The sequence below is a fragment of the Pedococcus sp. genome (genome assembly GCF_036554925.1).
Lineage (GTDB): Bacteria > Actinomycetota > Actinomycetes > Actinomycetales > Dermatophilaceae > Pedococcus_A.
This window is the reverse complement of the sequence record NZ_DATBMI010000047.1, coordinates 1-56,441: the sequence shown is the minus strand read 5'-3', so window position 1 is coordinate 56,441 and position 56,441 is coordinate 1. Positions and strand designations below refer to the sequence as shown.

Annotated in this window: 53 protein-coding genes and 4 tRNA genes (1 of these 57 running past the window's edge); 32 read left to right on the top strand and 25 right to left on the bottom strand. The window is 72.3% G+C overall.

Annotated features, from left to right (window positions below):
* Positions 1-872, bottom strand: partial view of a glycogen debranching protein GlgX gene (gene glgX, locus VIB11_RS03700; protein ID WP_332028472.1) — the 5' end (the start) only. It extends 1,297 nt beyond the left edge of the window; the window shows 872 of its 2,169 coding nt (coding positions 1-872); its start codon is at positions 870-872; its stop codon lies beyond the left edge, outside the window.
* Between the two features lie 171 nt (positions 873-1,043).
* Here glgX and fabG point away from each other — a divergent pair, with 171 nt between their 5' ends.
* Positions 1,044-1,799: a 3-oxoacyl-ACP reductase FabG gene (gene fabG / locus VIB11_RS03695; RefSeq protein WP_332028470.1), complete on the top strand. Its 756-nt coding sequence runs from the start codon at positions 1,044-1,046 to the stop codon at positions 1,797-1,799.
* A gap of 30 nt (positions 1,800-1,829) precedes the next feature.
* Here fabG and VIB11_RS03690 read toward each other — a convergent pair whose 3' ends face one another.
* A complete protein-coding gene (locus VIB11_RS03690) occupies positions 1,830-2,363 on the bottom strand; it encodes a nitroreductase family deazaflavin-dependent oxidoreductase (RefSeq protein ID WP_332028468.1) in 534 nt (177 codons plus the stop codon).
* A gap of 95 nt (positions 2,364-2,458) precedes the next feature.
* Between VIB11_RS03690 and VIB11_RS03685 the strand changes: the two genes are divergently transcribed.
* A complete protein-coding gene (locus VIB11_RS03685; RefSeq protein WP_332028466.1) occupies positions 2,459-2,806 on the top strand; it encodes a metalloregulator ArsR/SmtB family transcription factor in 348 nt (115 codons plus the stop codon).
* Positions 2,803-3,306, top strand: coding sequence for an SRPBCC family protein (locus VIB11_RS03680; protein WP_332028464.1), 504 nt, complete (start codon positions 2,803-2,805; stop codon positions 3,304-3,306). Before VIB11_RS03685 ends, VIB11_RS03680 begins: the two co-directional genes overlap by 4 nt.
* Here the strand turns inward: VIB11_RS03680 and VIB11_RS03675 are convergent.
* Both VIB11_RS03675 and VIB11_RS03670 read right to left on the bottom strand, forming a co-directional pair.
* A complete protein-coding gene (locus VIB11_RS03675) occupies positions 3,303-4,061 on the bottom strand; it encodes an SDR family oxidoreductase (protein WP_332028462.1) in 759 nt (252 codons plus the stop codon). The two genes, VIB11_RS03680 and VIB11_RS03675, sit on opposite strands and share 4 nt — an antisense overlap.
* A 3-nt stretch (positions 4,062-4,064) precedes the next feature.
* The gene (locus VIB11_RS03670; RefSeq protein ID WP_332028460.1) at positions 4,065-5,210 is read right to left on the bottom strand and encodes an acyl-CoA dehydrogenase family protein; all 1,146 of its coding nucleotides are present in this window, start codon (positions 5,208-5,210) and stop codon (positions 4,065-4,067) included.
* A 63-nt stretch (positions 5,211-5,273) separates the two neighbouring features.
* Here VIB11_RS03670 and VIB11_RS03665 point away from each other — a divergent pair, with 63 nt between their 5' ends.
* Both VIB11_RS03665 and VIB11_RS03660 read left to right on the top strand, forming a co-directional pair.
* The gene (locus VIB11_RS03665) at positions 5,274-5,891 is read left to right on the top strand and encodes a TetR/AcrR family transcriptional regulator (protein WP_332028458.1); all 618 of its coding nucleotides are present in this window, start codon (positions 5,274-5,276) and stop codon (positions 5,889-5,891) included.
* A 139-nt stretch (positions 5,892-6,030) separates the two neighbouring features.
* Entirely contained in the window at positions 6,031-6,468 is a 438-nt protein-coding gene (locus VIB11_RS03660; RefSeq protein WP_332028456.1) for a hypothetical protein, read from the top strand.
* A gap of 20 nt (positions 6,469-6,488) precedes the next feature.
* Here the strand turns inward: VIB11_RS03660 and VIB11_RS03655 are convergent, their stop codons facing one another.
* From VIB11_RS03655 to VIB11_RS03635, 5 genes are all read right to left on the bottom strand, one after another.
* Positions 6,489-7,079 carry a GNAT family N-acetyltransferase gene (locus VIB11_RS03655; protein ID WP_332028455.1) on the bottom strand — a complete coding sequence of 197 codons (591 nt, stop codon included), beginning with the start codon at positions 7,077-7,079 and terminating at the stop codon, positions 6,489-6,491.
* Between the two features lie 34 nt (positions 7,080-7,113).
* Positions 7,114-8,796, bottom strand: coding sequence for an energy-dependent translational throttle protein EttA (ettA, locus tag VIB11_RS03650; protein ID WP_332028453.1), 1,683 nt, complete (start codon positions 8,794-8,796; stop codon positions 7,114-7,116).
* 136 nt (positions 8,797-8,932) lie between these two features.
* The gene (locus tag VIB11_RS03645) at positions 8,933-9,457 is read right to left on the bottom strand and encodes a single-stranded DNA-binding protein (protein ID WP_332028451.1); all 525 of its coding nucleotides are present in this window, start codon (positions 9,455-9,457) and stop codon (positions 8,933-8,935) included.
* 164 nt (positions 9,458-9,621) lie between these two features.
* A complete protein-coding gene (locus tag VIB11_RS03640; protein ID WP_332028449.1) occupies positions 9,622-11,340 on the bottom strand; it encodes a GTPase in 1,719 nt (572 codons plus the stop codon).
* Positions 11,337-13,052, bottom strand: coding sequence for an ABC transporter (locus tag VIB11_RS03635; RefSeq protein ID WP_332028447.1), 1,716 nt, complete (start codon positions 13,050-13,052; stop codon positions 11,337-11,339). The genes VIB11_RS03640 and VIB11_RS03635 overlap by 4 nt, the downstream gene beginning before the upstream one ends.
* Before the next feature lie 113 nt (positions 13,053-13,165).
* On the opposite strand from VIB11_RS03635, the gene thpR reads away from it, so the two are divergent.
* Positions 13,166-13,738 (top strand): RNA 2',3'-cyclic phosphodiesterase, encoded by a 573-nt coding sequence (thpR, locus tag VIB11_RS03630; RefSeq protein WP_332028445.1) that lies wholly within the window; start codon positions 13,166-13,168, stop codon positions 13,736-13,738.
* 10 nt (positions 13,739-13,748) lie between these two features.
* On the opposite strand, the gene VIB11_RS03625 is transcribed toward thpR, so the two are convergent.
* Positions 13,749-14,609 (bottom strand): VCBS repeat-containing protein, encoded by an 861-nt coding sequence (locus VIB11_RS03625; RefSeq protein WP_332028443.1) that lies wholly within the window; start codon positions 14,607-14,609, stop codon positions 13,749-13,751.
* A 136-nt stretch (positions 14,610-14,745) separates the two neighbouring features.
* Positions 14,746-14,819: transfer RNA gene (locus tag VIB11_RS03620), tRNA-Arg, on the bottom strand.
* Between the two features lie 86 nt (positions 14,820-14,905).
* Between VIB11_RS03620 and VIB11_RS03615 the strand changes: the two genes are divergently transcribed.
* Entirely contained in the window at positions 14,906-15,598 is a 693-nt protein-coding gene (locus VIB11_RS03615) for a 4'-phosphopantetheinyl transferase family protein (protein WP_332028441.1), read from the top strand.
* Here the strand turns inward: VIB11_RS03615 and VIB11_RS03610 are convergent.
* Together VIB11_RS03610 and VIB11_RS03605 are read right to left on the bottom strand one after the other, a co-directional pair.
* Complete coding sequence (locus VIB11_RS03610; RefSeq protein WP_332028439.1) at positions 15,588-16,793, bottom strand: M20 family metallopeptidase; 1,206 nt, start codon at positions 16,791-16,793, stop codon at positions 15,588-15,590. The two genes, VIB11_RS03615 and VIB11_RS03610, sit on opposite strands and share 11 nt — an antisense overlap.
* A gap of 10 nt (positions 16,794-16,803) precedes the next feature.
* Positions 16,804-18,006 (bottom strand): PrsW family intramembrane metalloprotease, encoded by a 1,203-nt coding sequence (locus VIB11_RS03605; RefSeq protein WP_332028437.1) that lies wholly within the window; start codon positions 18,004-18,006, stop codon positions 16,804-16,806.
* Between the two features lie 64 nt (positions 18,007-18,070).
* On the opposite strand from VIB11_RS03605, the gene orn reads away from it, so the two are divergent.
* The 9 genes from orn (at position 18,071) to VIB11_RS03560 (ending at position 30,993) form a co-directional block, all read left to right on the top strand.
* Positions 18,071-18,697, top strand: a complete 627-nt coding sequence (gene orn / locus VIB11_RS03600) for an oligoribonuclease (RefSeq protein ID WP_332028435.1) — start codon at positions 18,071-18,073, stop codon at positions 18,695-18,697.
* Positions 18,698-18,825: 128 nt separating this feature from the next.
* Positions 18,826-18,901: transfer RNA gene (locus VIB11_RS03595), tRNA-His, on the top strand.
* A gap of 113 nt (positions 18,902-19,014) precedes the next feature.
* Entirely contained in the window at positions 19,015-19,641 is a 627-nt protein-coding gene (locus VIB11_RS03590; RefSeq protein ID WP_332028500.1) for a copper resistance CopC family protein, read from the top strand.
* 59 nt (positions 19,642-19,700) lie between these two features.
* Positions 19,701-19,776: transfer RNA gene (locus VIB11_RS03585), tRNA-Lys, on the top strand.
* Positions 19,777-20,327: 551 nt separating this feature from the next.
* The gene (locus tag VIB11_RS03580; RefSeq protein ID WP_332028433.1) at positions 20,328-23,966 is read left to right on the top strand and encodes an efflux RND transporter permease subunit; all 3,639 of its coding nucleotides are present in this window, start codon (positions 20,328-20,330) and stop codon (positions 23,964-23,966) included.
* A gap of 30 nt (positions 23,967-23,996) precedes the next feature.
* Complete coding sequence (locus tag VIB11_RS03575) at positions 23,997-27,161, top strand: efflux RND transporter permease subunit (RefSeq protein WP_332028431.1); 3,165 nt, start codon at positions 23,997-23,999, stop codon at positions 27,159-27,161.
* 211 nt (positions 27,162-27,372) lie between these two features.
* Positions 27,373-29,646, top strand: coding sequence for an FG-GAP-like repeat-containing protein (locus VIB11_RS03570; protein ID WP_332028429.1), 2,274 nt, complete (start codon positions 27,373-27,375; stop codon positions 29,644-29,646).
* Positions 29,647-30,019: 373 nt separating this feature from the next.
* Positions 30,020-30,502 (top strand): cysteine dioxygenase family protein, encoded by a 483-nt coding sequence (locus VIB11_RS03565; RefSeq protein ID WP_332028427.1) that lies wholly within the window; start codon positions 30,020-30,022, stop codon positions 30,500-30,502.
* Entirely contained in the window at positions 30,499-30,993 is a 495-nt protein-coding gene (locus VIB11_RS03560) for a rhodanese-like domain-containing protein (protein ID WP_332028425.1), read from the top strand. The genes VIB11_RS03565 and VIB11_RS03560 overlap by 4 nt, the downstream gene beginning before the upstream one ends.
* A gap of 46 nt (positions 30,994-31,039) precedes the next feature.
* Here VIB11_RS03560 and VIB11_RS03555 read toward each other — a convergent pair whose 3' ends face one another.
* From VIB11_RS03555 to bcp, 3 genes are read right to left on the bottom strand one after another with little or no spacing between them, the layout of a single operon-like run.
* Positions 31,040-31,336, bottom strand: coding sequence for a co-chaperone GroES (locus VIB11_RS03555; protein ID WP_332028423.1), 297 nt, complete (start codon positions 31,334-31,336; stop codon positions 31,040-31,042).
* Between the two features lie 31 nt (positions 31,337-31,367).
* Complete coding sequence (locus VIB11_RS03550) at positions 31,368-31,637, bottom strand: DUF3618 domain-containing protein (protein WP_332028421.1); 270 nt, start codon at positions 31,635-31,637, stop codon at positions 31,368-31,370.
* A 44-nt stretch (positions 31,638-31,681) separates the two neighbouring features.
* Entirely contained in the window at positions 31,682-32,152 is a 471-nt protein-coding gene (bcp, locus tag VIB11_RS03545; protein ID WP_332028419.1) for a thioredoxin-dependent thiol peroxidase, read from the bottom strand.
* A gap of 63 nt (positions 32,153-32,215) precedes the next feature.
* Between bcp and VIB11_RS03540 the strand changes: the two genes are divergently transcribed.
* The 4 genes from VIB11_RS03540 to VIB11_RS03525 are packed head-to-tail and all read left to right on the top strand — an operon-like array spanning position 32,216 to position 34,833.
* Positions 32,216-32,953 (top strand): energy-coupling factor ABC transporter permease, encoded by a 738-nt coding sequence (locus VIB11_RS03540; protein WP_332028417.1) that lies wholly within the window; start codon positions 32,216-32,218, stop codon positions 32,951-32,953.
* Complete coding sequence (locus tag VIB11_RS03535) at positions 32,950-33,324, top strand: PDGLE domain-containing protein (RefSeq protein ID WP_332028415.1); 375 nt, start codon at positions 32,950-32,952, stop codon at positions 33,322-33,324. The genes VIB11_RS03540 and VIB11_RS03535 overlap by 4 nt, the downstream gene beginning before the upstream one ends.
* A gap of 1 nt (position 33,325) precedes the next feature.
* On the top strand, positions 33,326-34,087 hold the full coding sequence (cbiQ, locus tag VIB11_RS03530) for a cobalt ECF transporter T component CbiQ (RefSeq protein ID WP_332028413.1): 762 nt from the start codon (positions 33,326-33,328) through the stop codon (positions 34,085-34,087).
* Positions 34,084-34,833, top strand: coding sequence for an ABC transporter ATP-binding protein (locus tag VIB11_RS03525; RefSeq protein WP_332028411.1), 750 nt, complete (start codon positions 34,084-34,086; stop codon positions 34,831-34,833). Before cbiQ ends, VIB11_RS03525 begins: the two co-directional genes overlap by 4 nt.
* Before the next feature lie 79 nt (positions 34,834-34,912).
* Here the strand turns inward: VIB11_RS03525 and VIB11_RS03520 are convergent, their stop codons facing one another.
* Complete coding sequence (locus tag VIB11_RS03520) at positions 34,913-36,247, bottom strand: CoA transferase (protein ID WP_332028409.1); 1,335 nt, start codon at positions 36,245-36,247, stop codon at positions 34,913-34,915.
* A 164-nt stretch (positions 36,248-36,411) separates the two neighbouring features.
* Here VIB11_RS03520 and VIB11_RS03515 point away from each other — a divergent pair, with 164 nt between their 5' ends.
* Positions 36,412-37,140, top strand: coding sequence for a LamG-like jellyroll fold domain-containing protein (locus VIB11_RS03515; RefSeq protein ID WP_332028407.1), 729 nt, complete (start codon positions 36,412-36,414; stop codon positions 37,138-37,140).
* A 43-nt stretch (positions 37,141-37,183) separates the two neighbouring features.
* Here VIB11_RS03515 and VIB11_RS03510 read toward each other — a convergent pair.
* Positions 37,184-37,265, bottom strand: a tRNA-Leu gene (locus VIB11_RS03510).
* Between the two features lie 102 nt (positions 37,266-37,367).
* Between VIB11_RS03510 and VIB11_RS03505 the strand changes: the two genes are divergently transcribed.
* A complete protein-coding gene (locus VIB11_RS03505; RefSeq protein ID WP_332028406.1) occupies positions 37,368-38,168 on the top strand; it encodes a deoxyribonuclease IV in 801 nt (266 codons plus the stop codon).
* Positions 38,169-38,246: 78 nt separating this feature from the next.
* Here the strand turns inward: VIB11_RS03505 and rdgB are convergent, their stop codons facing one another.
* The 7 genes from rdgB to clpS form a co-directional block, all read right to left on the bottom strand.
* Positions 38,247-38,855, bottom strand: coding sequence for an RdgB/HAM1 family non-canonical purine NTP pyrophosphatase (gene rdgB, locus VIB11_RS03500; RefSeq protein WP_332028404.1), 609 nt, complete (start codon positions 38,853-38,855; stop codon positions 38,247-38,249).
* The gene (gene rph, locus VIB11_RS03495; RefSeq protein ID WP_332028403.1) at positions 38,852-39,598 is read right to left on the bottom strand and encodes a ribonuclease PH; all 747 of its coding nucleotides are present in this window, start codon (positions 39,596-39,598) and stop codon (positions 38,852-38,854) included. The genes rdgB and rph overlap by 4 nt, the downstream gene beginning before the upstream one ends.
* 139 nt (positions 39,599-39,737) lie before the next feature.
* Positions 39,738-40,229 carry an ASCH domain-containing protein gene (locus VIB11_RS03490; protein ID WP_332028401.1) on the bottom strand — a complete coding sequence of 164 codons (492 nt, stop codon included), beginning with the start codon at positions 40,227-40,229 and terminating at the stop codon, positions 39,738-39,740.
* 36 nt (positions 40,230-40,265) lie between these two features.
* A complete protein-coding gene (locus VIB11_RS03485; protein WP_332028399.1) occupies positions 40,266-41,033 on the bottom strand; it encodes an MBL fold metallo-hydrolase in 768 nt (255 codons plus the stop codon).
* Entirely contained in the window at positions 41,030-41,872 is an 843-nt protein-coding gene (gene murI / locus VIB11_RS03480; RefSeq protein WP_332028397.1) for a glutamate racemase, read from the bottom strand. Before murI ends, VIB11_RS03485 begins: the two co-directional genes overlap by 4 nt.
* A 111-nt stretch (positions 41,873-41,983) precedes the next feature.
* Positions 41,984-42,619, bottom strand: a complete 636-nt coding sequence (locus VIB11_RS03475) for a DUF2017 domain-containing protein (protein ID WP_332028395.1) — start codon at positions 42,617-42,619, stop codon at positions 41,984-41,986.
* Entirely contained in the window at positions 42,620-42,910 is a 291-nt protein-coding gene (clpS, locus tag VIB11_RS03470) for an ATP-dependent Clp protease adapter ClpS (RefSeq protein WP_414695746.1), read from the bottom strand.
* A 76-nt stretch (positions 42,911-42,986) separates the two neighbouring features.
* On the opposite strand from clpS, the gene VIB11_RS03465 reads away from it, so the two are divergent.
* From VIB11_RS03465 to VIB11_RS03420, 10 genes are all read left to right on the top strand, one after another.
* Positions 42,987-44,285: a nicotinate phosphoribosyltransferase gene (locus VIB11_RS03465; protein ID WP_414695748.1), complete on the top strand. Its 1,299-nt coding sequence runs from the start codon at positions 42,987-42,989 to the stop codon at positions 44,283-44,285.
* Complete coding sequence (locus VIB11_RS03460) at positions 44,282-44,863, top strand: isochorismatase family protein (RefSeq protein WP_332028391.1); 582 nt, start codon at positions 44,282-44,284, stop codon at positions 44,861-44,863. The genes VIB11_RS03465 and VIB11_RS03460 overlap by 4 nt, the downstream gene beginning before the upstream one ends.
* Positions 44,864-45,369: 506 nt before the next feature.
* Positions 45,370-46,749 (top strand): MFS transporter, encoded by a 1,380-nt coding sequence (locus VIB11_RS03455; protein WP_332028389.1) that lies wholly within the window; start codon positions 45,370-45,372, stop codon positions 46,747-46,749.
* 7 nt (positions 46,750-46,756) lie between these two features.
* The gene (locus VIB11_RS03450; RefSeq protein ID WP_332028387.1) at positions 46,757-48,925 is read left to right on the top strand and encodes a molybdopterin oxidoreductase family protein; all 2,169 of its coding nucleotides are present in this window, start codon (positions 46,757-46,759) and stop codon (positions 48,923-48,925) included.
* The gene (locus VIB11_RS03445) at positions 48,922-50,499 is read left to right on the top strand and encodes an FAD-dependent oxidoreductase (RefSeq protein WP_332028385.1); all 1,578 of its coding nucleotides are present in this window, start codon (positions 48,922-48,924) and stop codon (positions 50,497-50,499) included. The genes VIB11_RS03450 and VIB11_RS03445 overlap by 4 nt, the downstream gene beginning before the upstream one ends.
* A 10-nt stretch (positions 50,500-50,509) precedes the next feature.
* A complete protein-coding gene (gene nirB / locus VIB11_RS03440; protein WP_332028384.1) occupies positions 50,510-53,110 on the top strand; it encodes a nitrite reductase large subunit NirB in 2,601 nt (866 codons plus the stop codon).
* Positions 53,107-53,517: a nitrite reductase small subunit NirD gene (gene nirD / locus VIB11_RS03435; RefSeq protein ID WP_332028382.1), complete on the top strand. Its 411-nt coding sequence runs from the start codon at positions 53,107-53,109 to the stop codon at positions 53,515-53,517. The genes nirB and nirD overlap by 4 nt, the downstream gene beginning before the upstream one ends.
* Positions 53,514-54,746, top strand: a complete 1,233-nt coding sequence (gene cobA, locus VIB11_RS03430) for a uroporphyrinogen-III C-methyltransferase (RefSeq protein ID WP_332028380.1) — start codon at positions 53,514-53,516, stop codon at positions 54,744-54,746. The genes nirD and cobA overlap by 4 nt, the downstream gene beginning before the upstream one ends.
* A complete protein-coding gene (locus tag VIB11_RS03425; protein WP_332028378.1) occupies positions 54,746-55,864 on the top strand; it encodes a uroporphyrinogen-III synthase in 1,119 nt (372 codons plus the stop codon). The genes cobA and VIB11_RS03425 overlap by 1 nt, the downstream gene beginning before the upstream one ends.
* 273 nt (positions 55,865-56,137) lie before the next feature.
* On the top strand, positions 56,138-56,441 hold a 304-nt coding region (locus tag VIB11_RS03420; protein WP_332028376.1), incomplete at its 3' end, for a hypothetical protein.

Here is a 56,441-nt window from a genome sequence, read left to right as displayed (position 1 = left end):
CCCCTGAAGCACATGGTGGGCCCGAAGTGGTTGCCCTCGGCCGTGTGGTTGTAGACGACGTCGAGGATGACCTCGATGCCGGCCTCGTGGAGCGCCTTGACCATGCCCTTGAACTCGGTCACCTGCTCACCGCGGGTGCCGTAGGCGGCGTACCCGTTGTGCGGTGCGAGGAAGCCGATCGTGTTGTAGCCCCAGTAGTTCGACAGGCCGCGCTCGCCCAGGTGGAAGTCGTTGACGAACTGGTGCACCGGCATGAGCTCGATGGCCGTGATGCCGAGGTCCTTGAGGTGCGCGATGGTCACGGGGTGCGCGATGCCGGCGTACGTCCCGCGGATGTCCTCGGGGATGTCGGGGTGCAGCTGGGTCAGGCCCTTGACGTGGGCCTCGTAGATCACGCTCTCGTGGTACTCCCGCCGCGGGGAGCGGTCCTGGCCCCAGTCGAAGAACGGGTTGATCACCACCGAGAGCATCGTGTGACCGAGGCTGTCCTGGTCGTTGAGCCGCGACTTCCTGCTGTCAGGGCCGTCGGGGAAGAAGTAGGAGAACAGCGACTCGTCGCCGTCGGCCTGGCCGTCGATGGCCTTCGCGTAGGGGTCGAGGAGCAGCTTGGACGGGTTGCACCGGTGGCCGTGCGCCGGGTCGTAGGGCCCGTGCACACGGAAGCCGTAGCGCTGCCCGGGCTGCAGCCCGGGCAGGAAGCCGTGCCACACGAAGCCGTCGACCTCGGGGAGGTCGATGCGGGTCTCGGCGCCGTCGTCGTCGACGAGGCACAGCTCGACCCGGTCAGCGGCCTCGGAGAAGAGTGCGAAGTTCACGCCGGTGCCGTCGTACGTGGCGCCGAGCGGGTAGGGCTTGCCAGGCCAGATCTCCATGGAAGCCTTCCTGTCAGGAGGATGCGGCGAGCCGCGGTGAGGTCGAGGACGCCATCGGCCTCGGCGGCCATTGTGCTGCATCCCGTGCGAGCGCGCGCACCACGCGGCCACCGCGGGTAAGCGCGCGCTCAGTAGACTCCCCGGGCCAGCACCACGACCCCAGGAGGACTGATGAGCACCACCCGCGTTGCGATCGTCACCGGAGCCGCTCGCGGCATCGGGGCGGCCACTGCCCAGCGGCTGGCCCGGGACGGGCACGCGGTGGCCGTGCTGGACCTCGACGAGCGCGCCTGCGCCGGCACCGTCGAAGCCATCACCGCGGCGGGTGGCCGTGCGATCGCCGTGGGCGTCGACGTCTCGCAGGCCGACCAGGTCGAGGCGGCGGTGCGACGCGTCGCCGACGAGCTCGGTGCGCCGACGATCCTGGTCAACAACGCGGGCATCATCCGCGACAACCTCATCTTCAAGATGACCGTCGACGACTGGGACTCCGTGATGGCGGTGCACCTGCGCGGCGCCTTCCTCATGACCAGGGCCGTCCAGGCCCACATGACCCAGGAGAGGTACGGCCGGATCGTCAACCTGTCGTCGAGCTCGGCGCAGGGCAACCGCGGCCAGGCGAACTACTCGGCCGCCAAGGCGGGCCTGCAGGGCTTCACCAAGACGCTCGCGATCGAGCTCGGCAGGTTCGGCGTCACGGCGAACGCCGTGGCACCGGGCTTCATCCAGACCGACATGACCAGGGCCACCGCCGAGCGGATCGGCGTCTCCTTCGAGGACTTCATCGCGCACTCCGCCTCGCAGATCCCCGTGCAGCGGGTCGGCCAGCCCGAGGACATCGCCGCGACGATCTCGTTCCTCTGCAGCGAGGAGGCCGGTTTCGTCAGCGGTCAGGTCATCTACGTCGCCGGCGGTCCGCTGGACTGACCTGGAGCAGAGGCTCACGCGGGAGCCGGGTCACTCCTGCCCTCCCCGGACACGCCCGCCCCGCCCGTCGGTGGTCGCGGGCCGGAACGCCAGCATCGGCAGCTGCTCGGCGAGGCGCCGCACCGCCCCCGGCGAACCGTCGAAGGGCCACCCGAGGAAGTAGGCCATCGTGCGCCGGAGCAGCGGCCGCACGAGGCGACGCCGCCGCTCGTACTCGGCGTACACCTCCACCGCCTCGTCCACACCGACGACCCGGTATGCCGCGGGGCGCGGTCCGTGGCCGAGGTCCACCTCGACCCGCCCGCCGGCGCGGACGTTGCGCACCCAGTCGGCCGACGGGCCATAGGCGGCAACCACCGTCGCCTCGCCGGTCGCCCCGTCGTAGCGCACCACCTCCAGGACCGTGTGGTGGACCTGGCCCGAGCGCCGGCCCACATGGGTCAGGCGCAGCAGGCGGTGACCGAACACCCGGCCCAGTCCCGCGGCATACAGGTGGTCCGGCGCGGCATAGAGGCGCCGCAGCCAGCCGGGGATGCCCGGCGCGGTCGCCCCAGCCTCCGTCACCGGACCAGCACAGCACACGGGCGGAGGGCTTGACGAGCCATCGACGCCGGGTGCATAGTTTCCTCATTGGTTAATAAACCGAATGGTTAAGGAACATGTCGAACGACCCGCTCAGCACCACCTTCGCCGCCCTGGCCGACCCCACCAGGCGCGCCATCCTGGAGCGCCTGGCCGAGGGCGACGCCACGGTCGGGGAGCTGGCCGAGCCGTTCGCGATGACCCTCCCCGCGATCTCCAAGCACCTGGCCGTCCTCGAGCGGGCCGGCCTCGTCACCAAGAGCCGCGACGGCCAGCGCCGCAACTGCCGGATCACCGCCACGCCGCTGCGGAACGCGACCACCTGGCTGAACGAATACCGCCGCCACTGGGAGGCCAACCTCGACAGCCTCGACAGCTACCTCACCCGGATCCAGCAGTCCACAGACAAGGAGAGACCGTCATGAGCACCACCGACCGCACCGCACAGAAGGCGACCGTCACCTACCCCACCGACACCGAGCTCCTCATCACCCGAGACTTCCCGGCGCCCGCCGAGCTCGTCTGGCAGGCCCTCACCCAGCCCGAGCACGTGCGCAACTGGTACGGCATGGAGGAGGGCGGCATGAAGACCTGCGAGATCGACTTCCGCGTCGGCGGCACGTGGCACTACGTGCTGCAGGGCGGCGAGGAGGGTGACTACTCCTTCTCCGGGGAGTACCGCGAGATCGAGCCGCACACCCGCTTCGTGTCCACCGAGAGCTTCGACAACATGCCCGGCGCGAGCTACCTCGTCACGGTCACCCTGGAGGAGCACGACGGCGTGACCACGCTGCGCAGCCACCTGCAGTACCCCTCGCAGGAGCTTCGCGACGGACACGTCGCCTCGGGCATGGAGTACGGCATGAACATCACCTACAACCGCCTCGAGGAGCTCCTGGTGGCACTTCAGGGCCGGCAGGCCTAGAGCGCCCCGCCGAGGGTGACACCGCCGTCGACCACGAGGGTCTGGCCGGTGATCCACGATGCGTCCCTGGACAGCAGGAACGACACCGCACCGGCCACGTCCTCGGGGGCGCCGAGCCGCTTCATCGGGTAGCCCGCCGCCACCTGCTCCTCGCGCCCCTCGTAGAGAGCCTCCGCGAACCGGGTCTTGACCACCGCCGGGGCGACCGCGTTGACCCGGACGTCCGGCCCCAGCTGGAACCCCAGCTCCACCGTGAGGTGGATCAGGGCGGCCTTGCTCACGGCATACCAGCCGATGGCGCCCGTGGCGCCGAGCCCCGCGATCGAGGCGACGTTGACGATCGCGCCCGGGTGCTCCGGGCGGCCGAGACCCGCCGCGACCGCCTTCTGCGTCCAGGCGAAGGCCGCCAGGACGTTGACCTCCATGATCTTGCGCGCCGCGTCGAGGCCGGCGTCGAGGATCGGCCCGTAGACCGGGTTGATGCCCGTGTTGTTCACCAGCAGGTCGAGCCCGCCGAAGGTGGCTTCGGCGGCGGCGATGACCTCGTCCTGGTGCTCGGGGTCGGCGGCGTTGCCGGCGACCCCGAGCGCCTTCTCGGGCCCGCCGAGGCTGCTGACGGCGTCGGCCAGCGCCTCGGCCTTGCGGGCAGTGATGACGACGCGGGCGCCCTCGTCGACGAGCCGCCGGGCGATGCCGAGGCCGATCCCCCGCGAGGCGCCGGTGACGATGGCGACCGAGCCGTCATGTGCCCCCACGTGTCAGAGCCCCAGGTCCCGGCCGATGAGCTCCTTCATGATCTCGTTGCTGCCGGCCCAGATCTTGGAGACGCGGGCGTCGCGCCAGGCGCGGGCCACGCGGTACTCGTTCATGAACCCGTAGCCGCCGTAGAGCTGGACGCACTCGTCGAGCACGTCGTTCTGGACCTGGGCGGACCACCACTTCGCCTTGGCCGCGTCGACCGGCGTGAGCTTCTTCTCCGCATGGGCGGCGATGCAGTCGTCGACGAACGCCTGGGTGACCTCGAGCTTGGTCTGCAGTTCCGCGATCTTGAACTTGTTGTGCTGGAACGAGCCCACCGGCTGGCCGAACGCCTTGCGCTCCTTGGTGTACTCGATCGTCTCGCGCAGGATCTGGAAGGCGTGCGCGGTGTTGGCCACGGCCGCGCCGACCCGCTCCTGGGACAGCCGCTGCATCATTGCGACGAAGCCCATGCCCTCGTCGCCGAGCCGGTTGGCGTCGGGCACCCGGACGTTCTCGAAGAACAGCTCGGAGGTGTCGGCCTCCTCCTGGCCCACCTTGTCGAGCTTGCGGCCGCGGCTGAAGCCCTCCATGCCGGCCTCGACCATGAAGAGCGTGATGCCCTTGGCACCCTTGGAGGGGTCGGTGCGGGCCGCCACGATGACCAGGTCGGCCTGGTAGCCGTTGGTGATGAACGTCTTGGAGCCGTTCAGGACCCAGTCGTCACCCTCGCGCACCGCCGTCGTCTTCAGGGCGGCGAGGTCCGACCCGCCGGAGGGCTCGGTCATGGCGATCGCGCAGATGAGGTCGCCGTTGGCCATGCCGGGCAGCCAGCGCTCCTTCTGCTCCCGGGTGCCGAGGTCGACGATGTACGGGGGGCAGACGTCGGAGTGGATCCCGAAGCACGACGAGACCGCGAAGTTGAAGCCGGCGATCTCCTCGGCGGCGATGGCGTTGAAGCGGTAGTCCTCGGCGCCCATGCCCCCGAACTCCTCGGGGATGTCGAGCCCGAAGAGGCCCTGCTTCCCGGCCTCCTTCCAGATGTCCCGGTCGATGGACTTGACCTCGAGCATCTGCTCGGCACGCGGCTTCAGCGTGCGCTCGACGAACTCGCGGACGGAGCTGCGGAAGGCCTCGTGGTCGGGGCCGTAGACGTTGCGGGGCATCGGGTTACCTCCAAGTAACTAAGCGCTTGCTTAGTTTCGGATGACTCGGGCATGCTGTCAACCATGTCGATCCCCGCGCGTGCCGACGGACGCCCGGACGGGCGTGCCGCAGCACCCGCCGACGCCGCCGTCCGCCTGATGGAGGCCGCTGCGGATGCCTTCGCCGCCAAGGGCTTCCACGCGACGACCACCCGCGACATCGCCTCCCGGGCCGGCCTCTCCCCCGCCGGGGTCTACGTCCACTTCGCCTCCAAGGAGGACCTGCTCTTCCAGCTCAGCAGGGAGGGGCACGAGGCCGCCCGTGCCATGCTCGTCGACGCCGCGAGGACCGCCGGCTCCCCGACCGGGGCGCTGCGGGCGATCATGCGGCAGTTCGCGCAGTGGCACGCCGAGCACTTCCGGGTGGCCCGGATCGTGCAGTACGAGTTCTCCAACCTCACCCCCGAGCACCGCGAGGCGGTGCTGGGGCTGCGCAAGGACATCGACCGGGTGGTCCAGGACGTGCTCCGCGACGGCGTCAGGAGCGGGGAGTTCGAGGTCGAGGACGTGCCGGAGACCGCCCTGGCCCTGCTGTCCATGGCCGTCGACGTCGCCCGGTGGTACGACCCCGAGATCAAGCGGACCCCCGCCGCCATCGGCGCGACCTACGGCGAGCTCGGCCTGCGCCTGGTCACGCGATGACCACGCCCCGACCCAGCGTCTGACCCAGCACCGACCCAGCCCGGGCCCCGTCAGGGCCCGTCCCGGCCGCGCTCTCAGGACCTAGGCCCCTCCCCACGGCGCCGCGGCGGCTCGGAGCATGGGGGTGGAGGTGGAGGAGATGGCTGCACACGCCGGGAACGTCGCCACACCGGTCCTCCCGGTGGCACGGGCGGCACGCCGGACCGGGCTGGCTCGCAGGTTCGTCGGCTCGTTCTTCCTGTTCACGGCCGGCGTCCACCTGGGGATGGTGGCCGCCGATGCCCAGGTCTACCGTCACTTCGCCGACGCGGCACTGGTCCCCCTCGTCCGCGATGCCTGGGCCGAGGTGTTCATGGCGAGCCCGTCCGCCTGGGGGCTCGTGGTCATGGCCGGCGAGCTCACCCTGGGGCTGCTGCTCCTCGCGGGCGGCACGTGGGCCAGGGTCGGCTGGGTCGGCGTCATCGCCTTCCACGTGGCGCTGATGCTCTTCGGCTGGGGGTTCTGGATCTGGAGCGTTCCGGTGCTGGTGTTCCTCGTGGTCGCCGCCCGCCGGGACTGGCCCGCACTGGGCTCCTGACGCCCACCCGTGCCCGGTGCTCAGCCCAGCGCGAGGCGCATGACCGGACGGGTCGGTGAGGTGCGCGCGACCTCCTCGAAGCCGCAGGCCCGGAAGGTCGACGCCACGCCGTGGTAGAGCTCGGCGTTCGACCTCCTGCCGCTCGCCTCGGTGTCCACCGGGTACCCCTCCAGCGCCCGCGCACCGTGGGACCTGGCGAAGGCCGGTGCCGCCCGGAGGAGCTCGGTGGCAACCCCGCGGCCGCGGTGGCCGACCCGCACGACGAAGCAGGTCACCGACCAGACGTCGCCGTCGTCGAGGTCCGGCCCCGGGGCGCGGGCCAGCGCGCGGCGGGAGGACAGTCGGGCGTATGCCGGTCGCGGCCCGAGCGCCAGCCAGCCGACGGGCGTCCCGTCCAGGTAGGCCAGGAGTCCCGGCGGCGGCTCGGCGGCCACCTCACGCTCGAGGCGTCGCCGGTTGGCGTCCGCCGTGGACGCCTTCCAGGCGGCGGGCTCGAGCCGGAAGTACTGGCACCAGCAGCGAGCGGCGTCACCGCGGGTGCCGAAGACGACGACGGCGTCGTCCCAGCGAGCCGCGGTCAGCGGCTCGACGTGGACGACGCCGTCGCTCATTCCCGGTGTCCCGTGTGGGGCGGGTGCTCCGAGGTCAGTCGCGGGTCAGCTTGCGGTACGTGACCCGGTGCGGGCGGGCCGCCTCGGCACCGAGGCGGTCGACCTTGTTGGCCTCATAGGACTCGAAGTTGCCCTCGAACCAGTACCACTTGCTCGGGTCCTCCTCGTCTCCCTCGTACGCGAGGATGTGCGTCGCCACGCGGTCGAGGAACCAGCGGTCGTGCGAGATGACCACGGCGCACCCCGGGAACTCGAGCAGGGCGTTCTCGAGGGAGCCCAGGGTCTCGACGTCGAGGTCGTTGGTGGGCTCGTCGAGGAGCAGCAGGTTGCCGCCCTGCTTGAGGGTGAGGGCGAGGTTGAGCCGGTTGCGCTCACCACCGGAGAGCACCCCGGCCTTCTTCTGCTGGTCCGGGCCCTTGAAGCCGAACTGCGAGACGTAGGCCCGCGAGGGGATCTCGACGTGGCCGACCTTGATGTGGTCGAGCCCGTCGGACACGACCTCCCAGATGTTCTTGTTCGGGTCGATGCCGCCGCGGTTCTGGTCGACGTAGGAGATCGACACCGTCTCGCCGATCTTGACCGAGCCGGAGTCCGGGCCCTCGAAGCCCACGATCGTCTTGAAGAGCGTCGTCTTGCCCACGCCGTTGGGGCCGATCACGCCGACGATGCCGTTGCGCGGCAGGGTGAACGACAGGTCGTTGATGAGGACGCGGTCGCCGAAGCCCTTCTTGAGGTCGTTGACCTCGATCACGGTCGAGCCCAGGCGTGGGCCCGGCGGGATCTGGATCTCCTCGAAGTCGAGCTTGCGGGTGCGCTCGGCCTCGGCCGCCATCTCCTCGTACCGCTGCAGGCGCGCCTTGGACTTCGCCTGGCGGCCCTTGGCGTTCGAGCGGACCCACTCGAGCTCATCCTTGAGGCGCTTCTGGAGCTTGGCGTCCTTCTTGCCCTGGACCTGGAGGCGCTCGGCCTTCTTCTCCAGGTAGGTGGAGTAGTTGCCCTCGTAGGGGTAGAGGCGGCCGCGGTCGACCTCGGCGATCCACTGGGCGACGTTGTCGAGGAAGTAGCGGTCGTGGGTCACGGCGATGACGGCGCCGGGGTAGTTCGCGAGGTGCTGCTCCAGCCAGAGGACCGACTCGGCGTCGAGGTGGTTCGTGGGCTCGTCGAGCAGCAGCAGGTCGGGCTTGCTCAGCAGCAGCTTGCACAGCGCGACGCGGCGCCGCTCCCCTCCGGACAGCACCGTCACGTCGGCGTCCGGCGGCGGGCAGCGCAGCGCGTCCATGGCCTGCTCGAGCTGGGAGTCGAGGTCCCACGCGTCGGCGTGGTCGATGTCCTCCTGCAGCTTGCCCATCTCAGCCATCAGCGCGTCGAAGTCGGCGTCCGGCTCGGCCATCTCCGCGGAGATGGCGTTGTAGCGGTCGAGCTTCTCCTTGATCTCGCCGAGCCCCTCCTCGACGTTGCCGAGGACGGTCTTCTCCTCGTTGAGCGGTGGCTCCTGCAGCAGGATGCCGACGGTGGCACCCGGCGCGAGCCAGGCCTCGCCGTTCGAGGGCTGGTCCAACCCCGCCATGATCTTGAGGATGGTCGACTTGCCGGCCCCGTTGGGACCGACCATGCCGATCTTGGCTCCGGGGTAGAACGACATCGTGACGTCGTCGAGGATGACCTTCTCGTTGTGCGCCTTGCGGGCGCGGGTCATGACGTAGATGAACTCGGGCATGGGGGCAAGGCTATCTGGCCGGACCCCCACGCCCGAATCTGGTTTCGCCTGCCGACCGGCCGCGCGCCGCGCCGAGCGCCGGGCCGCGTCGGGCGGCGTCGGGACGGGCCGCGCAGGCCGCTCGTCCCGAGCCGCGTCAGGCGCTGGCGAGGTCCTCCACGGGAGCGGGGGCCTCGTCGCCGTCCCGCACGAGGTACTCCCCCGTCTCGAGATCGACCGGCTCGAAGCTGGCATGCACCGCCTGGACGTTGTCGTCCGACATCCGGTCGGTGCGGTCCACCTGGGCGCGGGTGACCTTGGTGAAGGAGGTCGTACCGTACGACAGGTCGTGACCGACGTTGTAGGCATCGATCTCGACCGAGGTCGCCGGGGTGTCGTCGGCTCGCAGCCACTGGTTGACCCGCATCCGCCCGTGGACGACGACAGGGTCGCCCTTGCGCAGGGAGTTCGCCAGGTTCGCCCCCAGGGAGCGGAATGCGGTGACGTTCACGAAGCTCGTCGCGGCGTCCTCGAACTCCCCTGTCTGGCGGTTCACCCGCCGGACCGTCGACGCCAGCCGGAAGGCGGCGAAGGGCACGCCCCCGCCCTTGGTGGTGCGGGACTCCGGGTCGGCCACCAGGCGCCCTGCCACCGTCACGTAGATCTCGTTCACTGCGTTCACCTCTCTGGTCTGTCTCCCCCCTCGGGGAGTGCGACCAAGAGTGGTCCGGCGAGGCCGGCCGGTGGCAGGGCCGCCAGCCGGCCTGTGGACGGTGGGGCATGGCCCGGCCGGCCTGTGCACGAGGGACGGCCTGCGCGACCCTCGGCTCCGCAGCGGCCCTCGGCTCAGCTGCGAGCGGCGTCGAGGCTGCGACGGGTCTGCGCGTGCCGTTCCAGCACCGCACGGACGGGCGCCACGATGTGCGCGCTGGCGACCGTGGCGACCGATGAGCGCAGCCGTTCGTTGATGAGTGCGGCCCGCCGCCTGGCGCCGGACCGTGCCAGTGGCCTGGACACCGCCGCCAGCACGAGCCCCAGCAGCAGACCACCGACCAGCAGCAGCGTCGGCAGGGGGAGCGCACCGACGTACGGGGTCCGGATCTCGGGCAGGCGCAGCCATCCCGCGACGCCGAGCAGCACGAGCCAGCCGAGCCCGACCACGGTCAGCAGGGCCAGGACCGTCTGGGCGACGCCGAACACGGTCCACCACAACGGGTCCCTGGCGCGCAGCGGGGTCTTCAGCACGGCCTGGTCGAGGGCGTCTGCGAGGTCGGGCCCGGGCGGCGTCGCGGCATCGGCGACCGCCTCGGCCCAGGGCGTCGGAAGGCCTTCTCCGGCCCGCTCCCCGAGGCGTCGCGTGGCGACGTCCACCGAGGCGCGGGCCGCCGGGGTGGCAGGTGGCAGCGACGAGCGCCCGAGCATGCCGCGCACGTCAGCAGCCGTGACCCCGGGAAGTGCAGCGCTGTCGTCCGTGTCGCCCTTGGACAGCCGGAGCCGCTTGATGGGGTCGGGGCGCAGCGAGCGGGCCCAGCGGGTCAGCGGCCACCCCGTCCGGGCCGACGCCTCCTGGCGGTAGTCGCGTTCGACGGCGGCGACCACGGTGGGAATGCCCGCAGCCCGGCACAGCGAGTCGACCAGCTCGGTGTCGTCGGCCTCCCTGAGGGACGGCTCCGTGTCCGCCACGTCGGAACGCAGGTGCGAGGCGACCGACTTGATGTCGGCGGCGAGGCGGTACCTCGCGGCGTTCTGGCCCGCGACGGCGGCGGCGAGCCGCATCCGCAGCTCGTCGAGGCCCTGCCCGGTCCTGGCCGAGGTCGCGTAGACCTGCAGCCCCCGGATGCCGTCGCGCTCGCCGAGCCGGACGAGGTCGGCGGTCACCTCCGAGACACCCTGCGGGGTCAGGCGGTCGGCCTGGTTGAGGACCACCACCGTGACCGCGTCGTGCATCGACAGGGCCGCGAGGTAGTCGTCGTGCAGCCGCGCGTCGGCGTACTTCTGGGGGTCGGTCACCCAGACGAAGACGTCGACGAGGGCGAGGATGAGGTCAGCCTCCCGGCGGTGCTCGACGATGCGGGAGTCGAAGTCCGGCAGGTCGAGCAGCACCAGTCCTTCAAGCGAGCCCGGCGAGCCGGGCGAGCTCTCGGCGTCGTCGGGCGCCCCACCGTCCACGGCGCCGCCGTCGGTGCCCTCCACGCGGTGCCGGCGCCCGACCGTCAGCCAGTCGAGCAGCTCGGTCGCACTCTCCGGGCCCCACACGGCCGCTGTCGGCTTCGACGTGGTGGGGCGCTTGGCCCCGACCGTCGCGACGGACGAGCCGACCAGCGCGTTGAAGAGGCTCGACTTGCCCGAGCCCGTCGCCCCCGCGAGGGCGACGACGGTGTGGCCACCGCGCAGGGCGGTGCGGGCATGCACCTTCGCGACGATCTCCGCGCCGGCCGAGGTCTGCTTGCGGTCCAGCTGGTCCCCGCCGGCCTCGAGGGCGTCGCGCAGCGATGACGCCTTGCTCGTCAGATCCTCGGCGGTGATGCCCTTGACCTGCCTGCTGCCCATCTTCACCGGGCTCATCGAACCGCCTTCACCGCTGCTGCTGCGTCGGCCAGGCGCACGGCCTGGCCGTCCTTGATCTCCACGCCCTGGATGGCGGCCTCGAAGCGGGCGCGCTCGCCGGCATACAGCTCCTCGACCTGGTCGAGCAGCTGCGCCCGCGCCTTGGCGGCCATCTCACGCACCGCCTGGTCGCCGAAGATCGCCTCGAGCACCTTCTGCGCGAGCACGGCGGTGCCGCCCGCGATGCCGACCTCGGCACCGACCAGCCCGCCGGTGTGGGCAAAGGCCACCAGCATGAGGATGACGCCGATGGCGTTGACGCCGTATGCCGCGATGCGCGCGGTCGTGCGTCGGTCCCGGCCCTCGGAGCGCACCAGCTCGAGCACGCCGCCCTGCCAGTCCCGGACCATCCGCGCGATGGCGGGGTCGAGCCCCGGCGACGGCTTGGCGAGCTCGGGGTGCGCCGCGATGAGCTCGGCCCCGCCGGGCAGGGCGCGCCAGGCCCGGGCGCCGGCGCTGGCCGCGGCCTGGGAGTGCGCCGAGACGAGGGCAGCCACGCCGGTCTGCAGCGCCTCACCGAGGTCCGAGCTGGGGGCGGGGTCGCCCTTGACGGCGGAGGTGATGCGGTCGCGGATGCGCGAGATCGTGGACTCGACCTGCCGGAAGAACTCGCCGGTGCCGACGTACTCCTGCCAGCGGGCCAGCACCTCGCCCCGCAACAGGGTGCCGTCGGTCATCCCGGACTCGACGGAGCGCAGGGCGTCGGAATAGGCCTGCTCGCTGGCGGCGCGCAGGGCCGAGGTGGCCTCGTCCTGGGCCATGCTCGCCTCGACGAGCTCGGCGGTGCGGCTGTCGAGTGAGTCCAGGGCGCCCGTCAGGGTCTGCCGGACCACGCTGGCGCGGGCGCGGGCATCGCTGGCGAGGGCGGTCAGCCAGGACTTGAGGCGGACGGTGTGCTCCTCCGGGAGGCGCCCCGCCGGCGTCAGCTTCGTCTCCGGGATCGCGAAGATCGGGGCCGTCGACAGCCCCTGCTCGCGCAGCATCGACGCGAGGTGGGAGCGGATCTCCGTCATCGCCTCGGGCGGCACCCGGTCGAGCACGATGGCGACTGCGGTCCCCCGGTCGGACGCCTGGCGCAGCAGCTCCCACGGCACGGCGTCGGCGTAGCGGGCGGCGGTCGTCACGAACAGCCACAGGTCGGCGGCCGAGAGCAGCTGGGCGGCGAGCGCGCGGTTCGCGGAGACGACCGAGTCGATGTCGGGGGCGTCGAGCAGCGCCATGCCGGGCGGCAGCGACGCGGAGGCGACCAGCCGGACCGTGCCCGGGCCGTCGTTGCCGTCGGCACTGCCAGCTCCGGTGACGCGGTTCAGGCCGGGCAGGATCCGGTCGCCGACGAAGAACGCCGACTCCGCCGGGTGGTGCACGAGGACGGGGCTCGTGGTCGTGGGGCGGAGAATGCCGGACCGGCTGACGTCCGCAGCGACGAGGGAGTTGACCAGCGTCGACTTGCCCGCCCCCGTCGAGCCGCCGATCACGGCCAGCAGAGGAGCGTCGAGCGAGGACAGCCGCGGGATGACGTAGTCGTCGAGCTGGTTCAGCAGCGCCGTGCGATGGGCCGACGCGGTCTGCGTCTGGGGCAGGCGCAAGGGGAGGCTGGAGGCAGCCACCTCGGCCCGCAACGCCGTGACGGCGTCCAGCAAGGCGGCATTGTCGGCCCCTGCGTCACTCACACGACAAGCCTAGCCAAAGCGGACACCCGATCCCGTGCGGCAACACGGTGCGCCGCTGGATCGCTGAGGTGACCGCCATCTCACTGCGGCGCTGCACGTCACAGAATGGCCTCATGCGGATGTTCGTCGCGGTCGTCCCGCCCGACGAGGTCGTCGAGAGCCTGGCCGAGTTCCTCGAGCCGCGCCGCGAGGCGGGTCGCGACCTGCGCTGGACCGACCCGGAGCAGTGGCATCTCACCCTGGCCTTCATGCCCGACGTCCCCGATCGCGTCCTGGACGACCTCGTCGAGCGGCTGGCCCGGGTCTCCCGCCGCCACGAGCCGGTGCCACTGCGGCTCGCGGGCGCCGGCGCCTTCCCCAACCCCTACGCCTCCCGCGTGCTCTGGGCCGGGCTCGAGCACGAGGGCGATGGCCTACGGCACCTGGCGCGCGGCATACGGGGGGTGTGCGCCAAGGCGGGGGCGGCGCCCCAGGGTGGCCCCTTCCACCCCCACATCACCCTGGCGCGCACCCGGCGCCCGGTGGAGGCGAGCCGCTGGCTGCGCGTGCTCGAGCTGTATGCCGGCCCAGCCTGGGTCGCCCGCGAGGTCACGCTGATCGCCTCGCACCTCGGCGAGGGCCGCGGGAACCGACCCCGCTACGAGGCGGTGGCGACGCTGCCCCTCGGGCGCGGTGAGCGGCGGTGACGTGCTCGGGTCAGCCGACCCGCACCCACCAGACACCGGTGCTGGGGCGCCACACCACGCGGTCCGCCCGGCCGTCGCCGCCGAAGTTGCCCGGCTGCGGGTTGTCACCGGCCATCCCCCACCGGACCGTCGCCCCGCCGCGGACGTACCAGTTTCCGTTGCTCGGCCGGAAGACCGCGAGGTCGGCGCGCCCCATCACCGTGTAGTCCGAGGCCACCGGGATGTCCCCTGAGACACCCCACGTGAAGGTGCCGACCCCCCGGACGTACCAGCCACCGTTGCTCGGCCGGAAGACGGCGATGTCGACTCGCCGGTCGCTGTTGTAGTCGCGAGGAACGGGGATGTCCTTGGGGACGCCCCAGCGGTAGGTGCCGACCCCACGGATGTACCAGTAGCCGGTGCTCGGCCGGTACACCGCGATGTCCGCGTAGCCGTCACCGTTGTAGTCCTTCGGCACCGGGATGTCGCCCGGGACCCCCCACCTGATGTTGCCGACACCGCGGATGTACCAGTAGCCGGTGCTCGGCCGGTACACCGCGATGTCGACACGGCCGTCGTTGGTGTAGTCCCTCGGCGCGGGGATGTCTCCCTTGACACCCCACCGGTAGCTCCCGACCCCCCGGATGTACCAGTACCCGTTGCTCGGCCTGAACACGGCAAGATCGGCGTACTTGTCGCCGCCGTAGTCGTTGGCCACAGGGATGTCGCCCGCCATCCCCCACCGCACCGACCAGGTGGTCGGGGCCGAGACCGCCTGGGACGACGCACCCTCGGCGCGGGACGTCGCCGCATGCGAGGGCGCGACGGCCGTGGTGAGCGCTGCGGCTGCCGCGCAGACCCCCGACACGATGCTGGCTGTCATCCGCTTCATGGCGCATCCCCCCGCCGCTCGACCCGCCCTGCACGTAGGCGGACAGTTACGAGGGTAGGCACCGCGCCGCCACGGTGTGGCGGGATTGCCGATGTTGAGGCGGCCCGCAGCACGCGCCACTGTTCTGCATGAACCGCGCCCCCGGCAGGACTCGAACCTGCGACCTAGGGATTAGAAGGCCCTTGCTCTATCCAGCTGAGCTACGGGGGCGGGCTGACCGGTCGGCCCGGTCGGCGCGCACAGTCTAGGGCTCTGTCGACCTCGTGGCGGCGCACCGCTGCTGACATGATCGGCGCGTGGCGGTTGAGGTGGAGGTCCAGTGGCGTCGAGTCAGCGACGACCCGACCGGCATCGAGGCGCTCGCGGCCGTGCTCGACGAGCGGGAGCGGGAACGCGCCGCCCGGCGCAGCAACCCGGCTCGCTACGTCGTCGCCCACGCGCTGCTGCGCACCTGCGCCGGCGACGCGCTGGGGGTGAGGCCCTCCTCGGTGGAGTTCGTGCGCACCTGCGCCACGTGCGGGAGCCACCGGCACGGCAAACCCACGCTCGTCGGCACGGACCTCTCGGTGTCCCTGTCGTATGCCGGGAGCCTGGCGGTCGTGGCCCTGTCCTGGGACGGTGAGGTCGGGGTCGACGTGGAGGAGGTCGACGAGACCGACTTCGAGGGCTTCAACGCGGTGACGCTGGACGAGTCCGAGGCCCCGGCCCTGGAGGGGTTGAGCGGCCCCGAGCTGCGGTGCGCCCGCGCCCTGGTGTGGGCGCGCAAGGAGTCGGTCCTGAAGGCCACCGGCCACGGTTTGGTGGTCGACCCTCGTCAGGTGGTGGTCTCCGGCCCGGCCGAAGCCGCCTCGCTGGTGGCCTGGCACGGCGAGCACCCGCTGGCGGGGCCGGTGCAGCTCGCCGACCTCGACCTCGCCGACCGCACCCACGTGGCGGCGGTCGCCGTGCTCGCGGACGAGCCGGCGGCCGTCCGCGTCGTCACCGCCTGACGCGGCGCAGGGCGAGCTCGGCCAGCAGCGCTGCGGCGTCGGGCAGCAGCGAGTCGTCGAAGGCGGCCCGAGGGGAGTGGTTGTCGGGGGCCTGCTCCCAGTTGTCGTCAGGGCACACACCGAGGTTGACGTAGGCGCTCGGAACCTGTTGCGCGACAAAGGAGAAGTCCTCCGACCCCATCTCCGGCTCGGGCATCGCCGTGTACCGCTCCGCACCGAACAGGTCGACGATCGTGTCGACGGCGAAGGAGTACTCGCCCTCGTCGTTCGCGGTGACGGGGTACCCGGCGGTGAAGTCGACCTCGACGGTCAGGCCGTGGGCCGCGGCGATGCCGGCGACGAGCCGTTCGAAGCGCTCGCGCAGGGCCGCGCGGTTCTCCTCGGACAGCGTGCGGAGCGTCGCCTCGAAGACGGCGTCGTCGGGGATGATGTTCTCCTTCGTGCCGCCGGCGATCCGGCCCACCGTGACCACGACGGGGTCGAAGACGTCGAAGGTCCTGGTCACCAGCGACTGCAGGGCCAGCACCATCTCGCACGCGGCGGGGATCGGGTCCCTGGTGCGGAAGGGCGCCGAGCCGTGGCCACCGCGGCCCACGACCCTGACCCGCACCTCGTCGACGGCGGCCATCAGTGGTCCGGGGCGCCCGAACCACATCCCGCGCGGGTACTCCGCCGAGTAGACGTGCAGGGCGTAGGCCGCGTCGACACGGCGCCCGGCCGCGTCGAGGAGGCCCTCCCGGACCATGAGGTCGGCCCCGCCCGGCCCCTCCTCCCCCGGCTGGAACATGAAGACCACGTCCCCGGCGAGCTCGGCGCGGAGGGTGTGCAGGATGCGTGCCGCACCGACGAGGGCGGCCACGTGCAGGTCGTGCCCGCACGCGTGCATGAGGCCGTCGCGGGTGGAGGCGTAGTCGAGGTCGAGGTCCTCCGTCACGGGCAGGGCGTCCATGTCGCCGCGCAGGAGCACCACCTGGCGGGCGGCGCCGCCCGTCGGGTCCGCTCGACCGCGCAGCACCGCAGTCACCGAGGACAGCTCCTTGCCGACCGAGACCTCCAGGCCCAGCCCCTCGAGCGCGTCGAGCACCAGCGCCTGGGTGAGCGGGAGGTCGTTCCCGAGCTCCGGCACCTGGTGCAGCCGCCGCCGGAGGGCGACCAGGTCGGGGGCCAGTGACGCGGCGAGTTCGAGGGTGCGCACCCGCGCCACGCTAGTACGGCGCCCCGGTGAACTCGTGGCGCCGGGTCACGATGGTGTCGAGCAGGCGACGTTCGGCCTCCAGTGCGTGGGCGTCGGCCGCGCTGTGGTACATCCTCAGCCGCAGCAGGGCGAGCTCGCTCGCCGCGTCCTGGAACGAGCGCATCGACGCCAGCGCCCGACGGCCGCCGGCCTGCCGGGCCCACACCCGGGCCCGGCGCCGCAGAGACATCCGCGACAGCATGTGCACCTCGGCGGGGCTCAGCCACCCCGCATCCGCGTAGGGCATCAGGTGACGCCCGATGAGCCGGCCCTCGCGGCGGCGGGCCCAGACGATGAGCCCGATGAACGCCAGGAAGATCGGCACCTCGACGAGCAGGAAGACAGCGATGAACCCGTCCCCGCCGGTGACGGCGGCGAGGTTCCAGATGCCGTGGAGCATCACGGCCAGGGCGAAACCGGTCGCGGGGGCGACCACCCGGACCATCCCGCTGCGGCTCGTGGCCGCCACGCCAACACCGATGCCGAACATGACGGTGAAGATCGGGTGGGCGAACGGCGTCACCAGGCAGCGGGCGAGGAACACCGCGGTGAGCACCTGCTCGCCGCCCTCCTGGTAGGCGAGGCCGAGGTACTGGATGTTCTCGGTGAAGGCGAACCCGGCGGCGACGATGCCGGCGTAGACCATCCCGTCGATGATGCCGTCGAACTCGCGCCGCCGCAGGCGCCAGACGAGCAGGACGAGCAGGCCCTTGGCGGCTTCCTCGACCACCGGGGCGGTGAAGACCGCGGTGACCAGCGCGGCCTGCTCGGTGTCGGTCGCCGTGGCGAAGACCACCTGCGCGCTGGTGTTGACGAGCCCGGCGAGCAGGGCGGCGATGAGGGCACCCCACAGGAACGCGGTGACGAGGTACTTCGTCGGCTCGGCCTCGTAGCGGTCGAGCCACAGGAAGGTGGGGATGACCACGGCGAGGGGAATCGCGGCCAGCAGCACCGCCAGCAGGCTCGTCACGACCCCGAGGGTCAGGCCGTAGTAGGCGGCGAGCACCAGGCCGGCGGCGGCGAAGCCCACGACCGCGAGACCCGTGATCACCCAGCCGCGCATCATCGGTCGAGGCGTCGGGTTCCCCGGCACCGGGGCCGGCTCGTAGCCGTCCGCGCTCGGCGGCCACGCGGCATACCCCTGCTGTTGCTGGCCCGTCGGTCCCCAGGTCATGCCGGAAGGCTAGTGGAGCCCGCGCGACCGGGCCCGTGTCCGGGGCGGGCCATAGGGTGTCCGGGTGACACAGAACCCCACGGAGCGCTCGGTCAACGACAGGATCGTCTGGATCGACTGCGAGATGACCGGCCTGTCCCTCGAGCGCGACGCGCTCATCGAGGTGGCGGCCCTCGTGACCGACTACGAGCTGAACCAGCTCGGCGACGGTGTCGACCTCGTCATCAAGCCCCCGGCGGAGGCGTTGGAGCAGATGGACGACTTCGTCCGCGGCATGCACACGACCTCCGGCCTGCTGGCCGACCTCGACCGCGGCATCACCCTCGAGGACGCGCAGGCCCAGGTGCTCGCCTACGTGCGCCAGTGGGTGCCCGAGCCGCGGAAGGCGCCACTGGGAGGCAACACCGTCGGCACCGACCGCGGCTTCCTGGCCAGGGACATGCCCGACCTGGAGGCCCACCTGCACTACCGCGTCATCGACGTCTCGTCCATCAAGGAGCTGTCCCGACGCTGGTACCCGCGCGCCTACTTCAACGCCCCCAAGAAGTCCGGGGGCCACCGTGCGCTCGCCGACATCCGGGAGTCGATCGCGGAGCTGCGCTACTACCGGGAAGCCGTGTTCGTGCCGGCCCCCGGGCCGGACAGCGACACGGCCAAGTCCCTGGCCGCACGCCACGTCATCGAGCCCTGAGCCGGGGCGTCGGGCTGCGGCGGCCACCGTGGAGCGCCGTCGACCGGGGGTGGTCATGAGCACCCCTGAGGAGCAGGTACGATAGGCGCCGCCGATGGCACGACCGGCAACCCGGTCGTGTCGGCATGGTGGGTGTAGCTCAGCTGGTAGAGCGCTGCGTTGTGGTCGCAGATGTCGCGGGTTCAAGTCCCGTCACTCACCCCAACGGGAGAGCGGCAGGTCATCTCAGATGGCCTGCCGCTCTCGTCGTCCGCGGCCACCCGCCCACCCCGGTCCCGCGGACTCACCGCTCCGGCTGAGACAATGCCGGTGTGTTCATGGAGTCCAGGGGCAAGACGCGCCTGATCAGGATCTCGGTGTGGGTGGCAGTGCTGTCCCTGCTGCTCGCCGTGGTCTCCTCGCTCGCCACCGCCCTGGCCGCGTCCGCCCACACGGAGCTGAGGTCGATGGCGCCGGCGTCGGGCTCCACCGCCACCACCGCGCCGACGCAGGTCGTCCTGACCTTCAGCGAGCCGGTCAGCACCCGCTTCGCCGCCGTCACCGTCACCGACGGCACCGGGGCCACCGTGACGGATGGGCGGCCCACGGTGTCCGGGGCGACCGTGACCCAGCCCCTCAGGGCGCTGCGCGACGGTTCGTATGCCGTGACGTACCGGGTGGTCAGCGAGGACGGGCACCCGGTGAGCGGACGCGCGTCGTTCAGCGTCCACCTCGAACGGACCTCCGCCACGGCACCCGCCACACCGGCGCCCTCACCCTCGGGGACCTCCGCCGCCGCGACGGCGACACCCGGCGCGCCGTCCGGGACGCCCTCACCCATCGCTTCCGCGCCCCGCGGCGTCACGCCCCAGCCGGCCGTGCCCTGGGCCCTCGCCGGGGTCATCGCGGCCGCCGTGATCGGGGGGATCGTTGCCCTGGGAAGAGGCCGGCCCCGGCGCCGATAGGACGTCGGGACAGCCGATTTCAACCTTCGGCCACACTGGTGCTAACCTCTCCATCCGTTGCGCCATTAGCTCAATTGGCAGAGCAGCTGACTCTTAATCAGCGGGTTCGGGGTTCGAGTCCCTGATGGCGCACCACCCACGAAGCCCCCAGCACACCCGATGCGCTGGGGGCTTCGGCGTGCCGTCGCGCCGAGCGTCCGGGCCGCCTCTCTGCTGCGCAACCAGGCGCCGGGCGAACCACCGGTTGGTCACGGTGCGGTGAACGGCCGGTAACGCCGAGATTTCTCTGGTCGGCGGGCGATTCGCGGGCTACGCCTTCTGGACTGTCGAAAGATCACCCGTTTGCGACAGGCCGCGCGAGCCCGGCGTTCCTACCGTCTTAACTGGACCTAAAGATGGGGCCGGGTGGGCCCCACAGTGACGACCTGCAGATGTGGGGTCGCCGCCGCGGGGACGTGCAGTCGGCGCGCCGAAGGCACACCACTCTTGGGAAGACTCCCAGGGGGCACCGCCGTGACGCATTCGCCCGAGGACGCACGACTCCGCCAGCCGTGCACGCTCCCCCACACGATCCTGGCGGTCCCGCAGATGACGGGAACGCCCTCCGTCGAAGCCCCGTCCCACACCCTTCTCCACCGAGCTGCCCGCGGGCACCGTTCGGCATTCGCAGCCTAGGGAGTACGAAGATGCGCCGGATCATTGAGGCCAGCCTGAAGTTCCGCCTGCTGGTGATCGCCCTGGCCGTTGCACTGGTCGCCGTCGGCACCGTGCAGCTGCGCAACCTGCCCGTGGACGTCCACCCCGAGTTCACGCCGACGCAGGTCGAGGTGCAGACCGAAGCCCTCGGGCTGTCCGCCGAGGAGGTGGAACAGCTCATCACCGTCCCGCTCGAGCAGGACCTCCTGGTCGGCGTGCCCTTCCTCGACGAGATCGAGTCGGCCTCGCTGCCCGGCCTCTCGTCCGTCGTCATGACCTTCGAGCCGGGCACCCCGCTGCTCGACGCCCGCCAGGTCGTGCAGGAGCGCCTGACGCAGGCGGTCGGCATCGCGGGTCTGCCCCAGGTGGCCAAGCTCCCCCAGATGATCCAGCCGGTGTCCGCCAACCGGCGCGTGGCGATGGTCCAGCTGTCCTCGGACACGTTGACACCGATCGACGTGTCGGTGCTGGCCCGGTGGGTGATCGGGCCGCGCCTGATGAGCGTGCCCGGCGTGGCCAACGTCACCGTGTGGGGCTTCCGGGACCGGCAGCTCCAGGTGCTGGTCGACCCCCAGGAGCTGCGCCAGAACAAGACGACACTGGCCCAGGTCATCGCCACCACCGGCAACGCCCTCGAAGTCTCGCCGCTGTCGTTCCTCGAGGCCTCCAACCCCGGTACGGGTGGGTTCATCGACACCGTGAACCAGCGGCTCAACATCTTCCACGAGCAGACCATCACCACGGCTGAGGAGCTCGCCAAGGTCCCGCTCGAGGCCGCGGGCGACGGCGCGCCGGCCGCCAGCTCGACCAAGACGCTCGGTGAGGTCGCCAAGGTCATCGAGAGCTCCCAGCCGCTGATCGGCGACTCCGTCTGCCCGGGCGGGGAGAAGTGCCTGTTCCTCGTCGTGGAGAAGTTCCCGGGGGCCAACACCCTGGACGTCACCAAGGGCGTGGACTCCGCCCTGGCCGCGATGAAGCCGGGCCTCGGGGACATGACGTACGACTCGTCGCTCTACCGTCCGGCCACGTTCATCGAGTCCTCCTTCGAGCACCTCGCCTGGGTCCTGCTCATCGGGGGGCTGCTGCTCCTGCTGGTGCTGGGCCTGCTCTTCTGGGACTGGCGCCGCCTGGCCATCAGCGCCGCGGCGATGGTCGTGTCCCTCGCGGCGGCAGGACTCGTCCTGTACCTCCGCGACACGACGGTCAACTTCATGGTGGCCGCCGGCCTGGTCCTGGGGCTGACCGCAGTGGTCTCCGACGCCGTCGTCGACCCGGACCGGCTCGCGCGGCGGCTCCACGCCGCCCGGGCCAAGAGCTCGGACCCGGAGGCGGCGAACCCCGCCTGGGCCACCGTGGTCTACGGATCCGCCGAGACACGGCGTGCGCTCTTCTACGCCGTGCTCATCTCCGCGGCCGCCACCGTCCCGGTCTTCTTCCTCCAGGGTGAGGGCGGGGCGTTCCTCCCGGACATCATGCTGTCGTACCTGCTCGCCGTGGCCGCGTCCATGCTGGTCGCCGTCACGCTGACGCCGGTCCTCGGCCTGATGCTGCTGGGCCGCGCCTCACGCCACGCCGCCAACGCCCCCTGGCTGCGGCGGGTGGGCCGTGGGTACGGCAGCGTCGCCCCCAGGCTGGTCACGAAGACCGGTCTCGCCCTCGGGGTGGCCGCCGTGCTCGCCGTCGCCGGCGCGGCGTCGCTGCCGTTCCTCGACACGTCGATGCGGCCCCTGCTGAAGGAGCAGGACATCCTCGTCCACCTCGAGGCCGCTCCCGGCACCTCCCTGCCGAAGATGACCGAGATCACCAAGCAGGCCGTGGACGACCTCGGGGGCCTGTCCGGAGTCGTCAACGTGGGCGGACAGGTCGGGCGCGCGATCGCGTCGGACCAGATCGTCAACGTGAACTCGGGCGAGGTCTGGGTCAAGGTGTCCCCCGACGCTGACTACGACCGCGCTGTCGCCGCCATCGAGGACACCGTCCGGGGCTACCAGGGCGTGTCCAGCGACGTCCTCACGTACTCGGAGGAGCGGGTCACCGACATCCTCGGACGCTCCAGCGAGGACCTCGTGGTGCGCGTCTACGGCGAGAACCCGGAGGTGCTGGACCAGAAGGCCGACGAGATCCAGCGCGCCCTCGCCGGCGTCGACGGTGTGGCGAAGGCCAACGTCGAGCGGGCGCTCGACGAACCCACGGTCACCGTCAAGGTCGACCTGGAGCGTGCCCAGGCAGCCGGTGTGAAGCCCGGTGACGTCCGGCGTGCCGCTGCCACGCTGATGGGTGGCATGACCGTCGGCAACCTGTTCGAGCAGCAGAAGGTCTTCGACGTGGTCGTCTGGGGAACGCCGGAGATCCGTCAGAGTGAGGCGAACATCGAGAACCTGCTCGTCGACACCCCGTCCGGTGGCCAGATCCGGATCGGTGAGGTCGCGGACGTGCAGATCGTGCAGAGCCCCACCGTGATCCGGCACGAGTCCGTGGCCACGTACCTCGACGTCACCGCTGACGTCGCGGGCCGCGACGTCGCGGGTGTCGCCGGTCAGGTCGACGAGATCGTCAAGGGCATGGAGTTCCCGCTGGAGCACCACGCCGAGCTGCTGGGCGGCTACGAGGAGCGAGTCGCGGAGCAGACGACCCTCATCGGCGTCGGGATCGCCGTGCTCATCACCATCTACCTGCTGATGCAGGCGGCGCTGCGCAGCTGGCGACTGGCCACTCTGGCCTTCGCCACGCTGCCCCTGGGCGTCGCCGGCGGTCTGGTCGCGGCCCTGCTCACCGGCGGGACGCTCACGCTGGGGTCCATCGCCGGACTCATCGCGGTCGTCGGGCTCGCGGCACGCGCCGTGGTGCCGCTGATCCGCCGCTACCAGGAGCTCGAGCGGGTCGAGGGCATGGCCTTCGGGCCCGAGCTGGTCGTGCGGGGCACGGGCGAGGGCATGGCCTCAACGATGATCGCGCTGCTCGGCACGGCGGTGCTCTTCATCCCCGTGGCGGTGTCCGGTGGGTCCGGGCTGGAGATCGTCCAGCCCATGGCCGTGGTCATCCTCGGTGGGATCGTCGCGACGATGCTGGCCACCCTGCTCGTGGTGCCCATCCTGTACGCCAAGTACGGGCTCGTCACCAACCGCGACGACTGGGCCGAGGACCTGATGGAGCCCGCCAGCCCGGAGCCGGCGCAGGCACGCACGGCGTCGCCGAGTGTGATGCAGCGGATCCGCCTGGCCTTCCTGGCCGTGCCCCTCGCGCTGACGGCGTCGGCGTGCGGCGGGCCCATCGCGGACGCGTACACCATCGCCCACGAGCCGGCGAGCGTGCAGACGGTCGCGGGCAGCGAGCACCCCCGTGTGGTCCTGGAGGAGAAGGCTGCCCAGCGGCTGGCAATCGAGACCGGCGTCGTGTCCAGGCAGGGCAGCGGCCTCGTGGTGCCCTCATCCGCCGTCTTCGTGGACCCGGAGGGGAAGTGGTGGGTCTACACCAACCCCGAGCCCCTCGCCTACGAGCGTGCGGAGATCACGGTGGCACGAGAAGCAGGGGGCAACGCCTACCTCACCAAGGGCCCGGCTGCCGGAACCAAGGTCGTGACGGTCGGGGTGCCCGAGATCTACGGAGTCGAGGACGCGGTCGGCCACTGACGCCGCGACGAGTGAGAGAGGCCGAACACCATGCGCTGGATTGTCGCGTCAAGTCTGAAGTTCCGGTTCATCGTCGTCGCCCTGACCGCGTTCCTGATGTTCTTCGGGGTCCAGCAGGTCGGCAACACCGCCGTCGACGTCTTCCCTGAGTTCGCCCCGCCCAAGGTGGAGGTCCACACGATCGCGGTCGGGCTCGCGCCGACCGAGGTGGAGGAGCTCATCACCGTCCCCCTGGAGCAGTCGTTCAACGCCATCCCCGGCGTCAACACGGTCAGGTCACGGTCGGTGGAGCAGCTGTCGCAGGTCGTCCTGCTGTTCGACAAGGGGACTGACATCCTCGAGGCACGGCAGCTCGTGTCCGAACGCATCGCCCAGGTGACGCCGACCCTGCCCACCTGGGCGGCTCCCCCCGTCATGCTGCAACCGCTGTCGGCGACCAGCCGCGTGCTGAAGATCGGCCTCTCGTCCGACGATCCGCAGATCGACATGATGGACCTCTCCATGACGGCGTACTGGAAGATCAGGTCGCGTCTGCTGCGGGTTCCCGGGGTCGCCAACGTGCCCATCTGGGGCGAGCGCCTCGACATGCTCCAGGTGCAGGCGGACCCGAAGCGGCTCGCAAAGCAGAAGGTCACGCTCGACCAGGTCATGAACGTGACCGCCGACGCGCTCGACGCCGGCCTGGTGACCTACTCGGACGGCCACTTCATCGGCCGGGGAGGATTCGTCGACGGCGCCGACCAGCGCATGCAGATCCGGCACGAGCAGACCATCGTGACGCACGAGCACCTGGCCAACCTCCCGATCGTCACCAGTGACGGCCGGCAGATCCGCCTGAGTGACGTGGCCAACCTCGTCCGGGACCACCAGCCGATGATCGGCGACGCGGTGATCAACGAGGGTGACGGTCTCATGCTCATCGTCGAGAAGCTGCCCTGGGCCAACACCCTCGACGTCACCCGCGGCATCGAGGCCGCGCTCGACGAGCTCAAGCCGGGTCTGAACGGGATCGCCGTCGACTCCCAGATCTTCCGGCCGGCGACGTTCATCGAGGACGCCATCGACAACCTCAGCAGGGCCCTCTGGCTCGGCGCGCTCCTCATGATCGGGATGCTGATCCTGTTCCTGTACTCGTGGCGCACCGCTCTGGTCAGCGTCGTGGCGATCCCCCTGTCGCTGCTCGCGGCCCTCCTCATCCTGAACTGGGCTGGTGCGACGATCAACACGATGATCCTCGCGGGCTTCGTGATCGCCCTCGGAGACATCGTGGACGACGGCATCATCGGCCTCGAGAACGTCGTCCGGCGCCTGCGAGAACACCGCGCCCAGGGCGGCACCAGGTCGACGGCCCGGGTCATCCTCGACGCGACGATGGAAGTCCGGAGTGCCATCGTCTACGCCACGGTCATCGAGGTCGTCGCGATCCTGCCGATCTTCATGCTCGCAGGGCTTTCGGGCTCGTTCTTCCAGCCGCTTGCGCTGGCCTACGCGCTGGCCCTGCTCGCGTCGATGGTCGTGGCCCTGACGGTGACCCCGGCGCTGAGCCTGATCTTCTTCCGGAGCGCGAAGTCCCTCGAGCAGCGCGAGTCGCCGGTCGTCCCGCCCATGAAGCGCGGCTACGAGCGGCTGCTCACCCGGATCGTCTACCGGCCGCGGCGGGCCTACGCCGCCGTCGGCGTCATCACGGTCGCGGGCCTCGCGGTGCTGCCGCTGCTCGGCCAGTCGCTGCTGCCGAACTTCAAGGAGCGCGACTTCCTGATGCACTGGCTGACCAAGCCGGACACCTCCCTCTCCGAGGAGGTGCGCACCACCAAGCTGGTCAACGCCGAGCTGCTCACCATCCCCGGCGTGCGCAACGCCGGGTCGCACATCGGCAACGCCCTCCTGGGTGACGAGCCCTACGGTGTCTACTTCGGCGAGAACTGGATCAGCGTCGACCGGTCCGTCGACTACGACAAGACGGTCGACAGCATCAAGGGCGTGGTGGACGGCTACCCCGGCATCTACCGCGACGTGCTCACGTACCTCAAGGAGCGCATCCGGGAGGTGCTGACGGGAAGCAGCGAGCCCATCACGATCCGCGTCTTCGGGCAGGACCTCGACCTCCTCCGGGAGAAGGCGGAGGAGGTGGACAAGGTCCTCGCGAACACCCCCGGCGTGGGTGAGCACCACGTCGACTTCCAGGACAACATCCCCCAGATCAAGGTCGAGGTGGACCTGGACCGGGCCAAGGAGTACGGCGTCAAGCCCGGTGACGTGCGGCGGGCCGCGGCGTGGCTCATGGCCGGTCAGGAGGCCGGTGACCTCTACGTCGGCGGCAAGGCGTACGACGTGCAGGTGTGGACCCCACCGGAGAGCCGGCGCAGCGTCACGGACCTGCAGAACCTGCCCATCGACACGCCCTCAGGCAGCCAGGTGAAGCTCTCGCAGGTGGCCGACATCAGCATCGAGTCCGTGGCCAACGTCGTGCACCACGAGGACCTGCTGAGGAACCTGGACATCGAGGCAGGCCTGGACGGGACGCGCGACCTCGGCGCGGTGGTCGCGGACATCGAGAAGGGCATCGCCCAGATCGACTGGCCGCTGGAGTTCCGCGCGGAGATGCTCGGGGAGTACAACGAGCGCCAGGCGGCGCAGCAGCGGCTGCTCCTCTTCGCCGGCGCGGCCGCGGTCATCATCCTGCTCCTGCTCCAGGTGTCGTACGGGAGCTGGCGGCTGGCGACCCTGTCGTTCCTGACGCTGCCGATCGCCCTCGTCGGTGGGCTGCTCGCCGCCTTCTTCTTCGGCGGCAGGGTGATCTCCCTGGGCTCGCTCGTGGGGTTCCTCACGGTGTTCGGCATCGTGGCCCGCAACGGCATCATGCTGGTCAGTCACTGCCAGCACCTCGAGGAGGAGGAGGGCGAGCCCTTCGGTCCGGGGCTGGTCATCCGCGCCGCCAAGGAGCGGCTCGTGCCGATCATGATGACGGTGCTGACGACGGGTCTGGCGCTCATCCCGCTGCTGGTCACCGGTTCCATCCCCGGCCAGGAGATCGAGCACCCCATGGCCGTGGTCATCCTCGGCGGGCTCGTCACCGCCACCTTCCTCAACCTGTTCGTCGTGCCGTCGCTGTACCTGCGCTTCGCCAAGGGCCTGCGAAAGCAGCCGCCACAGCCGCCGCAGCCGCAGCCCGCGGAGGCACCGCAGCCGGCGTGACCCGACCAGCCGGTGGGTGACGGGCGCCAGCCCGTCACCCACCGGCGCGTGCGGTATGCCGCGCACGCGCCCTCGTGCGCGTCGTGGGCCAGCGCCGGCACCGTCCTCACCCAGGCGGCATACCTCTTGGGGGTGTTTTGCCGGTTTGTCCCCGCCGCCTTGCCGTCCGCCCCTAGGGTGACCCCGACCGTTGGACACCGAGGGGGAATCCATGGGGGCTGCCGCCAGGCTCCGGCGCGCTGTCGTCGCGCTGCTCGCACCGACCGTCATCGGGGCCGCCGCCCTCGCCGCGGCACCCGGTGCCCACGCCGCCGACACGACGACGCCGACACTGACGGCCTTCTCGCTCGAGCGCTCAGCGGTCAGCGCCCCTGGGAGGGTGACCGTCCACTACGAGGCTTCGGACACCGCGGGGTCGCTGAAGCACGTCGTCTTCCGCTACCGCAACCCCGCCGGACTCACACGGGAGGCCAGGCTCGACACGGGGCCATCACTGTCGGGCAGCGTGTCGTTCGACCTCCGCGACGGGGACCGCAACGGCCTCTGGGTCCTCGAGTCCATCGCGCTGGCCGACCCTGCCGGAAACGCGATCCGGTACCTGCCCGGGGGCCCGACGAGCCTCTGGCCCACCACCACGTCAGGGCCCACGTCCCACACCTTCGACCTCGCCTCCGGGGACGTGACGGTGAGCGGCTCGAACCCCGACGTCACCCCGCCCGTGATCGCGGCGGTCGCCCTCACCCCCACCGACCTGGAGCCCACCACGGTCCTGACGGTCGACGCGCAGGTGTCCGACCGCAGTGCTGTGCGAGGGCTGAAGATCCGACTGAGGCACCGCGACCTCGGGAGCTTCGTCGACAGGGTCGACACCACGCTGCCCGGTGAGGCCGGGTCGCTCACCTTCTCCCTGGGCGACATCGCCAACGGCACCTACGACATCTTCTCCCTGTCCGCGTGGGACGAGTTCGGCAACGATGCCCTCTACCTCGCCACGGGGGAGGTGCAGGTCAGCCCCGACGACGCGACGGGCCCGTCGAGCCACGCCCTTGCCCTCACGACCACCTCCGTCTCCCTGTCGGGCTCCCCCCTCGACCGTGAGCCTCCGGTCCTGACCGCGATCACGCCGCCGACCGGACTCGTGGACCCGCAGTCGCCCCTGGCTGCGAGCTACAGCGTCGAGGACGCCTCGACGCTGCGCCACGTCGACCTGACGTACGCGGGCCCGGACGGCGCTCTCTGGAGGCTCGAGGTGAACGCGACGCTTCCCCTGACCGGGAGCGTGACGAGGACCGCCCCCACCACGGCGGGGACGTACACCCTGCGTTCCGTCACCGTGTACGACTCGGCGGGGAACGTGAACTTCTACTCGGTGGACGGCACGGTCACCCGGGGGCCCGGCGGCCGGGTCACGAGCCATTCCCTCGACCTCGCCTCGTCGTTCACCGTACGGCCGCTGCCGCCGTCCACACCGCCGCAGCCGGCCGCGTTCCCGGTGAGCGGGGCCATCAACCTGTCCTGGGGGCCCGAGCCGACCCTGGCGCCCATCACCAGGTACACGGTGACGGTCTCGCCCGGGGGTCGGGTCATCACGCTTCCGGCCACGGCCAACGGCGTCCTCGTCACGGGCCTGGCCAACGGGACGACCTACACGCTCGACGTGACGGCCTCGGGCCCTCACGCCACCAGTGCGGCAGCGAGGGCCACGGCCACACCCAGGATGTCGCCTCGCATCATCGGCACCGGTGACCTCTCCGGTGACGGCCGCAACGACATCGTGGCCGCGAGCAGCGCGGGCCCTCTGTTCCTCTACCGGGGCAACGGTGCCTCGGGATTCGGCTGGGGCCGTGTGGACCTGGGGAACTGGACGTCTCCTCCCACCCCGATGACGTGGGTGGGGGACTTCGACGGTGACCTCGTCTCGGAGGTCATGTCCGTCGAGGGCGACACGCTGGAGGCCGTCAGCATCCACCGTGGCGACGGGCGGTCCGCCCGCACCTACGGCTCGCGTGGCTGGCGCACGATGCGCTTGCTCGTCGGCCCGGGCGACTTCACCGGCGACCGCCGGGCCGACCTGCTCGTCGTCACCGCCACCGGCGACCTGCGCCTCTACCCCGGCAACGGCCGCGGTGGCTTCCAGCCCACCCGTACCATCGGCCGCGGGTGGAACACCTACCTCACCGTCTTCTCCCCCGGCGACTTCACCGGCGACGGCCGCAGCGACGTCCTCGCCGTCGACAGGGCCGGCGACCTCTACCTCTACCGCGGCAACGGCAAGGGTGGCTTCGCCGCGGCCCGGCAGCGAATCGGCAAGGGCTGGGCGGGGTTCATGGCCGTCCACTCCCCCCGGGACTTCAGCGGCGACCGGCGCAGCGACGTCATCGCGGCGACCATGACCGGCGACCTCTACCTCTACCGCGGCAACGGCACCGGCGGCTTCTCCGGTGCCCGCACGAAGATCGGCACCGGCTGGCAGGTCTTCCGCTAGCCGGACGGCTGGGGAGGACGGCTGCTCGTCCCGGCCGGCGGCGTCCACCGTGCGAGACGGCCTCGGCCCGTGGTGGACGCGGCGGTGTCGCACCTGTTCCACTGGTGCCATGTCTTCGAGCACCGCACGCGTGCGCCGCCCCATGCAGGTCATGGGCCGCTGCGCCATGCGGTGTCGCTGCTGCGCCTGAGCCCCGAGCCCGCACCAGCCTGGCGCCGACGAGCGCCCCACCTCCCGGAGACCACCATGGAAGCCAGCCACACGGCATACCGACGGATCCACGTCGACCTGCTCCACACGACCAGCGCCCTGTGTCGGCGAATGCGCGCCACCGCACTCGCCCCCGCACACCCCGCTGACCCCAGGAGCACCCATGACCCTCACCGCCGCCGGCACCCCCGGCATCAGCCGCTTCACCACGCAGCAGCTGCTGCGCACCGCACGCCTGTTCGCCACTGACCCCGAGCTCGGGACGCTGGTCGACCCCACCGCGACCCGGAGGCAGTGGCACCTGCTCGACGCCACGGCCCACCTGCAGATCTGGCTGCTGGCCTGGCCTCCCGGGACCGGGACGGGGTGGCACGACCACGCCGAGTCCACCGGGGCCTTCCTCGTCGTCGACGGCCTGCTGACCGAGCGCACGTGGGCCGGCGGCCGGGTCCAGGAGCGCCTGCTCGCCGAGGACGAGGGCCGGACCTTCGGCTCGCGCCACATCCACCACGTCGCCAACCCCACCGACGCGCTGGCCCTCTCGCTCCACGTCTACTCGCCGGCGCTGACGCACCTGACGAGGTACGCGCTGCGCGACGGACGCCTCGACGCGGTCGGCGTGGAGCGGGCAGGTGAGGACTGGTGACCACCACCGTGGCCGTGCAGGCTCCCGCGAGGGCACCACTCTGGGAGACAACGCTCTTCAGCGACGGGCCCGTCCGCGGAGCCGGGCGAGGCTGGGAGGCGCCGACCTATGACGGGGTCGACGACCAGCTCGCCGACGCCCGGACCCGGCTGCACCGGGTCAGCGCACGTGCGGCGTTCCAGGAGGTCCTCCACCAGCGCGCGGTGCTCGTCGACATCCGGCCGGCGGCGCAACGCCGTGCCGAGGGGGAGGTGGCACCGTCACTGCGGCCGCTGGTGGTCGAGCGCAACGTGCTCGAGTGGCGGCTCGACCCCCGGCACGAGGCCCGGCTCCCCATCGCTGCACTCGACCGCCGGGTCATCGTGATCTGCCAGGAGGGCTACACCTCGTCACTGGCTGCGGATGCGTTGGTGCGCTTGGGAATCCGGCGCGCGACCGATGTGGTGGGCGGCTTCCGCGCCTGGCGCGAGGCGGGCATGCCGACGGCCTGAGCGGGCGTATACCGCGGGGCCGGCCGGGCGGCGTACCCCGCCGTGGTCAGAGGTAGAGGCCGGTCTGGCCGTCCTGGACCCGTTGGGCCGCCACGGCGTGGATGTCCCGCTCGCGCAGGAGGACGTAGTCCTTGGACTGCAGCTCGACCTCGGCACGGTCCTCCGGGTCGAACAGCACACGGTCGTCGATCTTGACCTGGCGGACGTTGGCACCGACCGCCACGACCGTGGCCCAGGCCAGCCGCTTGCCCACGCTCGCAGTGGCCGGGATGACGATGCCGCCGCCGGAGCGGCGCTCGCCGCCCTCGCCCTCCATGGACACCAGCACGCGATCGTGCAGCATCCGGATGGGAAGCCGGTCTGGTGCCGGCCCGTCAGCCACGGTGACGGCGCCAGGCGCCGAGGCCGATCAGGGCCACTGCTGCCGCAGCCAGCGCGGCAATCCGCTCGGTGCGCAGGTCGCCCGACTCGGTCTGGGTCGCCTCGGTGAACTTCGCCTTGAGCGACTCGGCCTGGCGCCGGGCGATCTCCTTGGGTGCGGTGCGGGTGTGCAGCTCGTCGACGGTGGTCGCGAGTCGCTCGCGGGCGGCGGCGATCTCTGCCTCGATCTGCTCCACCGACCTGATGGGGGTGACCTCGCTCATCGCTCCTCCTTCAATCGCGTCAGGACCGTGCTCGCCCGGGCGGCTCAGGCGAGCCCGAGGTCGCGGCGCAGCTTGGCGACGTGGCCGGTGGCCTTCACGTTGTACCAAGCGTGCGAGACGACGCCGGCTTCGTCCACCACCACGGTGCTGCGGATCACGCCCTCGACGACCTTGCCGTAGAGCTTCTTCTCGCCGAAGGCGCCCCACTCCTTCATGACGGTCCTGTCCGTGTCGGAGAGCAGGGTGATGGTGAGGCCGTCGCGCTCGCGGAACTTCGCGAGCTTCTCGGGCTTGTCCGGCGAGATGCCGACCACCTCGTGACCCTCGGCACGCAGCGCGTCGAGGCTGTCGCTGAAGTCGCAGGCCTGGGTGGTGCAGCCCGGGGTCATGGCCGCCGGGTAGAAGTAGACGATCACGGTACGCCCGCGCAGGTCTGAGAGGCGCACCTCGCCGCCCCGGTCGTCGGGCAGCGTGAAGTCGGGGGCGGCGTCCCCGGGGGTCAGTCGCTCGCTCAACAGGTGCTCCTCGCTCGCGCGCTCGTTATTGCAAATCATTTGCAATAAGATGGTGGCCGATCGGTGACCAACGTATCCCAGCTCGCCCGACCCCACCTCAGGAGCCTGCTCATGCACGTGCCCGACGGAATCCTCGACGCGCCCACCTCGGTGGGCACCGCCGTCGTCGCGACCATCGGTGTCGGCCTCGCGCTCCGGGGAGCGCGCCGCGAGCTCGACGACCGCACCGCCCCCCTGGCCGGTCTGGTGGCGCTGTTCGTCTTCGCGTCGCAGATGCTGAAGTTCCCGGTCGCCGCCGGCACCTCCGGGCACCTGCTCGGGGGCGCGCTCGCGGCGGTCCTCATCGGCCCGTGGACGGCGACCCTCGCGCTCGCCGTCGTGCTGCTCGTGCAGTCCCTGGCCTTCGCCGACGGGGGCGTCACCGCCTTGGGCACCAACGTCACACTGCTCGGCATCGTGGGCGTGTGGGTCGGGTGGCTCGTCTTCGTGGGAGTGCGAGCCCTCCTGCCGAAGCGGCCTGCGTCGGTGGTCCCCGCGGCCGCCGCCGGTGCGCTGGTCTCGGTGCCTGCGGCCGCCCTGGTCTTCACAGCCCTGTTCGCCATCGGTGGCCAGGTGCCGGTGCCGCTCGACAGGCTCGCCGCGGCCATGGTGGGTGTGCACACCCTCATCGGCGTGGGCGAGGCGGTCATCACCGCACTCGCGGTCTCCAGCATCGTGGCCGTCCGGCCCGACCTCGTCCACGGCGCCCGGCGCACGCTCGCCCAGCGCCCCCTCACGATCCGCGAGAAGGTGCCGGCGTGACCTCCCAGCCGCCAACGCAGCCCGAGACCGTCGTTCCGGAGCACCCACGCCGGCGGACGTCGACCCGAACCCTTCTCGTGGTCGGTGTGCTGGTGTCCCTGCTGTTGGCCGGCATCGGCTCCTTCTACTCCTCCGCCCTGCCCGACGGCCTCGAGTTCGTGGCCGAGCAGACCGGTTTCGCGGACTCGGCCCAGGAGCACGCCGCCGCCGACTCACCGTTCGCCGACTACGCCACCCAGGGCGTCGACAACCCACGGCTGTCGGGCGGCCTCGCCGGTGTCGTCGGCTCCGTGCTGGTGCTGGTGGTCGCCGGAGGGCTCTTCCTGATGCTGCGACGCCGCGACGACGTGCCGACGCGACGCGGGGACTGAGATGGGCGCCGGCCACGGCCACCGCCTCCACTACCACGGGCACTCGGCCGTCCACAGGCTTCCCGCCCACGTCAAGATCCTCGCGGTCCTGGTCTTCGTCGTGGCGGTCGTGCTCACGCCGCGTGAGACCTTCTGGGCCTTCGGCGTCCACCTCCTGATCGTGCTCGTCGCCGTGGCCGCCTCACGCGTGCCGGTGCGCCACCTCGCCACGCGGATGCTGGTCGAGGTGCCGGTCCTCGTCTTCGCCCTGCTGCTGCCGTTCCTCGCCACCGGACCGCGCGTCGAGGTCGGGCCGCTGAGCCTCTCCCAGGCCGGTCTGCTGGGGGCCTGGGCCCTGGTCGCCAAGGCCACCCTGGGACTCATGGCCTCTCTCGTGCTGGCCACCACGACCGAGCCCCGGGACGTCGTGGCAGGTCTCGAGCGGCTCCGCCTGCCCCACCAGCTCGTCCAGATCATGGGCTTCATGGTGCGGTACCTCGAGGTCGTGACCGGCGAGCTGCACCGCATGCGGGTGGCCCGCGACTCGCGAGGTTTCCGGTCCCGTTCGCTCGGCGCGTGGCCGGTGCTGGCCTCCACGGCCGGTGCCCTGTTCATCCGGTCCTACGAGCGCGGCGAGCGGATCCACCTGGCCATGCTGGCGCGCGGCTACTCGGGCCGTATGCCGGCGACGCACCGACTCACCGCCACCGCCGCGCAGTGGCGGCAGGCCGGCATACTGCCGGCGGCTGCCCTGGCCACCCTCCTGGCCGCGGTGGCGGTGTGAGCACCCCCGTTCTGGACGTGCGCGGCCTGGCGTACGCGTACCCGGACGGCCACCAGGCGCTGTTCGGTGTCGATCTCCATGTGCACCAGGGCGAACGCGTCGCGCTGCTCGGCCCGAACGGCGCGGGCAAGACGACGCTCGTGCTGCACCTCAACGGCATCCTCACCGCCGGCGCCGGGTCCGTCACGGTGTCGGGCCTGCCGGTGAGCCGCGAGAACCTCATGGAGATCCGGCGCCGGGTCGGCGTGGTGTTCCAGGACCCCGACGACCAGCTGTTCATGCCGTCGGTGCGCGAGGACGTCGCGTTCGGCCCGGCCAACCTCGGGATCCGCGGCCACGCCCTCGAGTCACGGGTCGTCGACGCGCTCGACCGGGTCGGGATGGTCGACTTCATCGACCGCCCGCCTCACCACCTCTCCTTCGGCCAGCGCCGGCGCGTGGCCGTGGCGACCGTCCTCGCCATGGCGCCCGAGGTCCTCGTCCTCGACGAGCCGTCCTCGAACCTCGACCCGGCGTCGCGGCGCGAGCTCGCGGACATCCTCCGCTCGCTCGATGTCACGGTGCTGATGGTCACCCACGACCTCCCCTACGCCTACGAGCTGTGCCCGCGCTCGGTCGTGCTCTCCGACGGTGCGGTCGTCGCCGACGGCAGCACGCGGGACGTCCTCACCGACGACGAGCTGATGAGGGCACACCGCCTCGAGCTGCCGTTCGGGTTCGATCCCCGGTCGATCCCGGCGCCCTGACCGCCGAACCGCTACCCCCGTCTCGTCGCCGTTCGGGGTATTCGCGAGTGCTGTAGCGCTCGTGGATACCCCGAACGGGCTAACGCGGCAGCCACACGGGCTCGTCGGCGCCCCAGCGCCGACCCACCCAGGCGAAGCGCTGCGGGCCGTCGTCGATGCGGAACGCCGGTCGCGGCTGCACCACGACCCCGCTGTCCGTGGCGGTCTCGACCACCCAGGCGGACGGGTCGCCCAGCGGCGTGGCACGCCCGTCCAGGGCGTCGGTCCGCAGCAGCCAGTGGGCGGTGCGCGCGAGGTGGGCCTCGACGCGCCAGGTGCCACCCGTCTCGCCCCGCCGGCGGAGCGCGGTGAGAACCCCCGCGGCGAGCAGGTAGCCGGTCGCGTGGTCCAGCGCCTGCGCGGGAAGCGCGCCCGGCTCCTCCCCGTCGGGCGACTCGAGCCGGGCGATGCCGGTCGCGGCCTGCACGATGCTGTCGAATCCCCGGCGGCCGCCCCACGGCCCGCTCGGCGTCCAGGCGCTGAGGGAGGCGTGGACCAGCGAGGGATGGCGGGAGGCCAGCAGCTCCGGCTCCAGGCCGAAGTGGGTGAGCGCACCCGGGCGGTAGCCGGTGAGCAGGGCGTCCGCCGTCTCGAGCAGGCCGTGCAGGGTGTCGCGGGCGTGAGGATCGTGCAGGTCGAGCAGGGTGGAGCGCTTGCCGGCGCCCGTGTCGACGTGCTGCGCCTCGATCTCGGGCAGCTCGGGCGGGTCGACGCGCAGGACGTCGCAGCCGAGGTAGGCGAGCGTGCGGGAGGCGACGGGGCCGGCGACCACCCGGGTGAGGTCCAGCACCCGGGGTCGGCGCGGCAACGGGACCGTCGGGGCGTCGGCCACCGCGTCGACGGCGAGCAGAGGGTGACCCTGCACGGCATGGGCCTGCTGGCCCGCGAACCACTCGTGGTGGTCGCGCACGCGGACCGCGATGCCGCCGGCCGAGGTGAGGAGGTCCTCCACCTCCTGGGCGGTCAGCTGGGCGATCGCCGCCGCCGCGACGTCACGACGGGCCCCCTCGGGCAGGTGGAGCGCGTGCAGCAGGCGCTCACGGTGGTGCGGGTAGTTCGCATGGGTGCGCACCCAGCCGTCACTCGCCCGGAAGAACCCGGAGAGCGGCGCGAACGACTCGGGCGTGCGCCCGTCGATGGTCTGCAGCCGGTCGCTGCGAAAGGCGGCCGCGACCTGGAGCGGGTCGACGAGCACCCGCTCACCGCCCGTTGCCGCCAGCCCCGCCAGCGCAGCGGCTGCGACCGACCCGCAGGCAAGGGTGTTGGCCGGCAGGTTCGACGGGAGGGCGTTCCCGCCCGCCAGCGCCACCCGGTCCGCGGCGAAGCGCTCGTCGAGGCCGAGCGCCGGGAGCACCTCCCTGAGCAGGTGGTTCACCCTGCTGATGCTAGGGCCCCGCCGAGCGCCCCGGAGGACCGACGACGGGCAACGCCGGGACCTACGGCGATCGGCGTATTTTCGCGAGGACCCGATCCGTTGGCACGGGAGCGGTGGGAGCATGAGCCCACCCTGCGGCGGGGGCCGCGGTGCAAGGGGGAGCAATGGGACACCGCAGAACACGACTGGGCGCCGCCGTGATCGGCGCCGGCGCGATGACGACCCTCGCGGCCGCGACGGCCACCGCGACGACCACCGCGACCACGACAGCGACGACCACAGCGACCACGGTCGCCCACTGGCAGATGGACGAGCCGCCCGGGGCGGCCACCATGGCGGACTCCTCCGGCCACGGCCACGACGGCGCCATCTCCGGGGTGACTCTCGGGCTGGCAGGGCGGTCCGACGGCGCCGGGGCCTACCACTTCGACGGCGGCTCGATGGTGCGTGTCCCCCACCACGCAGAGCTCAACCCGGGCACGGCGCCGATCACGATCAGCGCCTGGGTCCGCGTCCCGGCGGACCTCCGGAAGGGCGACTACAACGTGATCCAGAAGGGCACGGCGACTGCGAGCGGTGGCGCCTACAAGCTGGAGGTCTTCGCCAAGGTCGGCAGGAAGTTCGGGTTCCCGGCGTGTGCCTTCAACGGCCCCACGAAGGCGAAGAACCGGGTCTACGGCCCGGTCACGATCGCCGACGGCCAGTGGCACCACGTCGAGTGCCACCTCACCGCCACCCAGGCGTATGCCGTGGTGGACGGCAGGAGCGGGCCGGTGGCGAAGCGGGTCGTTCCCTCCATCGCCAACTCCACGGACCTCACCATCGGCGGCAAGCCCACGGACGTCCACCACTTCATCGGTGACCTCGACGAGGTCAGCGTCTCGATCGGGTAGCGCGGGGCCCACTCGCCCCGGCGCTCGCGCCGGCCCCGTGGAGTGCGCAAGGCGGGACTCGAACCCGCACACCCGAAGGCACCAGGACCTAAACCTGGCGCGTCTGCCAATTCCGCCACTTGCGCGCGGCGCCCACTGTAGTGGGGCGGCAGACGTCGCCGAGGTCGGGCGGCCGCGGGACCGCCCCCTCCACCGCCGTGTCCGGGGTCGGCCCTAGGCTGAAACGCATGCCCGCACACGCACTCGGCGCCCACGTCGACCAGGCCGACCCCGTCAGCGCCGCCATCGACCGCGGGGCCACGCTGGCCCAGTTCTTCCTCGGCGACCCCCAGGGCTACAAGGGCCCGGAGTGGGAGTACCCCGGTGGCCCGACGGCACTGCGAGCGGCCGCCGAGGACGCCGGCATCGACCTGTACGTGCACGCCCCCTACCTCGTCAATGTCGCGACGACCAACAACCGGATCCGCATCCCCAGCCGCAAGCTGCTCCAGCAGCACGTCGACGCGGCCGCGTCGATCGGGGCCAAGGGGCTCATCGTGCACGGCGGCCACGTCAACAAGGCCGACGACCCGGAGAAGGGCTTCGACAACTGGCGCAAGGCCGTGGCGGCGACCGACCTCAAGGTCCCGGTCCTGATCGAGAACACCGCGGGCGGCGACAACGCCATGGCGCGCCAGCTCGACCGCATCGGACGGCTCTGGGAGGCCATCTCGGCCGCCGAGGGCTTCGAGAACGTCGGCTTCTGCCTCGACACGTGCCACGCCCATGCCGGCGGGAACGACCTCACCACGATCGTCGAGAGGGTCCGGGCCGTCACCGGGCGCATCGACCTGGTCCACTGCAACGACAGCCGCGACGAGTTCGACTCCGGCGCCGACCGGCACACCAACCTCGGGTCGGGCCTGATCGACCCCGACGAGCTCGCCGAGGTGGTGCGCGCCGCCGACGCGCCGGTCGTGGTGGAGACCCCCGGTGGCCTCGAGGGGCAGAGGGCCGACCTGGACTGGCTGCGCGGGCGCCTCGGCTAGCCCCGGCCCGGGAGGGCAGGGGACGGGCCGCGCAGGGTGGAGCGGAGGGGCCCGGGCCGGGGAGGAGAGCGCGGGCGGTCAGCCCAGCAGCTCGCGCAGGTGCGGCACCATCGCCCGAAACGCCCTGCCCCGGTGGGAGATCGCGTTCTTCTCCTCCGGGGTCAGCTCGGCGGAGTGCCTGGTGTCGCCCTCGACCACCAGGATCGGGTCGTAGCCGAAACCGTTGGTGCCCTTGGGCTCGCGCGCCAGCCGGCCCGGCATACGCCCCTCGGTCGCCCGGACGGTGCCCTCCGGAAGGGCGAGCACGGCCGAGCAGACGAAGGCAGCCCCACGGTGCTCGTCCTTGACGTCGGCGAGCTGGTCGAGCAGCAGCTCGAGGTTGGCGCGGTCGTTGCCGTGGCTGCCCGCCCAGCGGGCACTGAAGATGCCGGGCGCGCCCCCGAGCACGTCGACCGCCAGGCCCGAGTCGTCGGCCAGGGCCGGCAGCCCGGTCGCCTCGGCGAGCGCGACCGCCTTGAGCCGGGCGTTCTCCTCGAAGGTGACGCCGTCCTCGACGACCTCTGGCGCGTCGGGGAACTCCCCTGCCCCGACGATCTCCAGGCCGAGCTCGTCGCACACGTCGGCGAGGATGTGGCGCAGCTCGGTGACCTTGTGGGCGTTACGCGTGGCGAGGACGACCTTCCTCACCGCTGGCGCTCCCGTGGCGTGCCGGCGAGGGCGGCCTGCTGCAGGGCGGTGAGGTCGGCGCACCCCTTGGCCGCGAGGTCCAGCAACGAGTTGAGCAGGTCGCGGTCGAAGGGCTTGCCCTCCGCCGTGCCCTGCACCTCGACGTACTCGCCGGCGCCCGTCATCACGACGTTCATGTCGGTGCCGGCGCCGACGTCCTCCGGGTAGTCGAGGTCGAGCACCGGCTCCCCCCCGATGATCCCCACCGACACGGCGGCCACCGACCCGGTCAGCGGCTGGGCGCTGGCGGGCAGCAGGCCTCGTGCATGGGCGTCCTCGATGGCGTCCGCGAGCGCGACGTAGGCACCCGTGATCGCGGCCGTGCGGGTGCCGCCGTCGGCCTGGAGGACGTCGCAGTCGAGGACGATGGTGTTCTCGCCGAGGACCTTGGTGTCGATGACGGCGCGCAGGCTCCTGCCGATGAGGCGCGAGATCTCGTGGGTGCGCCCACCGACCCGGCCCTTGCGGGACTCGCGGTCGCTGCGGGTGTTCGTCGAGCGCGGGAGCATCTCGTACTCCGCGGTGACCCAGCCGGTGCCCTGGCCCTTCAGCCAGCGCGGCACCCCGGCCGTGAAGGACGCCGCGCACAGCACGCGGGTCCGGCCGAACTCCACGAGCACGCTGCCCTCGGCGTGGTCGAGCCAGTTGCGCGTGATCCGCACGTCGCGGAGCTGGTCGGGGGTACGGCCGTCGTGACGAGTCATGCCGGCAAGGCTAGCGACCCCCGGTGACGGTCCTGCCCCGCCCTCGGCCGAGGCTCAGAGCGCGGGGCCCCCAGCCGGGCCGGCTCGGTCTCGGCGATCGGGTCGCCGGGGCACGGCGGCGGCCGCGGGCACCGGGCCCTCAGGCGTCGGCGTGCTCAGGCGGCCACACGACCACGAACCGCTCGAAGACCGCTTCCATCGTCTCGGAGAAGTCCAGCCCCATGCGGGCGCAGGAACGCTGCCAGTAGCCGCTGTGGGCGTCCAGCCACCACTCGCGGGTGCGTTCGCCCTCACCCTCGTCGTACGCGAAGGCCTCGTCGACACTGCTGACCGGGCCGATGCGCAGCTCGACCGAGCGCATCACCAGCCGGGGGCGGCCGGAGCCGTCGCAGCAGATCCAGTGCGAGCCGATGCGCGGCAGCTCCTCGTCGCCGTCGGCGAACTCCGCGACCAGGGCGGCGGTCGCCCGCTTCGGCCCGCTGATGACGGCCTCGAGCAGCTCGTCGGCCATCTCCGGTGAGTCCCCGAAGTACTCCGCTGGCGGTGACTCGATGTCGTGGTGGCGGTCGGGGTGGGCCCTGCAGTACTCCTCCCACATGGCCTCGGCCGCCGCCTCGTCGATGGTGATCACCTCGCCAGCGTAGGGCGGGGGTCCCCTCCGCGAGGTCTAGATGGGGTACGTCGCGTCGGGCTCGGCGAGCTCCACCTCGCCCGGCCAGACCGCTGCGGCCTGCGCGCGGCACACCTCGGGGTCGTTCCACGCGGGGATGTGGGTGAGCATGAGCCGGCGCACTCCCCCGGCGTCCAGGGCGGCCCGGGCAGCCCGGCTGCCGGAGAGGTGGATGTCGGGAGCGGCATCACGGCCGTCGACGAAGGCGGCGTCGGCGAGCACGAGGTCGGAGCCCGTGAAGAGCGGCGACAGGGCAGGGCAGGCGTCGGTGTCGCCGCTGTAGGCCAGGACCCGGCCCGCGGCCTCGACGCGGAAGCCGTACGCCTCGACCGGGTGGTTGACCCGGAACGGCGTCACGGTGAAGGGGCCGAGCGCGAGCGGCTGCTTCTCGACGAGGGTCGAGAACGCGAGCTCGCGCGACATCCCGCCGTCGTCGAGGCCGTGGTACGCGAGCGCGAGCCGCTCCTCCGCCCCTGTCGGCGCGAAGACCGGCAGCGGGCTGGGCAGGGCGCCCTCCGGGCGGTACTTCCGGGTGACGTACAGCCCGAGGAGGTCGACGCAGTGGTCGGGGTGAAGGTGGGTGACCAGCACGGCGTCGAGGTCCGCGGGGTCGAGGTGGCGCTGCAGGGCCCCCAGGGCACCACTGCCGAGGTCGAGCAGCAGGTTGTAGTCGCGGCCGTCGTGCTCGGCCCGCACCAGGTAGGACGAGGCGGGAGAGTCCGGCCCGGCGAAGGACCCGGAGCACCCGACGATGGTGAGCCTCATCGAGCGCCCCCCTCGCCGGCCACCGCCACCGGCCTGCCCGAGTCGACGGCCGCCGGGCGGGCGGTGACGGCCTCCGGGCCGAGGAAGCGGCGGGCGAGCCGCGCGAACTCGTCGGGGTCACCCGTGGTGAGCCACTCGTGCTCGGGCTCCGGCAGGTGGTCGGGGCGCAGCGCCCCGAGGTCGGCGAGGAGCCGGAAGACGTCCTTGGCGGTCTCCTCGGCGCTGGAGACGAGGGTGACCCCGTCGCCCATGACGTAGGAGATCACGCCGGTGAGCAGGGGGTAGTGCGTGCAGCCGAGGATGAGGGTGTCGACGCCTCGCTCCTGCACCGGGGAGAGGTACTCGCGGGCCACGCCGAGCAGCTCCGGGCCGCTCGTCGTGCCGGCCTCGACGAACTCGACGAACCGCGGACAGGGCTGCGAGCTCACCTGCACCTGGGGGGCGGCGGCGAAGGCGTCGGTGTACGCGCCCGACTGGTGGGTGCCTCGCGTCGAGATCACGCCGACCCGGTCGTTGCGCGTGGCCGCGGCGGCACGCCGGACGGCGGGGCGGATGACCTCGATGACGGGCACGTCGTAGCGCTCACGGGCGTCGTGGAGGACGGCGGCGCTGGCGGTGTTGCAGGCGATGACCAGCGCCTTGACGCCGCGGTCGACGAGCCGGTCGAGGCACTCGAGCGCGAACTCGCGCGTCTGCGCGATGGGGCGCGGGCCGTAGGGCTGGCGGGCGGTGTCGGCGAGGTAGACGACCGGCTCGTGGGGCAGCTGGTCGAGAACGGCCCGGGCGACGGTCAGCCCGCCGTAGCCCGAGTCGAAGATCCCGATAGGTGCGTCAGCCACCCGTTCAGCGTATGGGCGGGGACCGTCAGAGCCCGCACCGACGGCGCGTCACGTCCGTCACAGCGTGTCGGCCACCGCTCGCCTCTGGTGTGCGCAGCCGGTGGGCTGCCGCTACGGCGCGAGGGCGTGCGCGAGGGTCTCCTGGAGCCAGGTGAGGAAGTCGTAGACGGCCAGGGCGTAGACAGCCGGGTCGTCGTCCTCCAGACCGGACACCTGCTCCTCGAGCACCTCGAGGTCGTCGTCCTCGCGCAGCCCGAGTCGCTCGCCGAGCACGAGCCGGACATCGGTCAGCGCCACGACCATCGCCACGGCCTCGTCGTGGGCAAGCTCCACGCGCTGCTCGTCGACCGAGGCCAGCGCCGCGATCGCCGCCGACAGGTTGGCGGCCTTGCGCGAGCGCAGGCCCTGCTCGGTGAGGCGGCGGAACTCCGCGGCGATCTGCTCGTCCTCGCGGTGCGCCCTGGGCAGCAGCCGCTCGAGCGCCGGGTCACGCTCCTCCGGGCGGGCGTCCGAGGACGGCGCGCTCGGCAGCTGGTCCTCGGCCGAGACCGAGACACCCCAGCCCGACCCGCCGAGCCCCGCCACGATCTGGTCGAAGGCGTCACCGCCCTCCCCCGGGGCGGGCAACGGTGTGTCCGGGGCGACCAGCTCGCGCACCTGCTCCATGAGCCCGACGACCAGCCCGCGCTCGACCGGGTCGAGCTTGGCGACGTACCGCGCACCCTTGCGCTTGAAACCCCGCGCCACTCAGACGTCCTTCTGGAAGGTGGCCCACAGGCCGTAGCCCTGCAGCGCCTCGGTGTCGGTCTCCATCTTCTCGCGCGTGCCGGTGGAGACGACGGCCCTGCCCTTGACGTGGACGTCCATCATCAGCTTCTCGGCCCTGCTCCTGGAGTAGCCGAAGTAGGTCTGGAACACGAAGGTGACATAGGACATCAGGTTCACCGGGTCGTTCCACACCAGGGTGATCCACGGGACGTCCAGCTCGCCCTCCTCCTGGCGGGAGCGGCTCTCCTGCTCTACGGGCGCGATCGACACGACCCCACAATAGGCTGCCCGCGTGACTGCTACGGCACCCCGCACCGCCCTGCTCACCGACCACTACGAGCTGACCATGGTCGAGGCCGCCCTGCGCAGCGGAGCGGCCTCCCGACGGTGCGTGTTCGAGGTCTTCGCGCGCCGTCTCCCCGAGGGCCGACGCTATGGCGTGGTCGCCGGGACCGGCCGGCTCGTCGAGGCGGTCGAGCGCTTCCGCTTCGGCGACGCCGAGATCGCCTTCCTCCGTGACACCGGTGTCGTGGACGAGCCGACCCTCGAGTTCCTCGCCGGCTACCGCTTCACCGGCGAGATCTGGGGGTATGCCGAGGGCGAGTGCTACTTCCCCGGCTCGCCGGTGCTCGTGGTCGAGGCCGACTTCGCCCAGGCCGTCGTCCTGGAGACCCTCGTCCTGAGCATCCTCAACCACGACAGCGCGGTCGCGAGCGCCGCCTCGCGGATGACCTCGGCAGCGGGCGACCGCCCGTGCATCGAGATGGGCTCGCGGCGCACCCACGAGGAGGCCGCGGTCGCGAGCGCCCGCGCGGCATACATCGCGGGGTTTGCCACCACCTCCAACCTGGAGGCGGGCCGACGGTTCGGCGTGCCCACCGCGGGCACCGCGGCCCACGCCTTCACCCTGCTGCACGACGACGAGCGCGAGGCCTTCGCGGCGCAGATCTCCTCGCTCGGCAAGGGGACCACGCTCCTCGTCGACACCTACGACGTCCCCAGGGCGGTCGAGCTGGCGGTCGAGCTGGCCGGGCCCGAGCTCGGTGCGGTGCGGCTCGACTCCGGGGACCTCCTCGAGCAGGCCCGCGAGGTGCGCGAGCAGCTCGACCGCCTCGGCGCGACCGGTACCAAGATCGTCGTCACGTCCGACCTCGACGAGTACGCCATCGCAGCGCTCGCTGCCGGCCCGGTCGACCGGTACGGCGTGGGAACGTCACTGGTGACGGGGTCGGGCGCGCCCACGGCGGGGATGGTCTACAAGCTGGTCGCCCGCACCGACGACAGCGGCGAGCTGGTCGGCGTCGCCAAGAAGAGCAAGGACAAGCAGTCGGTGGCCGGGCGCAAGTACGCCCTGCGCCGCCGCAACGGCAGGGGGGTCGCCGAGGCCGAGCTCATCGGGATCGGCGAGGCACCCGTCGACGACGGCGACGACCGCGCCCTGCTGGTGCCGCTCATGGCCGGGGGCGAGGTGGTCGACCGCGCCGCACTCGCCCTGGACGTGGCTCGCGCACGCCACGCCGCGTCCCGCGCGGAGCTCCCCGCCGCAGCGCATCGGCTGCAGCGGGGAGAGCCCGCCATCCCCACCGTCTTCGAGGCGCCCAGCCCTGGGGACGCGGGCCGCTCACCGACTAGCGTTGCGCCATGACCCGGGCACCCCGAGCACTGATCATCGTCGACGTCCAGAACGACTTCTGCGAGGGCGGCTCCCTGGCCGTGGCGGGAGGGGCCGAGGTCGCGCGCAGGATCAGCGAGCACGTCGTGGCCCACGGCGGTGAGTATGCCGCGATCGTCGCCACCGCGGACTGGCACGACGACCCGGGTGCCCACTTCAGCGACACCCCCGACTTCGTGCTCTCGTGGCCGCCGCACTGCCGGGTCGGCAGCGACGGCGCGCTGTTCCACCCCAACGCGGAACGGGCGTTCGAGGAGGTCGAGGCGATCTTCCGCAAGGGCCACCACTCGGCCGCCTACAGCGGGTTCGAGGGCGTCACGGTCGAGGCGGACCACCGGGTGCCGCTCGCGGACTGGCTGCGGGACCGTGCCATCGAGGAGGTCGACGTCGTCGGGATCGCCACGGACTACTGCGTGCGGGCCACCGCCCTCGACGCCGCCGAGGAGGGGTTCGAGACCCGTGTCCTCGTGGACCTGACCGCCGGCGTCGCGCCGGAGACGACCCGGCAGGCCCTCGCCGACTTCGCCGATGCCGGGGTGGCCGTGGCCTGACCGGCTGGCGGTGGCCTGACCGGCTGGCGGTGGCCTGACCGGCTGGCCGTGGCCCGACCGGCTGGCCGTGGCCCGGCCCGCCGGTCCACACAGGGCGAGACCCCGGCTGATGCGACATCGTCGGGGTCTCGTCGTCCGGTGTGACGGCTTCCGGGCTACCGGTGGTGGTGCTTGTGGTCCCCTCACCCTCGTCGGGGGTGGGGTCCCGCGGGTTGCTGCCCTGCGGGTGGGACCACGGTTGGCCTTCCCGGGCCGCTTCCGTTGCCGGTTGCGGTAGGTCCTTTATCCACCCGTCGGGGACCCGCGAGACAGGGACCAAGGTCCCGAGGTCGGGCCCTGTCCCCGGCCGGGTCACGCACCCGTTCTCACAGCGTGTGTGTCGCCGGTGTGCGGGCCACGTTACGGACGTTTAACGGTGGCCGACCGGACTCGAAACACGCGCTTGCCACTCTCCTCGGGTACCGCCCAGACCTCCCCGCCCTGGGCCCACCCGAGAAGGAGCCCCGATGTCCGCTCCCGCCAGCGAGTCACTGACCTCGCAGCAGGCATCCACCCAGCACGCCCCTCCCCGCACCTCCGCCCCCGTCCACCGGTCCGGTCGCTGGATCGACCACTGGGACCCGGAGGACACCGGGTTCTGGCGTGACGGCGGCCGCTCGATCGCCCGCCGCAACCTCGCCTTGTCGATCTACGCCGAGTTCCTCGGCTTCTGCGTGTGGGCCCTGTGGAGCGTGGTCGTGCCGCAGCTGCCGGCCGCCGGTTTCAGCCTGACCCTCGACCAGCAGTTCTGGCTGATCGCGCTGCCCAGCCTGGTCGGCGCCACGATCCGCATCCCGTACACCTTCGCGGTCCCCGTGTTCGGCGGCCGCAACTGGACCATCATCTCCGCGCTCCTGCTGCTCCTGCCCGCTGCGGCCCTCGCCTGGGTGGTCACGCAGCCCGACACGTCCTTCGGGGTGCTGCTCGCGTGCGCCGCCCTCGCCGGCTTCGGCGGCGGCAACTTCGCCTCGTCGATGACGAACATCTCCTTCTTCTTCCCCGAGGCCGAGAAGGGCAAGGCGCTGGGCCTCAACGCTGCCGGCGGCAACCTCGGCACCGGGATCGTCCAGATGGTGGTCCCCGCCATCGTCGCTGTGGGCGCCGGCATCCACCTCGAGCGCGCCGGCCTGGTCTTCATCCCGCTGGCCCTGCTCGCGGCCGTGCTCGCGTGGCGCGGGATGGACAACCTCTCGGGCGCCAAGGCCGACTACCGGGCCTTCGCCAACGCGACCCGCAACCGGCACACGTGGATCATCTCGTTCCTCTACATCGGGACGTTCGGCTCCTTCATCGGGTACTCCGGGGCCTTCCCCACCCTGCTGAAGACGCAGTTCCCCGAGGCACCCGTCACCCTGGCGTTCATCGGCGCCCTCGTCGGCGCCCTCACCCGACCGCTCGGCGGCATCGTCTCCGACCGGCTCGGGGGCGCCCGCATCACCATCGCCTCCTTCGGTCTGCTGACACTCGGCGCGCTGGGCGCGATCGTCGCCCTGCGGCAGCACAGCTTCGCGTTGTTCTTCGGCTCGTTCATGGTGCTCTTCACCGGCGCGGGCATCGGCAACGGCGCGACGTACCGGATGATCCCGGCCGTCTTCCGCGCCGGCATCACGGACCCGGGCCGCCTCTCGGTCGCCCGCAAGGCGGCGGCCGGGTGCATCGGCATCGCCGGAGCGGTCGGCGCGTACGGCGGGTTCTTCATCCCGCGCGGGTTCGCGATGGCCAAGGAGTCGTTCGGCTCGCTGGTCCCGGCGCTGTGGGTCTTCATCGCCGCCTACGTGCTCATGGCCGTCACCACGTACGTCGTCTACCAGCGCAAGGGCTCCGCCCTGGCCGCGGAGACCATCTGAGGACCCGATGACGACCGCCACGCACTGCCCGTACTGCGCCCTGCAGTGCGCCCAGGCGCTGACCCCCGCCAACGCGGGGGTCAGCATCACGGGGCGTGACTTCCCGACCAACCGCGGCGGCCTGTGCCAGAAGGGCTGGACATCGGGGTCCCTGCTCGGGGCGACCGACCGCCTCACCGCCCCGCTCCTGCGGGACTCCAGCGGTGACCTGCAGCCCGTGTCGTGGGAGGAGGCGCTCGACCACGTCGCCGGGCGCCTCGCCGGGATACGCCGAGAGCACGGTGCCGACAGCGTGGCAGTGTTCGGCGGCGGCGGGCTGACCAACGAGAAGGCCTACCAGCTGGGCAAGTTCGCACGGATCGCGCTGGGCACCGCCAACATCGACTACAACGGCCGGTTCTGCATGTCGAGCGCGGCGGCAGCGGCGAACCGCTCGCTGGGTGTCGACCGCGGGCTTCCCTTCCCCGTGACCGACCTGGGCACCGCCGACACGGTGCTGTTGCTCGGCAGCAACGTCGCCGAGACCATGCCGCCGTTCGTGCAGCACCTCGCCGGGGCCCGCGCCCGGGGCGGGCTCGTGGTCGTCGACCCGCGCCGGAGCGCCACGGCCGAGCTCACCGCCGACGGCCAGGGCCGTCACGTCCAGCCCGTGCCGGGGACCGACCTCGTCGTCCTTCTCGCGCTGCTCCACGTCGTGCTCGCCGAGGGACTGGCCGACACGACCTACCTCGCCGAGCGCACCACGGGCCTGGACGGCGTGGCCCGCTCGGTTGCCGCCTGGTGGCCCGAGCGCGCCGAGCGAGAGTGCGGCGTCCCCGCCACCGTCCTGCGCGAGACCGCCCGACACCTCGCCGCGGCGAGCCCGTCGCGGGGTGGGGCCGGGGCCTTCGTCCTCACCGGCCGCGGTGTGGAGCAGTCGAGCCAGGGCACGGCCACCGTCACCGCCGCCATCAACCTCGCGCTCGCCCTCGGCCTGCCCGGGCGCCTCGGCAGCGGGTACGGCGCCCTCACCGGGCAGGGCAACGGGCAGGGCGGCCGGGAGCACGGGCAGAAGGCCGACCAGCTGCCCGGGTACCGGATGATCGACGACCCCGACGCACGCGAGCACGTGGCCGCGGTGTGGGGAGTCCGCCCCGACGACCTGCCCGGCAAGGGCAAGCCGGCGGTGGAGCTGCTCGACTCCCTCGGCAGGAGCGACGGCGCGCGGGCACTCCTGGTGCACGGTTCGAACCTCGTGGTCAGCGCCCCCCATGCGGCGAAGGTGGCCGAACGGCTGCGCTCCCTCGACCTGCTCGTCGTCTGCGACGTCGTCCCGTCCGAGACCGCGCTGCTCGCCGACGTGGTCCTGCCGGTCACGCAGTGGGCCGAGGAGGAGGGGACCATGACCTCGCTCGAGGGCCGGGTCATCCGGCGGCGCAAGGCGGTCGACCCGCCGGAGGGTGTGCGCTCCGAGCTGTGGGTCTGGGCCGAGCTGGCGCGCCGGCTGGGCTCCCCCGGCGTGTTCGACACGGACGCGTCCGCCGTCTTCGACGAGCTGGGACAGGCCAGCGCCGGCGGGCGGGCGGACTACAGCGGGATCAGCCACGCCCGGCTCGACGCCGGGGAGGCGCTGCACTGGCCGTGCCCGGCCACCCCGCCCGGCGAGACCCCTCATCCCGGCACACCACGCCTGTTCCTCGACCGGTTCGCCACCACCGACGGGCGAGCCCGCCTCGTCCCCGTCGACCACCACGGTCCGCGGGACGACGTCGGTCCGGGTGCGCCGGTCCACCTGGTGACCGGGAGAGTGCTGCAGCACTACCAGTCGGGGGCGCAGACCCGGCGGGTCCCCGAGCTCGCCGATGCAGTGCCGGAGCCCTTCGTCGAGATCCACCCCCTTCTCGCCACGCGGCTCGGCGTCGAGGACGGCCGACCCGTCGTGCTGAGCGGACGTCGCGGTCGCGTGGCCGCAGTGGCCCGGGTGACGACCGCGACGCGGCCGGACACCGTGTTCATGCCCTTCCACTGGCCCGGCGTCGGCAGCGTCAACCGGATCACCAACGACGCCACGGACCCGATCTCGGGGATGCCCGAGTTCAAGGTCTGCGCTGTGGACGTGCAGGCGGCAGACGTCCTGCCGCCGCCGAGCGCCCTGGAGGGCGCCGGCCCCGCCTCCCAGAACGGAGTGAGCCCATGACCCGAGTGGTCGTCATCGGCAACGGCATGGTCGGGTCCCGGTTCGTCGAGGACCTCCTCGCCGCCGACCACGCCAGCCGGTTCACCGTGACCGTGCTCGGCGCCGAGCACTGCGAGCCGTACAACCGCGTCCTCCTCAGCGAGGTCGTCGCCGGGCGCTACGACCTCGCCTCCCTCACGCTCCCGACGCCGGACGACCCACGGCTGCGCGTCCGCCGGGGAGCGGCCGCAACCGTCATCGACCGCGAGGACCGCGTCGTGCTCACCGACGACGGGTCGCGGCACCGCTACGACCTGCTGGTGATCGCGACCGGGGCCTCGGCACGGATCCCACCGCTGAAGGGGCTGACCGGGGACCCCGAGGACCCCCACGCGCTCCCGCGCGGGGTGCATGCCCTCCGCAGCATCGACGACGCCCGCGAGATCGTCGCGGCGACCCTGAACGCCAGGCGCGCGGTCGTGCTCGGGGCAGGGGTGCTCGGCCTGGAGGCGGCCTGCGGCCTGGCCGCGCGCGGGGTGCAGGTCACGGTCGTCCACCCCGCGCCGGCCCTCATGGAGCGCCAGCTCGACGGCGACGCCAGCCGGGTCGTTGAGGCTGCGATGGGGACCCTCGGCATCGACCACCGCGTGGGCGTCGGCGCGGACGAGGCGATCCTGGAGGACGGCGCCCTGCGCGGGCTGCGGCTGTCGAGCGGCGAGGCTGTCGCCGCGGACCTGCTGGTCGTGGCGACCGGCACCACGGCCAACACCACCCTGGCCCGCGACGCCGGGCTGGGCACCGACCGCGGCATCGTCGTCACCGACGGGCTCGCCAGCGTCGACGACCGGCGCGTGTTCGCCATCGGCGACTGCGCCCAGCCGCCGGAGGGTGGCACCGGGCTGGTGGCCCAGGGCTGGGAGCAGTCCCGCCGGCTGGCCGCCGCTCTGGCGGCGGGCGCGTCGACAGGCGCCGATGCGGGCCAGGCGGCATCCGTGCTGCCGCCACCCGCGCCGGCGCCCGCGTCCGGCAGCGACGTGGTGCGCCTGAAGTCCCGGGGCATCGACGTCGTCACCATGGGGGTCTGCGGCTCGCAGCGCCCCGACAACCCGGCGCAGCGCCAGCTCCGGCTCAGCGACCCGCACGCCGGCCGCCACGTCGAGATCGTGGTGTCCGAGGGGGTGCTCGTCGGCGCCACCTGTGTCGGGGCCGGCGACGTGGCCGTCGACCTGGTCGCGGCGTACACCCGGCGGACCCCGCTGCCGGCCGACCCGGCACACCTGCTGCTGCCGGCGCTCGCCGGCGCCGCCCCGGCGGCATCGCCCACCCCCGACCAGCTCCCCGACACCGCCACCGTCTGCCGGTGCAACGGCGTCTCCAAGGGCGACATCGCCGCCCACTACGAGCTCGGCTGCACGGACGTCGACGCCATCGCCTCGGCCACCCGCGCGACCACCGGCTGCGGCGGCTGCGCCGAGGAGGTGTGCGGGCTGCTGTCCTGGCTCGAGCGGACCTCACCGCCACCGGACCCAGCAGGTGAGAACCGTTTTACGAGCGGGAAACACATGATGCACGGCACAGAAACGAGGGCTCTCTAGCGTCATGGACATGACCCAGCACCAGACCGGCACGCCCGCCCAGCAGGGCCCGCGCGAGCTCGTCGTCGTCGGCGGAGGCATGGTCGCCCGCCGGCTCGTCGACGCCCTCCGGTCGCGGGACGACGCGGGGCAGTGGGCCATCACCCTGCTCTGCGAGGAGCCGCGGGCGCCCTACGACCGGGTCGCCCTGACCTCCTACTTCACGGGCCGCGACCCGGAGGACCTCGCCCTCGGCGGGCAGGAGATCTGGGACGACCCGCTCGTCACCATCCGGCGCGGCGTGGCCGCGACCTCGGTCGACCGCGCGGCCAGGACGGTGGACACCTCCGACGGACGGACCCTCACCTACGACTCGCTGGTGCTGGCCACCGGCTCGTATGCCGCCGTGCCACCGGTGCCGGGCAAGGACCTCCGCGGCGCGTTCGTCTACCGCACCATCGACGACGTCGCGGACCTGCGCACCCATGTCGAGACCCTGCGCGGCGAGGTCGACCGCCCGCTGCGTGGCGCAGTCGTCGGTGGTGGGCTCCTCGGCCTCGAGGCCGCGGGTGCGCTGCGGGCCCTGGACGTCGAGTCGACGGTGGTCGAGTTCGCGCCCCGGCTGATGCCGCTGCAGGTCGACGAGGGCGGCGGCGAGGCCCTGCGCCGGTTGATCGAGGGTCTGGGCGTGAGCGTCCGGACGAACACGGCGACCTCGAAGATCGTCGGCCACCGTGGCCAGGTCGCGCGGATGGAGTTCGCCGAGGGGCCTGCTCTCGACGTCGACGTCGTGGTGTTCGCCGTGGGCGTCCGACCGCGCGACGAGCTCGCACGCGAGGCCGGCCTGGAGGTCGGCGAGCGTGGTGGCGTCGTGGTCGACGATGCCTGTCGGACGGCCGATCCCCACGTGTGGGCCGTGGGAGAGGTCGCCTGCATCCAGGGACGCTGCCTGGGCCTGGTGGCACCCGGCTACACCATGGCCGAGGTCGTGGCGGACCGGCTGCTCGGTGGCGAGGGCACCTTCCCCGGCGCGGACCTGTCGACCAAGCTCAAGCTGCTCGGCGTCGACGTCGCCAGCTTCGGCGACGCGTTCGCGCAGGAGCGCGGCTCCCTCGAGGTCGTCATCTCCGACCCGGTCGCCGGTGTCTACAAGAAGCTCGTGATGTCGGACGACGCGAAGACGCTGCGCGGCGGCATCCTCGTCGGCGACGCCGGCGCCTACGCGTCCCTGCGGCCCATGGTGGGCCGCGAGCTCGGCGGCGACCCCGCGGCATACCTGCTGCCCGAGGGTTCCGCGCCGGCGCCTGCGGGCGACCTTCCGGACGACGCGGCCGTCTGCTCGTGCAACAACGTCACGGCCGGGACGATCCGCTGCTCCGTCACCGAGGGCGGCTGCACCGACCTCGCGGGCGTCAAGGCGTGCACCAGGGCGGGCACCAGCTGCGGCTCCTGCCTCCCCCTGGTCAAGCGCCTGGTCACGACCGAGCTGGAGAAGTCCGGCGTCGAGGTCAGCAACGCGCTGTGCGAGCACTTCGACCTCTCCCGCGCCCAGCTGTTCGACGTGGTGCGGGTCCAGGGGCTCACCACGTTCAGCGAGATCGTGGCGCGCCACGGGCGCGGCCGGGGCTGCGACATCTGCAAGCCCGTGATCGGCTCGATCCTGGCCTCGCTCGGCACCGGTCACATCCTCGAGGGCGAGCGGGCGACCCTGCAGGACACCAACGACCACGTCATGGCGAACCTCCAGAAGGACGGCTCGTACTCGGTGGTGCCGCGGATCCCCGGCGGCGAGGTCACACCCGAGGGGCTGCTCGCGATCGGCCAGGTCGCCAAGGACTTCGGGCTCTACACGAAGATCACGGGCGGTCAGCGGATCGACCTCTTCGGGGCACGCATCGACCAGCTCCCGAAGATCTGGAAACGCCTGGTGGACGCCGGATTCGAGTCCGGCCACGCCTACGGCAAGTCGCTGCGCACGGTGAAGTCCTGCGTCGGGTCGACCTGGTGCCGCTACGGCGTGCAGGACTCGGTCGGTCTCGCGATCGCCCTGGAGCTGCGCTACCGCGGGCTGCGCAGCCCGCACAAGATCAAGCTGGGCGTGTCCGGGTGCGCGCGCGAGTGCGCCGAGGCCCGCGGCAAGGACGTCGGGGTCATCGCCACGGACAACGGCTGGAACCTCTACGTCGGGGGCAACGGCGGCTTCACCCCGCGGCACGCCCAGCTGCTGGCCGAGGACCTCGACACCGAGACGCTGGTCAGCGCCATCGACCGGTTCCTCGTGTACTACGTCCGCACGGCCGACCGGCTGCAGCGCACGGCGGCGTGGGTCGAGGAGTACGAGGGCGGGCTCGAGGCGATCCGCGCCGTCGTGCTCGACGACGCGCTCGGGATCTGCGACGACCTCGACGCCGCGATGGCTGCTCACGTCGACTCGTACGAGGACGAGTGGGCAGCGGCACTGGACGACCCCGAGAAGCTGCGCCGCTTCGAGTCCTTCGTCAACGCACCCGACCAGCCCGACGACTCGCTCGCCTACGTCGGCGAGCGCGGCCAGGCGAGGCCCGCCACCGCCGAGGAGAGGGACGGCGGCGCCGTGCTCATCGCAGGAACGACCCTGGAGGTCCGCCGATGACCATCGAGCTCACGAGCCCTGCCCTGGGTGCCGGCGCCGCTTCCGGCGGCACCCGCTGGGTGGAGGTGTGCAGCCTCACCGACCTGCCGCGGGAGCGGGGTGCCGCCGCGCTCGTCGAGGGCGTGCAGGTCGCGCTGTTCCGCACGCACGACGACCGGGTCTTCGCCCTCCAGCAGCACGACCCCTACTCCGGCGCCCACGTCCTGTCCCGCGGGATCGTCGGGAGCCGCGGCGACACCCCCACCGTGGCGTCGCCGATGTACAAGCAGGTGTTCGACCTTCGCACCGGCGCCTGCCTCGACCCGGTCGGGAAGGAACCCGTCGACCTGCTGAGCTACCCCGTGGAGGTCCGCGACGGTGTCGTGCTGGTCAGCCCCCGGCCTGCGCCCTTGGGCCCGGTGACATGACCCTGCTGATGGGCCTCGAGGTCGAGGGGCGCGACGTCCTGGTCGCCGGCGGCGGGCCGGTCGCCGCCCGTCGCGCCGCCGCGCTCGCCGGGCAGGGCGCCCGCGTGACCGTGGTCGCGCCCCAGCTGTGCGAGGACCTCGTCGACCTCGTCGCCGCGGCCCAGGCTCGCTGGGTCGACCGCGAGGTGCGGGAGGCGGACGTCGAGGGAGCATGGCTCGTGCACGCGGCCACCGACGACCCGCGCGTCAACGAGGAGGTGTGCCGCTGGGCCACCGAGCGTCGCACCTGGAGCGTGAACGCCGGAGGCGCCAGCGCGGGGACGGCGCGAACGCCAGCCACCACGTCCGCCGGAGGCCTCGCGGTGGGCGTGGTGTCGACCGGCTCGCCCGACCCCGGGCGGGCTGCCGCGGTGCGCGACCAGCTCGCCACGGTGCTGCACGAGGGGGCGCTCGACCTGCGGGCCCGACGGCGCCGCGCGGGGCCGGGCCGGGTCGTCCTGGTGGGCGGCGGGCCGGGAGCGGAGGACCTCATGACCGTGCGGGCGCGCCGCGCCCTCGCCGAGGCCGATGTCGTCGTGACCGACCGGCTCGGCCCCGTCACGGCGCTCGCCCGGCTCCCGGAGACGGTCGAGGTGATCGACGTCGGCAAGGCGCCCGGGCGGCACTCGGTCCCCCAGGACGAGATCAACCGCATCATCGTCGAGCAGGCGCAGCGCGGGCGAACCGTGGTGCGGCTCAAGGGCGGCGACCCGTTCCTCTTCGGCCGAGGCGGCGAGGAGGCCATCGCCTGCCGGGCCCACGGCATACCGGTGGAAGTGGTGCCGGGGGTGAGCAGCGCCATCGCGGCGCCGGCCGCTGCCGGGGTCCCGGTGACGCACCGCGGCACCTCGGCCTCCGTGCACATCACCCATGGCCATGGACCTCTCTCGCCCCAGGCCATCCACTGCGTGGTGCGCGGCAGCGCCACCCTCGTCCTCCTCATGGGCGTCTCGACGCTCGCGGAGCACGTCGCGCAGCTCCTGGCAGCGGGCGCGTCCGCCGACACCCCGGTCGCCATCGTCGAGCGGGCCACGCTGGAGTCCGAGCGGACGACCCGCGCCACGCTCGCCACGGTCGTCGGCGCGGCGCAGGAGGCTGCGGTCGAGGCGCCCGCGGTCATCGTCATCGGCGCCACGGCAGCCGAGGGGCTGCTCGAGGGCTCCGCCGCGAACCCCGGGGCCTGTGGCTGATGGGCGGCGTTCCTCTCGGCCAGGTCATGGCGGGCTGCGTCGTCCTCATCACGGCTGACCGGCGCTCCGCGGAGCTCGGCTCGGCGCTGGTCCGCCGTGGCGCGAGCGTGCGGCACGCGCCGGCCCTCAGCATCGTCCCCCACCAGCACGACGAAGAGCTGGTCGCCGACACGACGTCGCTCATCGCCAGCCCTCCGGACACCGTCGTGGTCACGACGGGTATCGGGTTCCGCGGGTGGATCGAGGCGGCTGACGCGGCCGGGGTGGCGGACGACCTCACGTCCCTGTTGGCCGACGCGCGGATCGTGGCGCGCGGGCCCAAGGCCCGTGGGGCGATCCAGGCCGCAGGACTGCAGGCCGACTGGGTCGCCGAGTCCGAGACGTCGGCCGAGATCCTGGAGGCGCTGCTCACCGATGGCGTTGCAGGGCAGCGCATTGCGATCCAGCACCATGGCGCGGGAGCGGACGGGCTCGACACCGAGCTGGCCGCAGCAGGGGCCGACGTCGCCAGCCTCGTCGTCTACCGCTGGGGTCCGCCGCCGGACCCCGAGGCACTGGCGGAGTCGGTGCGCGCCGCCGCTCGCGGCGAGATCGACGCCGTGGTGTTCACGTCGGCCCCTGGGGCGTCTGCGTGGCTCGGGGCCGCGGAGGTGGCGGGGGTTGCACAGCCACTGCTCGACCGCTTCTCCACGGGAGGTCTGGTCGCTGCGGCGGTCGGACCTGTGACGGCAAAGCCGCTGCGGGACCGCGGGATCGAGCCGCTCGTGCCGGAGCGCGGCCGACTCGGCGCGCTGGTGCGGACGCTCGTGGGCCACTTCGAGGCTGCCCAGACCACTGCCGTCGCCACCGCCGCGGGTGCGCTGCAGGTCCGCAGCACCGTCGCGCTGCTCGATGGACACGTGCTGCCGGTCTCCCCGACGGGCCTGGAGGTGCTGCGCCTCCTGGTGGGGGCTGACGGGGACGTCGTCACGCGCGGGCAGGTGCTCGACGTGCTGCCCGGGGACTCCCGTGACCCACATGCCGCCGAGGTGGCGGTGGCGCGGCTGAGAGACGCCGCAGGCTGCCGCTCGCTGGTCCAGACGGTCGTCAAGCGCGGCTACCGCCTCGGCCTCGCCTGACTTCGACCCCACAGGGACCTCTGTGCCCGCTGGCGGATCATCGCGCCAGCGGCACTGGCAGGGACGCCGGCCCGGGACCCGCTCGTCGAGGCCTTGCGGAGGTCTGGTCATGACGTGTCCACAGGCGCCGCCCGCGTCGTCACGCCGTCCACAGGCAGTGGGCCCCGGGTTGCTTTGCGCGCGTCGGTATGCCGCGAACTCCTTTGCTATGCAATGGTTTCCGTTGCGCGCGGCACGGTTGGGTTGTCGGTGGTCGGCCCTACGGTTGTCGTCATGGAGGGGAACCAGCAGGACAGCGCGGGGCAGGGAGCCGGCCCGAGCCGCGACCGGCCCCTGAGCCTGGCCGAGTGCCGGGAGCGGGTCGCCGCCGCCACGGAGGCGGTGCGGGTCATCGGCGCGGTGCTGTGGCAGACACCCTCCGGCGGCGGCCCGGACGGGCTGGCCGGCCTGATGGGCGAGGTCGACGCGCTGGGCATGGCGTGCGACGCGGGCCGGGTCGCGGTGCTGCGGGAGGCGATGGACCGCGGTGAGGCCTCCGGTGGGCCGGCGGCGATGACGACGTCGCAGTGGGTGCGCC

Coding starts and splice junctions, on each gene's coding strand:
- fabG (WP_332028470.1), top strand. CDS start 1,044: ATGAGCACCACCCGCGTTGCGATCGTCACCGGAGCCGCTCGCGGCATC.
- VIB11_RS03685 (WP_332028466.1), top strand. CDS start 2,459: ATGTCGAACGACCCGCTCAGCACCACCTTCGCCGCCCTGGCCGACCCC.
- VIB11_RS03680 (WP_332028464.1), top strand. CDS start 2,803: ATGAGCACCACCGACCGCACCGCACAGAAGGCGACCGTCACCTACCCC.
- VIB11_RS03670 (WP_332028460.1), bottom strand. CDS start 5,210: ATGCCCCGCAACGTCTACGGCCCCGACCACGAGGCCTTCCGCAGCTCC.
- VIB11_RS03665 (WP_332028458.1), top strand. CDS start 5,274: ATGTCGATCCCCGCGCGTGCCGACGGACGCCCGGACGGGCGTGCCGCA.
- VIB11_RS03660 (WP_332028456.1), top strand. CDS start 6,031: ATGGCTGCACACGCCGGGAACGTCGCCACACCGGTCCTCCCGGTGGCA.
- VIB11_RS03655 (WP_332028455.1), bottom strand. CDS start 7,079: ATGAGCGACGGCGTCGTCCACGTCGAGCCGCTGACCGCGGCTCGCTGG.
- ettA (WP_332028453.1), bottom strand. CDS start 8,796: ATGCCCGAGTTCATCTACGTCATGACCCGCGCCCGCAAGGCGCACAAC.
- VIB11_RS03640 (WP_332028449.1), bottom strand. CDS start 11,340: ATGAGCCCGGTGAAGATGGGCAGCAGGCAGGTCAAGGGCATCACCGCC.
- thpR (WP_332028445.1), top strand. CDS start 13,166: ATGCGGATGTTCGTCGCGGTCGTCCCGCCCGACGAGGTCGTCGAGAGC.
- VIB11_RS03625 (WP_332028443.1), bottom strand. CDS start 14,609: ATGAAGCGGATGACAGCCAGCATCGTGTCGGGGGTCTGCGCGGCAGCC.
- VIB11_RS03605 (WP_332028437.1), bottom strand. CDS start 18,006: ATGACCTGGGGACCGACGGGCCAGCAACAGCAGGGGTATGCCGCGTGG.
- VIB11_RS03590 (WP_332028500.1), top strand. CDS start 19,015: ATGGAGTCCAGGGGCAAGACGCGCCTGATCAGGATCTCGGTGTGGGTG.
- VIB11_RS03580 (WP_332028433.1), top strand. CDS start 20,328: ATGCGCCGGATCATTGAGGCCAGCCTGAAGTTCCGCCTGCTGGTGATC.
- VIB11_RS03575 (WP_332028431.1), top strand. CDS start 23,997: ATGCGCTGGATTGTCGCGTCAAGTCTGAAGTTCCGGTTCATCGTCGTC.
- VIB11_RS03570 (WP_332028429.1), top strand. CDS start 27,373: ATGGGGGCTGCCGCCAGGCTCCGGCGCGCTGTCGTCGCGCTGCTCGCA.
- VIB11_RS03565 (WP_332028427.1), top strand. CDS start 30,020: ATGACCCTCACCGCCGCCGGCACCCCCGGCATCAGCCGCTTCACCACG.
- VIB11_RS03555 (WP_332028423.1), bottom strand. CDS start 31,336: ATGCTGCACGATCGCGTGCTGGTGTCCATGGAGGGCGAGGGCGGCGAG.
- VIB11_RS03550 (WP_332028421.1), bottom strand. CDS start 31,637: ATGAGCGAGGTCACCCCCATCAGGTCGGTGGAGCAGATCGAGGCAGAG.
- cbiQ (WP_332028413.1), top strand. CDS start 33,326: ATGGGCGCCGGCCACGGCCACCGCCTCCACTACCACGGGCACTCGGCC.
- VIB11_RS03515 (WP_332028407.1), top strand. CDS start 36,412: ATGGGACACCGCAGAACACGACTGGGCGCCGCCGTGATCGGCGCCGGC.
- VIB11_RS03505 (WP_332028406.1), top strand. CDS start 37,368: ATGCCCGCACACGCACTCGGCGCCCACGTCGACCAGGCCGACCCCGTC.
- rph (WP_332028403.1), bottom strand. CDS start 39,598: ATGACTCGTCACGACGGCCGTACCCCCGACCAGCTCCGCGACGTGCGG.
- VIB11_RS03485 (WP_332028399.1), bottom strand. CDS start 41,033: ATGAGGCTCACCATCGTCGGGTGCTCCGGGTCCTTCGCCGGGCCGGAC.
- VIB11_RS03465 (WP_414695748.1), top strand. CDS start 42,987: ATGGTCGAGGCCGCCCTGCGCAGCGGAGCGGCCTCCCGACGGTGCGTG.
- VIB11_RS03460 (WP_332028391.1), top strand. CDS start 44,282: ATGACCCGGGCACCCCGAGCACTGATCATCGTCGACGTCCAGAACGAC.
- VIB11_RS03455 (WP_332028389.1), top strand. CDS start 45,370: ATGTCCGCTCCCGCCAGCGAGTCACTGACCTCGCAGCAGGCATCCACC.
- VIB11_RS03450 (WP_332028387.1), top strand. CDS start 46,757: ATGACGACCGCCACGCACTGCCCGTACTGCGCCCTGCAGTGCGCCCAG.
- VIB11_RS03445 (WP_332028385.1), top strand. CDS start 48,922: ATGACCCGAGTGGTCGTCATCGGCAACGGCATGGTCGGGTCCCGGTTC.
- nirB (WP_332028384.1), top strand. CDS start 50,510: ATGACCCAGCACCAGACCGGCACGCCCGCCCAGCAGGGCCCGCGCGAG.
- nirD (WP_332028382.1), top strand. CDS start 53,107: ATGACCATCGAGCTCACGAGCCCTGCCCTGGGTGCCGGCGCCGCTTCC.
- cobA (WP_332028380.1), top strand. CDS start 53,514: ATGACCCTGCTGATGGGCCTCGAGGTCGAGGGGCGCGACGTCCTGGTC.
- VIB11_RS03425 (WP_332028378.1), top strand. CDS start 54,746: ATGGGCGGCGTTCCTCTCGGCCAGGTCATGGCGGGCTGCGTCGTCCTC.